Source organism: Agromyces sp. Root81 (assembly GCF_001429165.1).
Classification (GTDB): domain Bacteria; phylum Actinomycetota; class Actinomycetes; order Actinomycetales; family Microbacteriaceae; genus Agromyces.
The window spans coordinates 1,169,678-1,223,512 of record NZ_LMIR01000002.1; the positions used below are offsets into that span (position 1 = coordinate 1,169,678).

Genomic DNA, 53,835 nt, shown 5'->3' on the forward strand with positions numbered 1-53,835 from the left:
TCGGCAGATCGTGGCGCTGGTGCGGCCGGATGTCGCTGAGCGCCTCGCCGTGCGCACGGTGCTCGACGTGCTCGTGGCGCGCGCCTCGCGGCTCGAGCAGGCGCACGCGACGGCCTGAGCCGGCGCACGACGCGCACGCCGCGGTTCGGGCACCTCGTGTCTCACTGGACCGCGGATGTCGACGGTCCCCTGCGACACGAGTTGTCCCGAGCGTCGAAGTAGACTCCACGTCCATGAGCGATGACGCGATCCTGTTCGAAGTCGAGGGTGGGCTCGCCCGCCTCACCCTCAACCGCCCGAGCCGGCTGAACGCCGTCGACCCCGAGGCGATCGGGCGCTGGCAGGCGCTCGCCCATGAGATCGCCGAGCGCGACGACATCGGCGCGGTGCTCTTCGACGCCAACGGCCGCGCGTTCTGCGCGGGCGGCGACGTGCGCGCGATGTCGGAGCTCGCTGCCGGCGCCGAGGCCGCAGGCACGGAGTCCGCGTCCGCGACGATCACGGCGCTCGCCGACGCGATCCACGACGGCCACCGCACGCTCCGCGAGAGCTCCAAGCCGATCGTCGCCGCCGTGCAGGGCCCGGTCGCGGGCGGTGGTCTCGGCTTCATGCTCGTCGCCGACCTCATCATCGCCTCCGAGCATGCGACGTTCGCGAGCCGGTACGCGGATGTCGCGCTCACGCCCGACTGCGGCGTGAGCACCCTGCTGCCCGAGGCCGTCGGCACCCGGCGTGCGCTCGAGCTCACGCTGACCTCGAAGACCCTCACCGCCGCGGAGGCGCTGGACTGGGGGCTCGTCACCGAGGTCGTCGCGCACGACGCGCTCGAGGCGCGGGCACGCGAGATCGCGCAGAGCTGGATCGGCGGAGCGACCGCGGCCTTCGGACAGGCCAAGCGCCTCATGCGTTCCGGGCTGACCCGCGAATTCCAGGACGCGCTCGACGACGAGGCGCGCACGATCGGCACCGCCTTCGCGACGCCGGAGGCCGCAGCCCGCATCGCGGCCTTCGGGCGGCCGAGCCGAGCGAGCTAGCTGTCGTCCGCCAGCGCCGTGAGCGCCTCGGCGATCTGCTCGACCGTCGGCGCCCCGGCGAGGCCGGTCGGCGTCGGGTAGACCCGGCACGCGAGCGAATCGGTCGCGCCGTCGGACGGGAAAAGGTCCCGGCCGTCGACGGCGATCGTCGGCGAGCCCGCGAAGGGGGTCTCGCGAGCCGCTTCGGGCGTCGTCAGCAGCACGAACTCCACCGCGACCTCGGCGAGCCCGGCCGCGTCGAGCGCCGCCCGGGCGGCAGCCCCCGCCTTCGCGGTGTTCGGGCAGTCGTCGATGTGGAGGATCTCTACGTGCACGACTCCATTCTCCTCGCCGGGCTGCTCAGTCGTGCTGCGGGAACCCCAGGTTCAGCCCGCCGTGGCTCGGGTCGAGCCAGCGCGAGGTGACCGCCTTCTCCTGCGTGTAGAAGTCGAAGCCGCGCGCGCCGTAGGCCTTGGCGTCGCCGAACAGGGAGTCCTTCCAGCCGCCGAACGAGTGGTACGCGACCGGCACCGGGATCGGCACGTTGATGCCGATCATGCCGACCGTCACCTCGCGCTGGAACCGCCGAGCCGCCCCGCCGTCGTTCGTGAAGATCGCCGTGCCATTGCCGTAGGGCGAGGCGTTGATCACGTCCAGCCCCTCCTGGTAGCCGTCGACGCGCACGATGCCGAGCACCGGCCCGAAGATCTCGTCACGGTAGACGGATGACTCGAGCGACACCTTGTCGACGAGGGTCGGGCCGAGCCAGAACCCGGCGTCGTCCCCGTCGATCGGCGTCTCCCGGCCGTCGACGACGACCGTCGCCCCGTCGGTCTTCGCCACGTCGAGATAGCCGACGACCTTGTCGCGGTGCTCGCGGGTGATGAGCGGCCCCATGTCGCAGCCGCGGGTGCCGTCGCCGGTGGTGAGCCGCGACATCCGCTCGCTGATCTTGGCCACCAGCTCGTCGGCGACCGAGTCGACCGCGAGCACGACCGAGACGGCCATGCAGCGCTCCCCCGCCGAGCCGAAGCCGGCGTTGACGGCGGCGTCGGCGGCGAGGTCGAGGTCGGCGTCTGGCAGCACGAGCATGTGGTTCTTCGCGCCGCCGAGCGCCTGCACCCGCTTGCCGTTCGCCGTCGCGGTCGCGTAGATGTACTTCGCGATCGGCGTCGAGCCGACGAACGAGATCGAACGCACCACCGGGTGCTCGAGCAGCGCGTCGACCGCCACCTTGTCGCCGTGCACGACGTTCAGCACGCCGTCGGGCAGGCCCGCCTCCTGCATGAGCCGGGCGAGCCAGATCGCCGCCGACGGGTCCTTCTCGGAGGGCTTCAGCACGACCGTGTTGCCGGTCGCGATCGCGAGCGGGAAGAACCACAGCGGCACCATCGCCGGGAAGTTGAACGGGCTGATGATGCCGACGACGCCCACGGGCTGCCGCATCGAGTACACGTCGACGCCGGTCGACACGTTCTCGGAGTACTCGCCCTTCGTGTAGCCCGGCATGGCGCAGGCGAGCTCGACGACCTCGAGTCCGCGGGCGATCTCGCCTGCGGCGTCGGAGAGCACCTTGCCGTGCTCGCTCGTGAGGATCGCGGCGAGCTCGCCGCTGCGGGCGTTCAGCAGCTCGCGGAACGCGAACATCACCTGCTGGCGCTTGGCGATCGAAGTGTCCCGCCACCCGGGGAACGCCCTGGCTGCGGCCTGCACCGCGGCGTCGACGTCGTCGGTCGAGGCGAAGCGCACGCGCTTCTGCTCGACGCCGCGAGCCGGGTTGTAGACGGGCCCGCTGCGGGCTCCGTCACCGGCGACGGATGCCCCGTCGATCCAGTGCTCGATGCTCACGAGTTCGCCGTCGAGCGGCTGGGTCTCGGCGAGCGATGCGGCCTGCGCGGCGCTCCGGTTCTGGTCTGTCTGGTTCATGGGTCAGCCCTCTCCTTCGAGTGCGGTGCGGAGTACGTCGTCGTAGATCACCATCGCGTCGGCGACCTCGTCGGCCGTGACGACGCACGGCGGCACGACGTGGATGCGGTTGTCCTGCACGAACGGCAGGAGCCCGCGCTCGACGAGCGCGGACTTGAGGCGGCCCATCGCCGCCGCGGGGAGCGGCTCGCGAGTCGCCGGATCGGCGACGAGCTCGATCGCCCAGAAGACGCCCTCGCCGCGCACCTCGCCGATCGCGGCGTGCCGCTCGGCGAGCTCGGCGAGTGCCGGGCCGATGATCGTGGCGCCGACCTCGCGGGCGTTGTCGACGATGCCCTCCGACTCCATCGCGTCGAGCGCGGCGACGATCGAGGCCATCGCGAGCGGATGCCCCGAGTAGGTGAGCCCGCCGGGGAAGACCCGGTCGTCGAACGCAACCGCGACCGGGTCGTCGATGATCACGCCGCCGACCGGCACGTACCCCGAGTTCACGCCCTTGGCGAAGGTGATGAGATCGGGTCGCACGTCGTAGCCGTCGAAGGCGAACCAGCGGCCGGTGCGGCCGAACCCCGCCATGACCTCGTCGAGGATCAGGAGGATCCCGTGCCGGTCGCACAGTTCGCGTACGCCCACGAGGTATCCAGGCGGTGGCACGAGGATGCCGGCGGTGCCCGGGATCGTCTCGAGCAGGATCGCCGCGATCGACGACGGCCCCTCCGCCTCGATCACGCGGCGCAGGTGCTGCAGCGCCCGCTCGGACTCCTGCTCGGGCGTCGTCGCCCAGAACTCCGAGCGGTAGAGGTAGGGCCCGAAGAAGTGCACGTGTCCGCGCGCGAACTCGTTGGGGATGCGCCGCCAGTCGCCCGTCGAGACGATCGCCGCGCCGGTGTTGCCGTGGTACGAGCGGTAGGTCGAGAGCACCTTGTCGCGCCCGGTGTGCAGGCGCGCCATGCGGATCGCGTTCTCGTTGGCGTCGGCGCCGCCGTTCGTGAAGAACACCTTGTGGAACCCGGATGGCGCGCGCTCGACGATGCGTTTGGCGGCCTCGCCGCGCGCGAGGTTCACGGTCGACGGCGCGACCGTGGTGAGCAGCTCGGCCTGCTCCCGGATCGCCTGCACCACCGACGGATGCTGGTGGCCGATGTTGACGTTCACGAGCTGACTCGAGAAGTCGAGGTACTCGCGGCCCGAGTGATCCCACACGCGACTGCCGCGACCGCTCGCGATCACGAGGGTCGACGGATTCGCCTGCGCGGACCAGGAGTGGAAGACGTGGTCTCGGTCGAGTTCACGGGCGAGCTCGTCGAGGCCCTCGGTGAGGTTGTCGGTCATGGCACGGTGCCTTTCCTGTTCGTCCCGTCATGGTGGTGGTGACGGTGGGATGATGTCGCGCGGCCGGCCGGGACGCACCGGCCGCGCGGCATCCGCTCGCTAGTTGCCGCCCTCCTCGAGAGTGACGTCGATGGGCGCGAAGCCCTCGCCGGTGAGGTCGAGGCCCTCGCTCTCGAGCTCGTCGAGCGCCTTCTGGATCCAGTCGTTCGTGTACGCGGTCGACGGCGGCTCCTCGGTGATGAGGTGCGCACCCGACTCGTTCACGGCGGCGAGGGCGCCGGCGACGGTCTTGTCCCAGGCCTCCTCGTTGATGATGCCGATGCCGTCGGGTGACGGCCAGATGAGCTTGTTGGTCTCGTTGACCATCCAGAGCTCGTGGCTCGGGCCCCAGCCGGAGCCTGCGGCGATCGTGATGTCCGATGCCTCCTGCGGGTTCTCGGCGGCGTAGACCCAGCCCTTGATGACGGCCTTCAGGAACTTGACCGTCGTGTCCTGGTAGTCGGTGTCGTCGGCGAGCCGTGCGGTGTCGGCCCAGATGGCGTCCTGGAGCATGGCGCCCTCGGTCTCCTCGTAGCTGATGACGTTGAAGTCCTCGGGCTGGTAGAGCTCGCCCGTGTCGGGGTTCACCGTCTCGAGCAGCTGGGCGTACTCGTTGTAGGTCATCGCCTGGGCCGCGTCGATGTCACCCTGCAGGAACGCGTTCATGTTGAAGTCCTGCGTGATGATCTGCACGGTCGTGGCGTCGAGGCCCTCAGCGGCCATGGCCGCGAAGATCTCCCACTCGTTGCCGAAGCCCCACGAGCCGATCTTCTTGCCCTCGAAGTCGGCGACGGAGTCGATGCCGGAGTCGGCCATCGAGACCTGCAGGGTGCCCGACTTCTGGAAGATCTGCGCGATGTCGGTGAGCTCGGCGCCCTGCTCGATCGAGCCGAGCACCTTGGGCACCCAGGCGATCGCGTAGTCCACGTCGCCGTTCGCGAGTGCGTCCTGCGGGACGATGTCGCCGCCGGAGGGGATGATCTCGACGTCCAGCCCCTCCTCCTCGAAGAAGCCCTGGTCGACGGCGGCGAAGTAGCCGGCGAACTGGCCCTGCGGCAGCCATTGGAGTTGGAGCTTCACCGGGGTGAGGTCGCCCGAGCCTGACGCGTCGTCGGATGCGCCGTCCGACCCGTCTCCACCCGAGCATGCGGTGAGGACGAGCGCCGCCGAGATGGCGAGCGCGCCGCCGATGGTCGCGAAGCGACGTCTGCTGTGGTTCATGTCGGTCCTTTCGTGATGCGGTGCGGTGATGGAGCGGGTGGAGCGGGTGGTGCGGTTCCCCGTGGCGCTCGGCCCCGGTGGCTTGTATCAGGTGCGTCGTCGCTCCCGTGGTCGTCGCTCCAGCAGCCGATCGAGGGCGAGCGTCGCGAGATAGAAGAGGAGCCCGAGGGCGATGGATGCCAGGACGTAGGCCCACGCCCGGGCGTACGCGCTCGAGGCTGCCGACGTCGAGATGAGGCCGCCGAGGCCGCCGCGCGGCCCGCCGAAGTACTCGGCCACGAGGGCGGAGATCACGGCGAGCGACGAGGCGATGCGGATGCCCGTGAGGATGAACGGTCGCGCCGTCGGCAGGGTGAGCGTCCGCAGCACCTGGCCCGAGCTCGCCGCAGAGGCCCTCATCAGGTCGCGGTGCACGGGCGCCGTCTGCCGGAACCCCCGAAGCGTGTTGATGAACACCGGCACGAACGACGCGAGCGCGGCGATCGCCTGGCGGCCGAACTGGCTGTCGGCGCCGAACATCGAGTTCAGCACTGGGGCGAGGGCGACGATCGGGATGACCGCGAGCGAGGCGACGACCGGTGCGCTCATCTGGTCGATCGGGCGCCACCGCGCTGCGACGGCGGCTACGAGGATGCCGAGGATCGAGCCGACGAGGAGGCCGAGCAGCGCGTTGGTGCCCGTGATGAGCATCGCCTGTGCGATCGAGGGCCAGTAGGCGATGAACTCCTCGATGATCGAGGCCGGGCTCGGCAGCAGGTAGTCGGAGACGCCCACCACGCTGACGAGGAACTGCCAGGTGCCGAGCACGATGAGCCCCACCGCGATGGGCGCGACGATGCGCAGCGTCGTCTCGGTGCGCGGGCCCATGCGCGTCGGGCGGGCCAGTCGGTTCGTACCGGTCGGTGCGGCGGTCGCGCTCATCAGCGCGTCTCCATCCCGCGCGGACCGGTGCCGACGGGTGCACCGCCGTGCAGCGCCTCGCGCACCGCGGTGACCATGTCGAAGAACGCGCGCTCCTCGCGAAGCTCATCGGTGCGGGCGGCGCGCTTCGCGTCGGCGCCGAGGCGCATCGGCACGATCTCGCGGATGCGGCCGGGACGCGGCGACATCACGACGACGCGGTCGGAGAGGAACACGGCCTCGGGGATCGAGTGGGTCACGAACACGACGGCCGCACCCGTCTCGGCCGAGATGCGCACGAGGTCGGACTGCATCTTCTCGCGCGTCATCTCGTCGAGGGCGCCGAACGGCTCGTCCATGAGCAGCAGCCTCGGCTGCTCGGCGAGCGAGCGGGCGATCGCGACGCGCTGCTGCATTCCGCCCGAGAGCTGGTCTGGGTAGCGGTCGGCGAAGTCGGTGAGCCCCACCATGTCGAGCAGTTCGGCCACGCGAGCACTGCGAGCAGCGGATGGCGCGCCGTGCAGTTCCAGCGGGAGGGCGACGTTGCCCGCGACCGTGCGCCACGGCAGGAGCCCGGCCGACTGGAACGCGATGCCGTACTCCTGGTCGAGGCGGGCGTGGCGCGCAGTCTTGCCGAACACCGTGAGCGTTCCGCTCGAGGGGTCGTCGAGGTCGGCGATGAGGCGCATGAGCGTGGACTTGCCGCACCCGCTCGGGCCGATGAGCGAGACGAACTCGCCCGCGGCGACGGTGAGGTCGATCGCGTCGAGCGCCTGCACCTGCCCGGTGCGGGTCTCGAAGACCTTGTCGACGCCGCGCACCTCGACGGCGCTCACCGCGCCACTCGCCGGTTGAGGGGGCGCGCCGGCGCCGTCTCGAAACCCGGATCCGTCCCTCATACGGCCTCCTCCGTTCGTCGGTAGTTCCTCAGCATCACGCCGAGCAGCGCGATCGAGCCCGCGGCAACGAGCCCCAGCACGATCGCGCCGAAGATCGGCGCCCACGCCTTGGACGGATCGCCGGAGGCCTGCCCGGCGAACTGGATCAGGATGCGGCCGATGCCGCCCTGCAGGCCGGTCGAGACCTCGGCGACGACCGCGCCGATCACGGCGTTGGCCGCGCCGAGCCGGAGTGCGGGCAGCAAGTAGGGCACGGATGCCGGGAAGCGCAGCTTCACGAGCGTCGTCCAGTAGCCCGCCGCGTAGCTCTGCATGAGCTCCTCGTGGATGCGGTCGGGCGACTGCAGCCCCTTCAGTGCGCCGATGGCGATCGGGAAGAACGCGAGGTAGCTCGCGATGAGCGCGACCGACATCCAGTCCTGCCACTCGAACGAGCCGATCTCGACGCGGGAGCCCCAGCTCTTCACGACCGGTGCGAACGCGATGAGCGGCACGGTCTGGCTGATCACGATCCACGGCAGGAGGCCCCACTCGGCGAGGCGCCAGCGCTGCATCACGAGCGCGAGCCCGATGCCGACGACCACGCCGACGAGCCATCCGGCGGCCGCGATGCCGAGCGTCGTGAGCGCGGCGAGCGCCACGACGCCCCAGAGCGGCTGCGCCGATGGCGAGCGCGTGACCGGTTCGCCGAGTCGCCCGATCATGTCCCAGACGTGCGGCATCGCGAGGTCGGTGGTGCGGGGCAGGATGCGGGTGGTGCCGAGCACCACGCCGTCGGCCGGACCGAGCAGCTTGTACGCCTCCCAGATCAGCACGACCGCGAGGATGCCGACGAGTCCCCACGCCGTAGCGGCGACTCTTCGTCGTGCAGCCGTGGGTTGAGGAGGCGCGCCAGCGCCGTCTCGAATCCCGACCCTACCGGTGCGGGGGTTTCGAGACGCTCCTTCGTCGCTCCTCAACCCACTGGGGGCGGTCTGGATCATGCCTTCGCCGTGAGGTGCTCGGAGAGCGCCGGGATCACGGTCTCGCCGTAGACCCGCAGCGTCTCCTCCTTGTTGTCGTGCTGGAGATAGCCGGCGAACTGGTCGACACCGAGCGCCTTCAGCTGCTCGAGCTTCTCGATGTGCTGCTCGGCGGGGCCGAGCACGCAGAACCGGTCGACGATCTCGTCGGGCACGAAGCTCGTGTGCACGTTGCCGGCGCGGCCGTGCTCGTTGTAGTCGTAGCCCTCGCGGGCCTTGATGTAGTCGGTGAGGGCGTCGGGCACCGCGCCGGCGGTATTCGACGACCCAGTGCCGTACTTCGCGACGATGTCGGCCACGTGGTTGCCGACCATTCCGCCGAACCAGCGGCACTGCTCGCGCATGTGCTCCCAGTCGTCGCCGATGTACATGGGCGCGGCGACGCAGAACTTGATCGACATCGGGTCGCGCCCTGCGGCCTCGGCCGCGTCGCGCACGTGCGTGATCATCCACGCGGCGATGTCGACGTCGGCCAGCTGCAGGATGAATCCGTCGCCCACCTCGCCCGCGAGCTTCAGCGCCATCGGGCCGTAGGCGGCGACCCAGACGTCGAGCTCGGAGCCGTGACTCCACGGGAACTGGAGCTGCGAGCCGTGGTACTCGACCGGGCGCGAGTTCGCGAGCTCGCGGATGACGTGGATCGCCTCGCGGAGCTCGGCGATCGTCGTCGGCTTGCCGTTGGTCACGCGCACGGCCGAGTCGCCGCGGCCGATGCCGCAGATCGTGCGGTTGCCGTACATCTCGTTGAGGGTCGCGAAGATCGACGCCGTCACCGTCCAGTCGCGCGTCGCCGGGTTGGTGACGAACGGCCCGACCTTGACCTTGCGGGTCTCGGCGAGGATCTGACTGTAGATGACGTAGGGCTCCTGCCAGAGCAGGTGCGAGTCGAAGGTCCACACGTGCGTGAACCCGTGGTTCTCCGCGAGCTTCGCGAGCTGGATGGTGCGCGATGCCGGGGGGTTGGTCTGCAGGACCGCTCCGAATTCCATCCGTGCTCCCTTCCTTCGTTCGGTGGGTTGAGGAGGCCGCTCGCGGCCGTCTCGAAACCCACGTCGGTGTTCAGATCAGGTACTGGCTCAAGCCGCGCTTGAGGAACCGGCCGTCGCCCTTGGTGCCGAGGTACTGGTCGCCGTCGACGATGACCTTCCCCCGCGAGAGCACGGTGTCGACGTGGCCGTCGATCTCGTAGCCCTCCCATGCGGAGTAGTCCATGTTCATGTGATGGGTCTTGTCGAGCCCGATCGAGGTGTGGCCGTTCGGGTCGTAGACGACGATGTCGGCGTCGGCGCCCGGCTGGATGACCCCCTTCGTGCCGTAGAGCCCGAACATGCGGGCGGGCGTGGTGCTCGTGAGCTCGACCCAGCGTTCGAGGGTGATCTCACCGGTGACGACGCCCTGGTACATGAGGTCCATGCGGTGCTCGATCGAGCCGATGCCGTTCGGGATCTTGCGGAAGTCGCCGAGGCCGAGTTCCTTCTGGTCCTTCATGCAGAACGGGCAGTGGTCGGTCGAGACCATCTGCAGGTCGTTCGTGCGCAGCGCCTGCCACATCGAGTCCTGGTGGCCCTCTTCACGCGAGCGGAGCGGCGTCGAGCAGACCCACTTCGCCCCCTCGAACGACCCCCACTGCTCGCCCTCCGCGCCGAGCTGGTCCTCGAGGCTCAGGTAGAGGTACTGCGGGCAGGTCTCGCCGTAGACGTTCTGGCCCTTGTCACGCGCCCAGGCGAGCTGCTCGACGGCCTGCTTCGCCGACACGTGCACGATGTAGAGCGGCGCACCCGTGAGCTTCGCGAGCATGATCGCCCGGTGGGTGGCCTCCTCCTCCATCTCCCAGGCGCGCGCGACGCCGTGGTAGAACGGGTCGGTCCTGCCCTGCTCGACCAGCTGGGCCGCGAGCACGTCGATCGCCGGGCCGTTCTCGGCGTGCATCATCGTGAGCATGCCCGTGTCGCGCGAGACCTGCATGGCCTTCAGGATCTGCGCGTCGTCGGAGTAGAAGACGCCCGGGTAGGCCATGAACATCTTGAAGCTCGTGATGCCCTCGTCGGGCAGCCGGCGGAGCGTCGCGAGCGACGCCTCGTTCACGTCGCCGACGATCTGGTGGAAGCCGTAGTCGATGGCGCAGTTGCCCGCCGCCTTCTCGTGCCATGCCGCGAGCCCGTCTTCGATGCGCTGCCCGTAGGTCTGCACCGCGAAGTCGATGATCGAGGTCGTGCCGCCCCAGGCGGCCGAGCGCGTTCCGGTCTCGAACGTGTCGGATGCCTCGGTGCCGCCGAACGGCAGCTGCATGTGCGTGTGCGCGTCGATGCCGCCGGGGATGACGTACCTGCCGGCGGCGTCGATCACCCGGTCGACGGATGCCGCGACATCCGTGCCCAGCAGTGCGGCGCCTGGCTCGAGCACGGCGCGGATCGTCTCGCCGTCGACGAGCACGTCGGCTGCGGCGCGGCCCGTGGCGCTCACGACGGTGCCGCCGGTGATGAGGGTGGTGGTCATGTTCGCTCCTTCGCGTGGCTCGTCGCTTACGGCTTGGGGATGGAGGTGTACGAGTCGGGTCGGCGGTCGCGGTAGAACTGCCAGGCGTTGCGGACGTTCCTGATCATGTCCATGTCGAGGTCGCGCACGACGACCTCCTCGTCGGTCTCCGAGCCGTAGTCGCCGACGATGTTGCCCTGCGGGTCGCAGAACTGGCTCTTGCCGTAGAAGTTCACGGCGAGGTCGCCGTACTCGTTGTCCTCGAGGCCGACGCGGTTGGCCGCGGCGACGAAGTAGCCGTTCGCGGCGGCTGCGGCCGGCTGCTCGAGCTCCCAGAGCCGGTTCGACAGGCCCGGCTTCGTCGCGTTCGGGTTGAAGACGATCTGCGCGCCGTTCAGGCCGAGCTCGCGCCAGCCCTCGGGGAAGTGCCGGTCGTAGCAGATGTAGACGCCGATCGGCCCGACAGCGGTGTTGAACACGGGATAGCCGAGGTTGCCGGGGCGGAAGTAGAACTTCTCCCAGAACTTGTCGAGGTTCGGGATGTGGTGCTTGCGGTACGAGCCGAGGATCGTGCCGTCGGCGTCGACGACGACTCCGGTGTTGTAGTAGACGCCCGGCTGCTCCTCCTCGTAGATCGGCAGCACCATGACCATGCCGAGTTCCTTCGCGAGTGCGGCGAAGCGCTGCACGATCGGGCCGTCGGCGGGCTCGGCGTAGTCGTAGTACTTCACGTCTTCGGTGATGCCGAAGTACGGGCCGTAGAAGAGCTCCTGGAAGCAGATGACCTGGGCGCCCTGCTCCTTCGCATCGCGGGCGAACTGCTCGTGCTTGTCGAGCATGGACGCCGTGTCGCCGGTCCAGGTCGTCTGCGTGATGGCCGCTCGGACGATCGTCATATTGCCTCCTGAGTCGGTCGGCGTCGTCGCCGTGCACTCGATGGGCGTGGAACAGAGCTGCTCACCGGGTGGTGCTGTGACGCCGAGGCTGTGCTGCGGACTGCAAGTCCGGAGCTCCCGAACGGGCACGCGACCCGTTCTGTTATTGTTCGGCGTGAACATTTCTCTTGTGTTTCACACTGTGACGTTGTGGTTACTTATCTTGTCCCTCACGTCGTGAGGAGGCAATGGTCATGTCAGGTATTCATGTGAATGGTTCTCGGATGACTGCGGTACGACTGGAGGGCGCCGAGCTCATCGCGCTCGCGGAATTCGGCGAGACGACCCCGCGCGGCATCGCGGGGGTGATCGCGCGGCTCGTGAACTCCGGCGAACTCGCGCCCGGCACGCGCCTGCCGACCGTGCGCGAGCTCGCGGGCGAACTCGGCGTCAGCCCGGCCACGGTAAGCCAGGCCTGGCAGGCGCTCTCGCGCACCGGACTCATCGAGTCGCGGGGCCGGGCCGGCAGCTTCGTGCGGCCGATCTCCCAGGGGTGGCTGGCGCCGCGCATGCGCGGCATGGCCGCTCCGAACGATCCCGTGCGCCTCGACCTCTCGCGCGGCACGCCCGACCCGCTCCTGCTGCCCGCGCTCGGCCCGGCGCTCTCGCGGGTCTCGGCACGCGCCGAGACCGGGAGCTACCAGGCCGAGCCCGTGATCCCGGGGCTCGCATCGGTGCTCGCCGATTCCTGGCCCTCCGAGGCCGAGACGATCATGGTCGTCGACGGCGCCCTCGATGCGATCTCGCGCACCCTCGACGAGGTCGTGCGCTACGGCGACCGGGTCGTGGTCGAGAGTCCGGGCTTCCCGCCGTTCCTCGACCTGCTCGACCTGCTCGGGGCCGAGGCGGTGCCCGTCGCGGTCGACGAAGCCGGCATGACGCCCGACGCGCTCGCCCGCGCGCTGCATCGGCAGCCCGTCGCGGTGCTGCTGCAGCCACGTGCGCAGAATCCCACCGGGGCGTCGATGACGGTCGGCCGCGCCGAGGCGCTGGCGCGGGTCATCCGCTCGGCTGAGCGAGCAGGCGATGTCGTCGTCATCGAAGACGACCACTCGGGCATGATCTCGACCGCTGGCGACGTGACGCTCGGCACGTGGCTGCCCGATCGGGTCGTGCACGTGCGCAGCTTCTCGAAGTCGCATGGGCCCGACCTGCGCATCGCCGCCGTCGGCGGGCCGCGCGACCTCGTCGACCGCATCGCAGCGCGCCGCATGCTCGGCCCCGGCTGGACTTCGCGGATGCTGCAGACGATCCTGCTCGACCTGCTCACCGACGGCACCTCGCTCGACGCCGTGGCCGAGGCGCGGCGGCAGTACTTCACCCGGCAGCGCGCACTCGGCGATGCACTGCGGGCGCGCGGCGTGCCGGTCGCACCGGCCGACGGCGTGAACCTGTGGATGCCGGTGCTGAGCGAGCGATCGGCGCTCGTGCAGCTCGCGGCGGCGGGCGTGCGCGTCGCCGCGGGCACCCCGTTCCTCGCAGCCTCGGGGAACGGCACGCCCGGCGCGGGCAATGGGCGATCGCGGCCCGGCGGCGAGTTCGTGCGGGTCACCGTCGGCATGGTGCGGGACGACGTCGCCGAGGTCGCCGATGCGCTCGCGACCGCCGCCCAGCACGTCGTGGCGGGCGGGTACTGAGGCGCCTGCCGCTCTGCCTGCCGAGCCGCCTACTCGGCGAGGATGCGGAGGATGTCTCGGAGCCGGCCGGTCTGCTCCGCGCCGAGCGCGCGTTCGATCTCGGCGTTGGCCTCGGCCGATGCAACGACGGCTGCTCGGCAGAACTCGGCGCCGCGTCGGTCGAGCCGCACGATGGTGGCGCGCTGGTCGGCCGGGTCGGTCTCGGTCGTGACGTAGCCGGCCGCCACCAGGGCGCGGACGAGGGCGCTCATCGCCTGCCGGCTGATCCCGGCTCGCGCGGCGAGGGTGGAGACCCGGGTTCCGTCTGGGTCGAGCGCGGAGAAGACGGCCACATGCGCCTGGTGCACGCTGCCGTACCCCCGTTCGGCCAGTCGCTCGAAGATCGCTGCCGTCAGCGCTCGCGAGACCGCACCGATGGTGTGGGTGAGGTCGTGCCGACTGGCCTCTTCGAACTCCCGCAACGCGTCACCGTGCATTAGGCAACCTCCTTGACAACTTAGGCAACGCGATTGACTATTAACGCAACCCGGTTTCCTACCGGCAATCCTCCCAGATTCGAGGTCATCGATGTCAGGCACCATCACCGTCCCCGCGCTCGGCGACACCCTCCCGAACATCCAGCTGGTCGACGAGGCCGGCACGGCTTCGCGTGTGATGGACGACGTCGGCGAACACGGCGCGGTCGTCTTCTTCATGCGGACCAGCACCTGCCCCGTGTGCCATGCGCACGTGCGCGAGCTGCAGCGGATGTCGGATGCGGGCCAGTTGCGCGGCGCACGCGCCGTCGTCGTCACTCCGGGCGGCGCGGCCGAAGCCGCCGCAGTCGCCCGGCGCACGACCCTCAGCGTGTTCGCATCGGGAGAGCGTCACCGCGACGTCGGACTCGGCCGGTTCCTCACCATGCAGCACAGCGGCACCTTCGTCGTCGACGCGGCCGGCCGGGTGCTCGCACGCCGGGCCAGCGCCCTGCCGACCGGGAGCTTCTCCAAGCGCGAGATCCTCAGCGCGCTGGGGTGATGCAGGAGCCGGTCACCCCTTCGCGCCGCCCGGCACCCTGACGTAGCGATCGGGCGTCATCGTCAGCTCCGCCCGGCCACCGGTGATCGATCGCAGGTCGAGCACGTAGCGGCCGAGTTCGGCCTCGGGCACGTTCGCGACGATCCGCGCGTGCCCGTCGGCGGTCGCCTCCGTGGCATTGACGCGGCCGCGGCGACCGGAGAGATCGGTCAGCACCGTGCCCTGCAGTTCGCTCGGCACCGTGACGGTCACGAGCGACACGGGCTCGAGCAGCACCGTGCCCGCCTCGGCGAGAGCCGCCTTCACCCCGATCGACGCCGCCGTGCGGAAGGCCATGTCGGAGGAGTCGACCGAGTGCGACTTGCCGTCGACCAGTTCGACGCGCACGTCGACGACCGGATGCCCCTGCGGCCCGCCCGCCGCGAGGGCGTCGTGCGCCCCCTTCTCGACGGCCGGGATGTACGAGCGCGGCACCGCCCCGCCCACCACCGAGTCGACGAACTCGAATCCGCCGCCGAGCGGCATCGGCGAGACCCGCAGCTGCACGACGGCGAACTGGCCGTGCCCGCCCGACTGCTTCTTGAGCCGCCCCTCGACCTCGGCCCGGCCGGCGATGGTCTCGCGGTACGCGATCGGCGCCGGCGAGGTCGTGACGTGCACGCCGAACACTCGGGCGAGCCGCTCGACGGCGACCGCGACATGCGTGTCGCCGAGGCCGCGGATGATCGCCGCGCCGCCCGTGCGGTCGATCACGAGCGTGGGGTCCTCGGCGACGATGCGGCCGAGCGAGGTCATGAGCTTCTCGTCGTCGGACTGCGTCGCCGGCTCGAGCCGCTCCGCGTACACCGGCTCGCGCCGCGGCAGCGGCGCCGGCTGGGCACTGCCGTTCGCCCGGGCCCACAGCAGGGTTCCCGACGGGGAGCCCGTGAGCTTCGCGACCGCGCCGACCTCACCGGCGCGCAGCACGTCGGCCGGCAGGTGCTCGGCCCCCCGCAGCCGGAAGAGCCCGTGCAGGCGCTCGTCGGCGCCGGTGGTGGCGTTGTGCAGCCGGTCGCTCGGCCTGACGACGCCCGAGAGCACCTTGAACATGGACACCTGCCCGACGAACGGGTCGGCCACGGTGCGGAAGACGTGCAGCACCGTCTCGCCGTCGGGGTTCGGCGCGACGGCCACCTCGGTGCCGCCCATCACGATCCGGCTGTCGTGGTCGAGCGCCGACGGCGCCAGCGCGCACACGAGGTCGGCGACGCGGTCGACGCCGGTGCCCGTCACCGCGGAGCAGACGACCACCGGGATCGCCTCGCCGGTCGCCACTTCGCGGGCGAGGGTGCGCTCCAGCTCGGATGCCGCGGGCTCGCGCCCGTCGAGGTACGCCTCGAGCTGCTGGTCGTCGTGCGACACGATCTCCTCGGTCACCTCGACGTGCAGGCGATGCTCCTCCACCTCGACCGCCGGTGGAAGCGGCTCGTCGTGATGGCGCCCGGCATCGTCGTAGACGAGCGCCTGCTCGCTGAGCACATCGGCGAGCGCGGTGAAGTCGTGCTCCTCGCCGAGCGGCAGCTCGAGCGCCACGAGTCGGTCGCCGAATGCGGCACGCAGCTCCTCCAGCACCCGGCGGAAGTCGGCGCGGGCCTTGTCCTCCTGGGTGATGACGACGATGCGCGGCACGCCCGCGGCCGCCGCTGCGGCCCAGGCGACATGCGTGCCCGCGGTCACGCCGTCGACCGCGCTCACGGTCAGCATCGCGACATCCGCCACCGCCAGCGCCGTGTCGAGGCCGCCGATGAAATCGGGATGCCCCGGTGCGTCGGCGAGGGTCATGGTGTGCTCGGTGCCGTCGGGCGCGGCCCAGCCCAGGTGCGCGAGGGAGAGCCCGAGGGTCATGCCTCTCGCGATCTCCTCGGGCTCGTGGTCGCCGGTCGTGGTGCCCTGGTCGACGCTGCCCGCCCTCGGGATCGCGCCGGCTCGCAGCAGCAGCGCTTCGAGCAGGGTCGTCTTACCGGAACCCGCTCCGCCCACGAGGGCGACGGTCCGGTGAGTCGGGGTCGATGCCGAGTTCATGAGGCCTCCCGCGCCGGTGCGGTGCTGTCCGTCCATCGTGGACCCGACGGACCGTGAGCGCCAGCCCTCAGGGTGATCGATGGCCGGCGGAAGGCCGCTGAGGGATCAGCCCGCCTGGATGAGCCGGACCCCGGCCTGCTCGAGCTCGCGCATCGCGGTGGCGGCGGCATCCGCGTCGGTGACGACCCCGGCCACCTCGTCGAGCGGCAGCACCCGGTAGGTCGAGGCCGCGCCGATCTTCTCGGTGCTCGCGAGCACGTAGGTCTCGGCGGCCGACCGCGCGAGCGCGCGCTTCATCGCCGCCTCCTCCGCATCGCCGGTGGTGAGACCGGCTTCGGCGTGCACGCCGGTGACGCCGAGGAAGAACAGGTCGGCACTGACATCGCGCAGCGCCTCGACGGCGATCGCACCGCACGTGACCATCGAGTGCCGGTAGACCCGGCCGCCGATGAGCTGCAGCTCGATGTGCTCGTGCTCGGCGAGCGCCACGGCGATGGTCGGGCTGTGGGTGATGACCGTGGCATGCAGCGAGCGCGGCAGCGCGTCGACGAGCGCGAGCGTGCTGGTGCCGCCGTCGAGCAGCACGGTCGCGCCCGGCTCGATGAGGCGGGCCGCGGCCACGGCGATGCGGTGCTTGCTCTCGGGCTCGATGCGCGTGCGCGCCTCGTAGGGCGAGGTGGCCGGCGAGGCCGGCAGCGCTCCCCCGTACACGCGCTGGCAGAGTCCGGCGGCGGCGAGGTCGCGAAGGTCACGGCGGATCGTGTCCTCGGAGATCGCGAGGTCAGCGGCGGCCTCGGCGGCGACGATCCGGCCGTCCCGATGCAGCCGTTCGAGCAGCAGTTCACGGCGCTGCGCAGTCAGCATGCACGTTCCTCCTTGTTTCTACACATTGTTGCACGTTATGGTGTCGGGCATGACGAAACCACTGCTCATTCTCATCGCCGGTCCCTACCGTTCGGGCACCGACGGCGACCCCGCCCGCATCGCCCGCAACCTCGAACGCCTCGAGCAGGCGTCATGGCCGATCTACGAACGCGGCCACGTGCCGATGATCGGCGAGTGGGTCGCGCTGCCGATCCTGCGGGTGGGGTCGACGGATGCCTCGGGCTCCGCCGCGCCCGACGGCGACACCCCGACCGGCGACGCCGAGGCCGACACCTCCGCCGCCGCGCCCGTCGAGGGCGACGTCATGTACACGACCGCCCACCGCCTCCTGCAGCACTGCGACGCCGTGCTGCGGCTGGAGGGCGCCTCGCACGGCGCCGACCAGGACGTGCGCATCGCGGAGGCCAGGGGCATCCCGGTGTACCGGTCGATCGACGAGATCCCGGTGCTCGGCGCCGCGGCCTGACCACGGGTCGGGATCACTCGTGTCGCACGGGACCACGGTTGTCGATGGTCCGGTGCGACACGAGCGGTCCCGAACGGTCGACTCGCACGCGGCCGTAGGGTTGAACCGTGCAGATCACGGTGCTCGCGGGCGGAGTCGGAGGATCGCGCTTCGTGCGCGGCGTGCGCGAGGAGTGCGCGCGGCGCCTGCCCGACGGGGGTGCCGAGGCATCCCTTCGACAGGCTCAGGACAGCGCCGTCACCGTGGTCGTGAACACGGGCGACGACCTCTGGCTCGCGGGCCTGCGCCTCATGCCCGACTTCGACTCGCTGCTCTACTCGCTCGCCGGCGTCAACGACACCGAGCGCGGCTGGGGGCGTGCCGGCGAGACCGAGCGCGTCTCCGCCGAGCTCCGCGAGTGGGGCGTCGGCTGGCCGTGGTTCACCCTCGGCGACCTCGACCTCGGCACCCACCTCGCCCGCACCGCGTGGCTCCACGAGGGCGCGACGCCGTCCGACGTGGCGCATCGCCTGCAGCGGCGATGGCCGCTCGGCGTGCAGCTGATCCCCGCGACCGACACCGAGGTCGACACCCACGTGCTCGTCGCCGACCCAGACGAGCTCGGCGGCGAACGCGAGATGCACTTCCAGGAATGGTGGACGAGGTACCGCGCTACCCTGCCCGCGATCGCATTCCGGCAACGGAACATCGAGCAGGCCCGGCCCGCGCCGGGCGTCGTCGAGGCGATCGTCGGCGCCGACCTGGTGCTCGTGGCGCCCTCGAACCCCGTCGTCTCGATCGGCACGATCCTCGACGTGCCCGGCATCCGCGAGGCGCTCGCCGAGACCTCGGCGCCCGTCATCGGCGTCTCCCCGATCATCGGCGGCAAGGTCGTGCGCGGCATGGCCGACGCGTGCCTCGCCGCGATCGGCGTCGAGACGAGCGCCGAGGCGGTGGGCCGGCACTACGGGGCGAGGGCGCACGGCGGCCTGCTCGACGCCTGGCTCGTCGACGAAGCGGATGCCGCCGCGCTCCCCGCGCTCGAAGGGATCGGGCTCACCGCGGCATCCGCCCCGCTCTGGATGCGCGACCCCGACACCTCGGCCGCCCTCGCCGGCGCGGCGATCGACCTCGGGCGCGCCCTCGCCCGGCCGGCGCCTCACCCGGAGGGCGCGGCATGACCGACGGTTCGGCGGGCGACGCCGACTACTCCCGCATCGGCACCGGGTACACCCGCTACCGGCAGCCCGAACCCGAGATCGCCGCGGCGATCTCGGCGGCGCTCGGCGCCGCACGCACCGTCGTGAACGTCGGAGCGGGCGCGGGGTCGTACGAGCCGACCGATCGCACCGTCACGCCCGTCGAACCCTCGGCGACGATGCGGTCGCAGCGTCCGGAGCACCTTGCTCGGGCGATCGAGGCGGCCGCAGAGGCGCTGCCCTTCGCGACCGACGCCTTCGACGCGGCGCTCTCGACGTTCTCGGTGCACCAGTGGAGCGACCTCGACGGCGGCCTCGCGGAGCTCCGCCGCGTCGCGGCAGGGCCGGTCGTGATCCTCACCTGCGACCCCGCGCGCCTCGACCGCTTCTGGCTCGCCGAGTACGCGCCCGAGGTCATCGCCACCGAGGCGCAGCGCTTCCCGGCCATCGACCGCATCGCCGACGCGCTCGGCGGCGAGGTGACGGTGGAGACCGTGCCGATTCCGCTCCTCTGCCGTGACGGCTTCGGCGAGGCGTACTACGGCCGCCCCGAAGGGCTGCTCGACCCGGGCGCGCGCCGCGCGAACTCGGCGTGGAGCTTCGTCGGCCCCGACGTGGAGCCCCGCTTCGAGGCCTCCCTCCGACGAGATCTCGACGACGGAACGTGGGACGCGAAGCACGGCGAGCTGCGCCGGCTCCCCCACTACGACGGCTCGCTCGTGCTCGTGCGCGCGCTGCCCTGATCTCGCACGAGCACACTCCCCACGACCGGGCGTCCGAGGTCTAGGATTGAGCCCGACCCGCCGGTCTGGATCTGATCGGCGTGTGCGGCCCGGCATTGGGCTGCGAGTCCCCGACGAAGTCGGTGTCCTGCTCGCACGCCATCCGGAGGCCTGATGCCCACGTCCCGTTCCCTCGCCATCGCCGCGCCCTTCGCCGCGATCCTCCTCCTCGCCGGGTGCGCGAGCGGCAGCGCGGCCGGCCCCGATGACGCGGATGCCGGCGGCGGCGCCGGCGCTGCGGCATCCGGGTTCCCGCTCACGCTCGACAACTGCGGCACCGAGGTCGCCTTCGAGTCGGCGCCCGAGCGAGTCGTGACGATCAAGTCGTCGACCCTCGAGCTGCTGCTCGCCCTCGGACTCGAGGACCGCGTCGTCGGCGCGGCGTTCAGCGACGGCCCGGCGCCCGACGCCTACGCCGAGGCGGCGGCGGGCATCGAGGTGCTCTCCGACAAGGTGCCGTCGCAGGAGGCGACGCTCGCAGCCGAACCCGACCTCGTCTTCGCGGGCTGGGAGTCGAACCTGTCGGCCGAGGGCGCCGGCGACCGCGAGACCCTCGCGAAGCTCGGGGTCGCCACATACGTCGCTCCCGCCGCCTGCAAGGGCGAGGGCTACATGCCGAACCCGCTCACCTTCGACGAGGTCTTCCGCGAGTTCGAGGAGGCCGGCGACATCTTCGGCGTCCCGGATGCCGCGGCGGAGCTCGTCGCTGAGCAGCGGGCCGAGCTCGCGGCGATCGAGCCGAACTCCGACGGTCTCACGGCGCTCTGGTACAGCTCGGGCGATGAGACGCCGTTCGTCGGCGCCGGCATCGGCGCGCCGCAGATGATCATGGAGGCCGCAGGCCTCGAGAACATCGCGGCCGACGTCGAGGACACCTGGACCTCGATGGGCTGGGAGGCGATCGTCGACGCGAACCCCGACGTCATCGTGCTCGTCGACGCCGCGTGGAACACCGCCGAGCAGAAGATCGCGCACCTCGAGTCGAACGCGGCGACCGCGGTGCTGCCCGCCGTGCAGGCGAAGCGGTACCTCGTGGTCGACTTCCCCGCGACCGAGGCGGGCGTGCGCAACGTCGGTGCGGTCGCCTCGCTCGTCGAGCAGCTCGGAGCGCTCGGCTGATGAAGACCCCGCGGGTTGAGGAGGCGCGCCAGCGCCGGGAGACCCCGCGGGTTGAGGAGGCGCGCCAGCGCCGTCTCGAAACCCCCACACCTCAGCAGGCCGGTTTCGAGACGCTCGCTCCTCGACCTGCGCGGCGCGCACGCACGGCGCTCTGGGCCGTCGTGCTCGGCGCGGCGCTCGTGGCTTCCGTCGTCGCGGCCGTCACCATCGGCCCGGCGGGACTCGCGCCCGCCGACGTCGTCGCGAGCGTGCTGGCGCACCTCGGCATCGGCGATCCGACGCTGAGCCCCCTCCGCGACGGCATCGTCTGGGAGCTGCGGATGCCCCGCGTGCTCACCGCCGCCGCGGTCGGCGCCGGTCTCGCGCTCTGCGGCGCGGTCATGCAGGCGCTCACACGCAACCCGCTCGCCGATCCGTACCTGCTCGGCCTCTCGTCGGGCGCCTCGGTCGGCGCGGTCGTCGTCATCGTGCTCGGCGTCGGCCTGCTGCTGCCCGTCGCCGCGTTCGCCGGTGCCCTCGCGGCACTCATCGCGACGCTCGCCCTCGCGGGAGCGGCGGGTCGCGGCTCGACTCGCGGCTCGGCCGGCGCCCTCTCCCCCACCCGCACCGTGCTCGCCGGGCTCGCCGTCTCGGCGATGTTCGGTGCGATCACGAGCCTCGTCATCTTCTGGAGCGCGACTGGCGACAGCTACCGCGAGATCCTCAACTGGCTGCTCGGCTCGCTCGCCGGCACCGACTGGGTCTCGGTCGCGATCGCGGGCGGGGCGCTCGTCGCCATCGGCATCCCGCTCATCGCGAGCGCCCGCACCCTCGACGCCTTCGCGTTCGGCGATGCCGCGGCATCCGCTCTCGGGGTGCACGTGGGCCGCAGCCGCGTGCTCCTGCTCGGCGGCACGGCCCTGCTCACGGGTGCGCTCGTGGCGGTGAGCGGGTCGATCGGGTTCGTCGGCCTCATCCTTCCCCACGGCGTGCGGCTGCTCGTCGGCTCGCGGCACCGCGCGCTGCTGCCGCTGTCGGCGCTCGCGGGGGCGTTGTTCCTCGTCTGGGCCGACACCGCGGCACGCACCCTCTTCGACCCTCGCGAGCTGCCGGTCGGCATCATCACGGCGCTCGTCGGCGGACCGGTGTTCGCGCTGCTCCTCATGCGACGGAGGGTCTCGTGACCGATGGGCTCGACCTCTCCCGCGTGCGCTTCTCGCGCACCGGTCGCCTCGTCGTCGACGATGTCGACGTCACCGTGCCCGCGGGCTCGCTCGGCGCACTGATCGGCCCGAACGGCGCAGGCAAGTCGACGCTGCTGCACCTCATCGCGGGCATCCAGCGAGCGGATGCCGGTGCGCTCGCGTTCGCCGGCGAGGACCTCGCCGCCCTGCGCCGCCGCGACCGGGCCCGCCGCATCGCCCTCGCCGAGCAGGAGACGCACGACGCCCCAGAACTGCGCGTCGAGGAGGTCGTGGCCCTCGGACGCACCCCGCACCTCGGGCCGTGGTCGGGGCTCGGCGCCCGCGACCACGCCGTCGTCGCCGAGTCGCTCGCGGCCCTCGGCCTCGAGTCGCTCGCGACGCGCGAGTACTCGACGCTCTCAGGCGGAGAGCGCCAGCGCGTGAACCTCGCCAGAGCGCTCGCCCAGGAACCCGATCTGCTGCTGCTCGACGAACCGACGAACCACCTCGACGTGCGGGCGCAGCTGACGAGCCTCGAACTGCTCCGCGCGCTCGCCCAGTCGGGGCGCACGGTGCTCGCCGCCCTGCACGATCTCGGCCTCGCCGCCGCGTACGCCGATCACGTCATCGTGCTCGACGGCGGCCGGGTCGTGGCATCCGGTGCCCCGGCCGAGGTGCTCGAACCCGGTCTGATCCGCGGGGTGTGGGGTGTCGAGGCCGAGGTGCTCGCGCACCCGTCGACGGGCCGGCCGCTCATCGCCTACTCGGGCGTGGCCGCGCCGCTCGCACCGCAGGTCGCGCTCGAGGCCCCGCTCGACGCGCGTCCGTGACCCGCCACCCGACGGGCTCGGCGTCTACTGCGGCGCGCCGGCGTCGGTGTCTGCACGGTTGCGGGAGTTCCGTGCGATCTCCTCGGTGGCGTCCGCGATCCGGCGCAACGCGCCGATGATGCTGATGCCGCCGAGGAGGACCAGCACGCCGAATGCTGCAACCCAGAAGTCCATGCGACGAGCCTAGGGGCAGCCTGCACGGCGCGCATCGTCCCGACGTGGCCAGAACACGATGCCGAACTCTCGGTACCGAAGTACCGAAGTACCGTGGCCCTTCAGTGGGGAACGCTCCTCGATCCTGCGTACGATGCAGGCGATGCCGTGCCAGATGGCCCGAGTGCACGCCAGACCTCGGAAGGCCCTGCTTTTCGGCCGGCGCGCGTAGCCTGAGGGGATGACGCGAACGGCCTACGAGGCGCAGCCTCGCGATCGACTGCTCGACGGCATCGCCGAGGAGTTCCTGCACAACGCGCCGCACGGGCGGCGACTGATCGCGGTCGAAGGCGCGGCATCAGCGTCGACATCGACATCCGCATCAGCCGATGCCGCGCGCTTCGCCGACGACCTCGCGGCGGCGCTCACCGCCCACGGACAGAGCGTCGTGCGGGCCACGGTCGGCAACGCCGACGAAGCCGCGCTGCGCGCCGACACCATCGAGCCGTTCCGCGCGGCCATCCTGCCCGGAGCATCCGATGACGCGGTGCTCGTCGTCGACGGCCGGGGCCTCCTCGACGGAGGCGCACGCGGCATCTGGCACTTCTCGCTGTGGCTGCTCGCGGGCGACGAACTGCCGCACTCCGGGGCATCCGTCATCGTCGACGTCACCGAACCCGGAACGCCGAGGCGCTTCTTCTATGACTACTGCGCGCTGCCGCCGAGCGCGAACCGAGCGGGCCTGAGCTGAGCGAGCGGATGCCTCACGAGAGCACGTCCTTCGTGAGCATGCGGCTCACAGCGAGTGCACCGAACGCGACCACGTAGCCGGCCTGCAGCACGGCGTTGTCGACGAAGGAGTCCCAGACGGGCGGCTCGCGCAGCAGGTCGGCGAAGCCCAGCCAGTACTGCGTGAAGAGCCACGGGTGCAACCACTCGAGCTGCGGCAGCGCACCCATGATCTGCGAGACCACCGCCAGGATTGCCGTCGCGGCCATCGCGCCGACCGGCACCGTCGTGAGCGTCGACAGGAACAGGCCGATCGCCGACATGCCGAGCAGCGACACCGTGACGTAGGCGGCGATGGAGAGGAACCGCAGCAGCCCCTCGCCGACGCTCACCGTCGCTCCCGAGAGCAGCGTCACCGGTCCCACCGGGAACAGCGCCCAGCCGATGAGGCTGCCGACGACCACGACCGTGAGCGTCGCCGCCGCGCAGAACACCGCGGTCGCCCCGTACTTCACGACGAGGAGGCGAACGCGCCCCGCCGGAGCGATGAGGAGGTAGCGCAGCGTGCCGTGGCTCGCCTCGCCGGCGATGGTGTCGCCCGCGACGACGCCGATGGTGAGCGGAAGGAACAGCGGCATCGCCACGACCATCGCGGTGACCCCGACGAACAGGCCGTTCTCGGTGATCTGCCCGAGGAACGCCGGGCCGCGACCGCTCGGGGCGTCGCCCGCGATCCGGATCGCCACGGCGATGAGGATCGGGATGAGCGCGAGTGCGCCGAGCAGCGCCCAGGTGCGACGCCGGCGGAAGAGCGTGAGCAGTTCGGAGGCGAAGAGGGAGAGGGTGCCGCCGCGTGCCCCCGCCGGTCGAGGAGCCGACGGAGGAGGCGTCTCGAGACCCGCGGTCGCGCCCTCGCCGTCACTGGACAACGTCGAACCCCTCGCCCGTGAGCTCGACGAACCGCTGCTCGAGGCTCGCCCGTTCGACCTCGAACCCCCGCACCCGCACGCCGCCGGCGACGAGCGCCGCGACGACGGCCTCTGGCGCGATCTCCGACGGCCCGACGCGGGCGGCGACGGTGTGCTCGACGGCGGCGCGGTCAGGGTCGTCGTCGACGTGCATGCCGAGCCCCTGCAGCACTCGTCGCGCCCCTGCGCCGTCGGGCGTGCGCACGAGCACGCGCGCCTCGCCGCCATCGCGGAACTCCGCGAGCGTGCCCTGCGCCACGAGCCGCCCGGCGCTCATGACCCCGACGTGCGAGCACACCTGCTCGACCTCGGCCAGCAGGTGGCTCGACACGAACACCGTCGTGCCGTCGTCGGCGAGCGAGCGGATGAGCGAGCGCACCTCGCGGGTGCCCTGCGGGTCGAGTCCGTTCGTCGGCTCGTCGAGCACGAGCAGCTCGCGGCGCATGAGCAGGGCATTTGCGATGCCGAGCCGCTGCTTCATGCCGAGCGAGTAGGCGTGCACCTTCTTGCCGCCGGCGTGCGAGAGTCCGACCCGGTCGAGCGCCTCGTCGACGCGTGCCGCCCGCGTTCGGCGGGGTGCGTGCCGGTCGGCGGCGTCGAACCGACGCAGGTTCGAGACCCCGGAGAGGTACGGCGAGAACGCCGGGCCCTCGACGAGTGCACCGACCCGCGGCAGCACCGAGTCGACGTGCCGCGGCATGTCGGTGCCGAGCACCCGCGCGCCGCCGGCGCTCGCCGTGACGAGCCCGAGCAGCATGCGGATCGTGGTGGTCTTGCCGGATCCGTTCGGGCCGAGGAATCCGAATACCGCACCGCGCGGCACCGCGAGGTCGACGCCGTCGACGGCGAGCTGGGAGCGGAACCGCTTGGTGAGTCCGTGCGTCTCGATCGCGAGGTCGCGCCGGTCGCCCCGGTCGCCGACCTCGGCGCCGTCGCTCGACCCGCCGGTCAACGACCGCTCGCGGCGGCGTCGAGCAGGCGGTCGGCGGTCACCGCGCCGGCGAGCACGCGCCCGTCGTCGGTGAGGAGCACGGTCGCGAGCGAGGTGTGCAGGACGCGCCCGCCCTCGACCGACTCGGTGAGCGAGCCGAGCAGGGCGGATGCCTCGGGGTCGAGTCCGCCCGCGGTGTCATCGCCGGCCGCGCCGAGGCCCGCCGCGCCCATCGGCAGCACGACCACGGCCGACCAGCCCTCGCCGATGACCTCGGGCTGCGGCATCCGATCGCCCGCTTCGCCCTCGCCGGCGGCGTGCTCGGCCTGCATCTGCTCGAGCTCGGCGAGCGTGGGGACCGGCACTTCGTGCTCGGTCACCGCGGTGCCCTCGGGCGGAGTGAACGCGAACACCGACGCATCGGGTGCGTCGAACGACACCTCGTGAACGCCACGCTGAACGCCGGCTCCGAAGCCCCGTGCGCCGTCACCGACGCGGCGAGCGCGACGCCCGTCTCGCCATCGATCGCCACGGAGATCTCACCGATGAGCGTGTCCGCGTCCTGCGGCTCGAGCACGAGCTCGTACACCTCGCGGCCCGCGACACGGGCATCGGTGCCGACGCTCACGTCGGTGGTCTGGTCGAGCCTCGCGAGCGCCTGGTCGAGCACCTCTTCGGGGGTCGGCAGCGGCGTGCCGAGCTCGGCCTCGAGCCGGTCGCGCGCCTCGTCGGCGTGCGCCTCGGCCTCGGCTTCGACCTCGGTCTTCAGCGCCTCGAGTGCCGCCCGATCGACCGTGACGTGCGTGGCCGCCTGTTCGGCGGAGTCGTAGACCCACGCGCCGTCCTCCGAGAGGTAGACGTCGCGTTCGGCGAGCGGGTCGAGCACCTGCAGGCGCGCGTTCGTGCCGTCGAGGTACACGCGCGCGGTGTGGGTTCCGGTCGCGAGCGAGATCAGGTCCTCGAGATCGGTCGCGGATGCCCCGTCGCCGGTGGCATCGTCGCCGAGCGGTCCGTCGGGCCCGAACTTGTCGCCGCCCGCGCCACCCATCGCCCCGGTGAGCCCGGAGAGATCGGGGAGCCCGAGCTCGGAGGCCTGCTCGATCGTGCCCGACAGTGCGTCGACCTCGCTGTCCGCCGCGAACTCGAGCAGCTCGGCGGGGGTCAGGTCGGGAAGGTCGACGGCCGCGTTCGCCTGCATCGGCACGACCACGATGGCGACGCCGATCGCGATCGGCGCGGCGATAGCGGGGATCCAGCGGCTGAGCCGCCGAGACGCCCCGTTGCCGTCTTGGGCGCGCATGCGCTCAGGCTACGCCGAGCGGCGGCATCCGTCATCACCCGGCGGTGAACACACAGGATCATGGCGCGTCGTCATCCGACGGCCGTTGCCGCCGAACCGCCCGCGGTCTACGGTGAGGGCAACCGTTACTGATGTACCCAACTCGGGGGTTCTCATGGTCGACGTCACCCATCGTTCCGCGTCTCGCGGCCTGAGCCTCGTGCTCGGCGTCGCGCTGGCCGTCACCGGCGTCGCGGTCACCGCACCTGCGGCGGCCGCAGGGCGGCCCGCGCCGCCGGCACCGTCGACGTCGACCGGGCACGGCGGCGCCGTGTCGTCGGTCGACTCCGAGGCGAGTGCCGCAGGCCTCGAGGTGCTGCGCAAGGGCGGCAACGCCGTCGACGCCGCCGTGGCGACGGCTGCCGCGCTCGGCGTCACCGAGCCCTACAGCGCCGGCATCGGCGGCGGCGGCTACTTCGTGTACTTCGACGCGGCGACCGGCGAGGTCACCACGATCGACGGACGCGAGACCGCGCCCGCATCGATGCCGACCGATGCGTTCATCGATCCGACCACGGGCCAGCCGTACCCGTTCGCCGCCGCCGTGTCATCCGGCCTGTCGGTCGGCGTGCCCGGCACGCTCGCCACCTGGGAGGCGGCGCTCGACCGGTTCGGCACCGAGTCGCTGCACGACATGCTGAAGCCGTCGATCCTGCTCGCCACGCGCGGGTTCCGGGTCGACGAGACGTTCGCCCAGCAGACGGCCGCCAACCAGGCCCGGTTCGCGGCGTTCCCCGCAACGGCAGACCTGTTCCTGCCGAACGACGCACCGCCGGTGGTCGGGTCGACCTTCACGAACCCCGACCTGGCGAAGACGCTCCGGGAGATCGCGGTGCACGGCACCGACGCCTTCTACGACGGCGCCATCGCCGACGAGATCGCGGCCATCGCACAGGACCCGCAGACCGATCCGGCGGCGACGCTGCCCGCGTTCCCGGGCTACCTGACGGCCGACGACCTCGCCGACTACGCGGTGCTCGAGCAGGATCCGACGCACATGGAGTACCGAGGACTCGACGTCTACGGCATGGCGCCGTCGTCGTCGGGCGGCACGACGGTGGGCGAATCGCTGAACATCCTCGAGAACTACGACCTCGCGTCCGAGCAGGTGCCGCAGGCCCTGCACCTCTCCCTCGAGGCCACCGCCCACGCCTTCGCCGATCGCAACGCCTACGTGGGCGATCCGGCGTTCGTCGACGTGCCGACCGAGACCCTGCTCAGCCAGGACTTCGCCGACGCTCGAGCGTGCGTGATCGATCCGGATGTCGCGACGGTCAAGCCCGTGGCGCCCGCGCCGTTGGACGCGGCGGGCTGCGCGACGGCCGCCGTCGCCGAGCCCGTCGACACCGAGAACATCTCGACGACGCATCTCTCGGTGGTCGACCAGTGGGGCAACGCGGTCGCCTACACCCTCACGATCGAGCAGACCGGCGGCTCGGGCATGACCGTACCCGGGCGCGGGTTCCTGCTGAACAACGAGCTCACCGACTTCAACTTCGTGCCGAACCCCGCCGACCCGAACACGGTCGAAGCCGGCAAGCGACCGCGCTCGTCGATGTCGCCCACGATCGTGCTCGACGACGGCGACGTGCGCTACGTGGTCGGGTCGCCGGGCGGGTCGACGATCATCACGACCGTGGCGCAGGTGCTCGTGAACCGCATCGACCTCGGCATGAGCCTGCCCGAGGCGGTCGCGGCCCCGCGGGCATCGCAGCGCAACACCGCGAACGTCTCGGCCGAGCAGGCGTTCCTCGACGCCTACGCCGCCGAGCTCACGCCCTACGGCCACCGCTTCGGGCCACCGGCCGAGATCGGTGCGGTGGCGGCCATCGAGGTCGACGCCGACGGGCTCATGACCGCGGTCGCCGAACCTGTCCGACGCGGCGGCGGCACCGGGCTGGTGGTCGAACCGGCCCCCTGAGCCCGGCCTCCGGATCAGTGCATCGTCGCGACGACAATACGGACGGAAACCGACCGCATGATTGCATAGCGTGGCCGATATGGACATCGAAACACCGCACCCCGTCGTCAACAGGGCCGCCCAGCCGTGGATCGTCACGCGCGACACCGCGCGCCTCCTCGCCTTCGCGACCGAGGCGTTCGGCGCCGTCGAGATCGCCCGTGTGCCGACCGAGGACGGCGGCATCGGACACGCCGAATTCACGATCGGAGACACCTGGCTCCTCGCCTTCGATGCGCAGCCCGACTGGCCCGACACCCCCGCGATGCTCCGGGTCTTCGTCGATGACGCCGCAGCGGCCTTCGCACGCGGCGTCGCCGCCGGCGCGACGATCGTCACCGATATCGACGATGCCGCATGGGGCGATCGCGGCGGCCGCCTCCGCGATCCGCTCGGCAACATCTGGTGGGTCGTACAGCACGTCGAAGACGTCGACCCTGCCGAGATGGTGCGGCGGTTCGGCGAGCCGCGCTACCAGGAGTCCATGCGGCTCGCGCAGGAGACGCTCGACCGCGAACTCAGCGGCCGCACCGACGGCTGGTCGAGCCGGCCGGTCCTCTGAGTCGGGCCGGCCTCCGGCTCAGAGCGCCCGCAGTCGCGGCGCGAGGTCTCGCGCGAAGAGTTCCTGGAAGCGCGCCTGGTCGTGCCCCGGTGCGTGGAAGACGAGGTGGTTGAAGCCCCAGTCGACGTACTGCTTGATGCCGGCGACGACCTCGTCGGGGTCGCTGCCGACGATCCAGCGCTTGGCGATCTGCTCGATCGGCAGCGCGTCGGCGGCCCGCTCCATCTCGACCGGGTCGGTGATGTCGTGCTTCTGCTCGGGGCTGAGGGAGAGCGGCGACCAGAACCGCGTGTTCTCGAGCGCGGCCGTGGCGTCGGTATCGTACGAGAGCTTGATCTCGATCATGCGGTCGAGGTCGTCGTACGAGCGACCGCCGGCCGCGACGCCGTCCTTCACCGCGGGGATGAGCTGCTCGGTGTAGAGCTCCATGCCCTTGCCCGAGGTGCAGATGAACCCGTCGCCCGCGCGCCCCGCGTACTTCGCGACGGTCGGACCGCCCGCGGCGATGTAGACAGGCACCGGGACATCCGGGCGGTCGTAGATCGACGCGCCGTGGGTCGAGTAGTACTCGCCCTCGAAGCTCACCTGCTCGTCGTCGGTCCAGAGCGCGCGCATGAGGCGCACCGACTCGCGGAGGCGCGCGAAGCGCTCGCGGAACTCGGGCCACTCCTGCTCGCCCGCACCGCGGAAGCCCGTCGCGATCTCGTTGAGCGCCTCACCCGTGCCGAAGCCGGCGATGATGCGCCCCGGGTAGAGGCAGCCGAGGCTCGCGAACGCCTGCGCGAGCACCGCGGGGTTGTAGCGGAACGTCGGCGTCATGACGCTCGTGCCGATCCTGATGGTCGAGGTGCGCTCACCCACGGCCGCCATCCAGGTCAGCGAGAAGGGCGCGTGCCCGCCGTCGTGCCGCCACGGCTGGAAGTGGTCACTCGTGAACACCGACTCGAAGCCGTTGCCTTCGGCCGCGACCGCGATCTCGACGAGCTCGCGCGGGGCGAACTGCTCGGCTGAGGCCTTGTATCCGAGGGTGAGCGTCATGCTTCGATCCTCGCACGATCGGGGCCGCGTCGCTCCGGCCGATCAGGAATGCGATGAGGCGTGCGGAAGGCCGGCCGCCGCCGCCCGCGTCAGCGGCCCGACCCCAAGGGCGACCGCCTCGGCGAGCGCCTCGATGGTGTCGACGTCGCGCCTGAGGCGGGCGGATGCCTCGAGCTCGACGAACCCCGCGGCGGCATGGCGTGCGGCCGAGTCGGCGCCGAAGTGCGGTCGCAGCTCGGTGCCCGTCGACGCGGCCGCGAGCGTCGTGCCGGTGCCGTCGGCGTCGCGCACGAAGGCGAGCGGATGCCGCGACGCGGCCGCGAGCGCGGCGTCGAGGTCGTCGGGCGCGAGGGCCGGCAGGTCGCCGAGCAGCACGGCCACGGGGCGAAGGCCCGCCTCGTCGTCGCCCACCCGGGCGTGGGCGATGCCGTACGCGATCGCCCGGGTCAGGCCTCGCGGACCCTCGGCCGGTTCGGCCAGGAACTCGGCCCCGTCGGCGAGCGAGGAGTCGTCGCCCACCACGATGACCTGGGCGACCGTGCGCGCGGCGAGTGCGGCGGCGATCGTGTCGAGGGCGAAGGCCCGGGCGAGCACCTCCCGCGCGGCCGGGGGCACCGCCGCGGCGAGCCGGGTCTTCGCACCGGCGGGCGCCTTGACGGGGATCACGACGGTCCAGACCGCCGCCGGCTCCGCGACATCCGCTTCCACGTCGGAGTGAGCGGATGGCGCGGGAGGCAACGAACTCGCGTCCTCCACCGCGATTCGTTCACTCCGATGCGCGCTGTGGCCGGTCATGCCCGCAGCCCCGGCAGCACGTCGCGACCGAAGACCTCGAGGAACGCGGCCTGATCGCGGCCCGCGTTGTGCAGGTAGATGCGGTCGAAGCCGAGGTCGAGGTGGCGCTGGATGTCGGCCCGGTGCACGTCGGGGTCGGCCGAGACGACCATGCGGCCGGCGAAGTCCTCGGGGCGCACGGTGCGGGCGAGCTGCTCGAACTCGAACGGCGAGCGGATGTCCCCGCGCGGGATGCGCAGGCCGCCGTTCGGCCACTCCGCGAGCGCGCCCCGCATCGCCTCCTCGTCGGTCGGCGCCCAGGAGAGGTGCAGCTGCAGCACCTTGGGCATGCGGGCGGCGTCGCGGCCGACCTCGCGCGCGCCCTCCCGGAAGCGGGTGAGCAGGGCCGCGAGCTTCTCGGCGGGCGCGCCGGTCGTGATCATGCCGTCGACGGTGCGGCCCGCGCGTTTGGCGGTCACCGGTCCCGAGGCCGCGACGAGGATCTCGGGCGCGACGGCCGGCATCGTCCAGAGCCGGGTCGCCTCGAGCTTGAAGTGCTGGCCGGAGTGGCGCACGTCGCGTCCGGCGAGCGATCCGGTGAAGAGCTTCCTGATCACGTCGACCGCCTCGAACATGCGGTTGATGCGGTCGGGCGCCTCGGGCCAGTACGGGCCGACGACGTGCTCGTTGAGCGCTTCACCCGAGCCGAGGCCGAGCCAGTGGCGACCCGGATGCATCGACGCGAGCGTCGCGCTCGCCTGGGCGACGACGGCCGGATGCATCCGGAAGCCCGGTGTCGTCACGCCGGGGCCGAAGTCGCCGTGCGTCCGTTCGGCGATCGCGCCGAGCACGCTCCACACGAACGAGGACTCGCCCTGCGCCGGGATCCACGGCTGGAAGTGGTCGCTCGCCATCACCCCGGTGAAGCCGTGCGACTCGGCGAGCGCGCTGAGCGCGACCGCCTCCGCCGGAGGGAACCGCTCGAGCATCGCGGCATAGCCGATGTGTGCTGACACACCTCTATCCTCGCGTGTCGGCGACCCGATCACTCCGCGGCGGCCAGCGGCCCCTCGGCCTGCGACTCGTCGAAGCCGTCGCGGTACCCCTCGTTGTACGCCTCATCGGCGCCGATGCGGAAGAGGTCGCGCTCCGCCGGGCGCTGGATCGACCGCGCACCGGGCAGGTCGAGATCGCCGACGAACTGCCCGAGTCCGCGCACGACCGCGACGGGCACGCCCGACGACTTGCCCTTCACGAGTTCGGCGGCCCCGGCGATCTCGTCGGCGACGCACGGCATCGTGACGGCGAGGGGTTTGCCGGCGGCATCCGTCGAACCGCGCAGGTCGTCGAAGACGTGCACGCCGGCCGCACCGATCGCGAGGTCGGTCTGGCCCTCGCGCCACGGCCGGCCGAGCGTGTCGGAGAGGATGACGCCGACATGGGCACCCGTGAGTGCACGGATGCCGGTGGCGAGCGCACGCGCCGAGGCATCCGGGTCGACCGGAAGCAGCAGCACCGTGCCTTCGGGCGTGTTCGACGCGTCGACGCCGGCCGCCGCGCCGATGATGCCCTGCCGGTTCTCGACGATGCGGGTCACGCCGCCCTCGTACGCGCGGCTCGCGACGACGCGCACGGTCTCGTCGGTGATGGCCTGCTCGCGGTCGGCGGCCGCGACGACGCGCCCCTCGGCCTTCGAGACGATCTTCGACGTGATGACGAGGATGTCGCCGTCTTCGAGCTCGGTCGCGTCGACGATGAGCGCGGCGAGATCCGCCCCCTTCACGATCTCGGGCAGGCCCCCGATGCCTTCGATGCTGAACTTCACGGCCACCCCCTGGCTCCATGGATATTGCCTCGATCCTTGCAGCTTCCGTGGCGCCGCTGCCAGAATTCGGCCATGGCGCACGAATCCGAAGCCGCCGACGACGCCGTGAACCCCGCCGACGCCGATCCTGCCGACGCCGACGGCGAGCATGCCGAGATCCGCCGGGAGACCTACGGCGAGCGTCTCGACCGCAAGTGGAACGATGTCCTGCAGGAGCTTCGCGCCGTGCAGGCCGGCACCCAGATCATCACGGGCTTCCTGCTCGCGGTGGCGTTCCAGCCGACGTTCGCCGAACTCGAGCGCTACGAGCTCACCCTCTACCTCGTGCTCGTCGTCCTCGCCGCGACGGCGACGATGCTGGGTCTCGCGCCCGTGATCCTGCACCGCGAGCTCACCGGACATCACCAGAAGGAACGGGTCGTGCGGATCGCCAACGGCATCCTGCTGACGCTGCTCGTCGTCGTCTCGTTCCTCACGGCGGGCGTCGCGAGCCTCATCTTCGACGTGGCCGTGCACCAGGTCGCGGGATTCATCGCGCTCGGGGTCAGCCTCATCCTGCTCGCGGTGTTCTGGATCGTGGTGCCGCGTGTCGGTCGTCCCTCGCTGCGGGAGCGGCTGCGCCCCTGACCCACCCGGGCGTGGAATCGGCCACGGCGCGGAATCGCGTCGGCGCCGCCGAATAGGCTGGGACCATGCGCATCGCCACCTGGAACGTCAACTCGATCCGCGCCCGAGTGGGGCGCACCGTCGATTGGATGGTGCGCGAAGACGTCGACGTGCTCGCGATGCAGGAGATCAAGTGCAAGCCCGAGCAGTTCCCGATCGAAGCGTTCGAGGAGGCGGGTTACGAGGTCGCGATCCACGGGCTGAACCAGTGGAACGGCGTGGCGATCGCGAGCCGCTCGCACATCGGCGAGGTCGAGACCTCGTTCCCCGGCATGCCCGGGTTCCTCAAGGGGCTCGAGGGCCCCGACCAGCCGCAGGAGGCGCGGGCGATCGGCGCGACCATCGACGGCGTTCGCGTGTGGAGCCTCTACGTGCCCAACGGCCGCTCGCTCGGCGACCCGCACTACACGTACAAGCTCGACTGGCTCGCGGCGCTCACGGAGTACACGCGCGCCGAGACATCCGGCCGGCCAGAAGTGCCGTTCGCGCTCATGGGCGACTTCAACATCGCCCCGCTCGATGAGGACAACGGCGACCCGGCCGTCGTCGAGGGCGTCACGACCCACGTCTCGCCGGCCGAGCGCCAGGCGTTCTTCACGCTCGAGAACGCCGGCGTCTCCGATGTCGTGCGCCCCCGCATCCCCGAGGGCTACACCTACTGGGACTACAAGCAGTTGAAGTTCCCGCGCAACGAGGGGCTGCGCATCGACTTCATCCTGGGTTCGGCCGCCTTCGCCGAGGCCGTGACGGATGCCTCGATCCACCGCAACGAGCGCAAGGGCGACGCCCCGAGCGACCACGTGCCGGTGCTCGTCGACCTCGCGATCGGCGATGACGACGACGATCGGCCGATGATCTTCTAGGAGGCGGCGGCACCGGCGCTGCAGGCACCGGGCTGGTGATCTGCGCCCTGCCACAGGTGAGCGCGCTGTCTCGGCACTGAGCCAGCGCTGAAGCTCCCATCACCCCCCGGTGGCGCCTCACCCCCGGTGGCGCCATCGGTTGATCCCGACCGTGATGAGGGTGACGGCTACGCCGATGAACAGGAGAGGCACCTCGAAAGCGAGTGCGGCCGATGCGCCGGCCAACGCTGCGAGTAGGAGCCCATCCAGAGCCCAGGTCATCCGCACTGCCGCGCTGAGATCGCCCATCGGTGTGGGAATCGGGGTGAGAAGCACGGGCGGGAGTGGCCCTTTCAGGGCGTTGCTGACTCGTGCGACGAGGGTGAGCAGACCGAGCACGAACGCGCTGGCCAGTGGAGCTGCGACCGCGATCCCGGTCAGGATCGAGCACACGATGACCGCCGCAAGCAACACGAGCACGACGACGGCCAGCGGGAAGAGCGCGTGATTGGCGAGCAGGTGTTCGTCGCTGATCCCGTAGAGGGGGAAATCCCCGGCAACACTTGCAGCGTGCCGGATGCCGTCCGAGAGCGGGCCGATACCTGCGAAGACGATCAGCCCTGCGGCGGCTCCGAGCAGCCAGCCGGGTGTGGCGGGCGCGAACGCGAGCGTGATCAGCACTCCGCTTGCGGCGAGGGCGGCGACGCCGACGATGAGGCGGCCCGGTGTGCGGGTGGAGCCGACAGCGTCGCGGATCAGGAACGTCCACGCCAGCCGGTTCCTTGGTCGGATCGCGCGCGTGCCGCGACCCCTGTGGGGCCGCCCCTGGTAGAGAGCGGCCGCCATGTTGAAGTCCATGCCCGTTGTGTGGGCCGCCGCCGCGTCCCAGCGCGCGGACTGAACCGCCAACGCGGTGAGGTCAAGCCGATTCATCAGCACCGGCACCACGGCGGCGAGCGAGGCAGTCAGAGCAGCCAATGCCACGACGATGTGCGACGTACCGCTCCCGGGGTAAGCGAGGCCGACCCAGCCCCAGGGAGTGAACGGCTGCATGAGAGGGATGGCGGCGGTAGTCACCCCCAGCGCGAGGACACCGAGCGCGACCGGCATCGCAGCCCGTGGGAACGCCTGGCCGACGAGCCACGCCACCGTCGTGATGACTCCGACCATCGCACCAGCTGCCGTGAAGACTGCGCCGCTGAGCGGCTCGGACAGGCCGTGATGTACGAGGCTGCCGGCCACCAACCCGGCGACGAGCGTAGTCATCGTGGTCACGAGCACACCGGCGCGCAGCACGGGGCCGCGAAACGTGTCCGAGCGGGGCAGATCGCTGGCGGCGAGGGCGTGCGTCAGGAACGGTGGATGAAGTGCCGGGCCACGGTCACGGCCCAGCAGCAGCCCACCCGACCACAGCCCCGCCACGATGAGCATCGTCACCCCCGGCGCAGCGGGCGATGCGAACAGGGCGACTCCTTCCTCGCTGGCCGCGCTCAGCCACACCGCACGGGCGAGGGGTGCCACGGTGACCAGTGCGACCATGAGGACCATGTAGATCAGGAACCCGCGGTCACCGACCGTGCGGACGTTGCGCGCACGCCAGATCCCGATCGCCGCACCAGATCGGCTGCTCATGCCACCGCATCCAACCAGAGCGTGCGATCAGCCACCCCGTCTGCGAGCAACGGACTGTGCGTGGCTACCACGAGCGTCGCACCGTCATCGCGCCGCGCACGCAGCACGCGGATCACCGACTCGACATGCTCCGGGTCCAACCGCTGCTCCGGCTCATCGAGGATCAACACCTCGAACGGCCGGGCCAGCACCAGGGCGAGACCGAACAACTGCGTCTGCCCGGATGACAGCTCGTGGGGGAACCGTTCGTCCAGAGCATCCAACCCCAACTCCGCGAGTACGTCGCGCGTGAGCTCCGCGGCCGCGGTCGAGTCATCCGTCCAGGTCGTTGCGACCAGCAGGACGTGATCGAACACCGTGAGGTCGGAGGCCATCGGCGGCAAGCCGATCATCGCGGCGACCCGTCTCCGGAAACCGCCGTCACGCTCGACCACGCCGAGGCCGCCGATCCGCACCATCCCGCTCGACGGCTTCCGGGCACCGGCCAGCACGCGCAGCAACGTCGACTTGCCCGTCCCGTTCCGACCGCGCACGATCAAGGCCTCGCCGCGCGGCACCGATGTCGAGATCGGGGCCAGGAGCGTCACGTCGCCCGCGTTCACACCTACCTCGTCCACCTCGATCATGCGACCATCCTCTCAGGTCGTGCAATCGCGCCCGGAATCACATGACCGGGCGAGGACTGTGCGTAGCGTGGTCGATTTCCGCGCCCCGCATCCGATCCCGATACGAAGCCGGCCCCTCCAATGCGAGCGTGACCATGGCCGGATCGAGCGCCTGCACGATCGCCCGAACCGTTGAATAGCTCGGTGCGGGCCCGATGCTCCCTGACTGACGGCCGACCCTCGATGATACAGGCTTCCATGAATACACGATCTGATGTATCGTAACCGACGTGACCGAAACGGCGACCCTGACCCACACCGCGGCGCTCGCGCGCCTCGGGCACGCGCTCTCCGACGAGACCCGCGCCCGGGTCCTGCTCTCGCTTCGCGAGGCGCCCGCGTACCCGTCGGATCTCGCCGAGTCGCTCGGCGTCTCCCGGCAGGTGATGTCGAACCAGCTCGCGTGCCTGCGCGGCTGCGGACTCGTCGAGGCGGTGCCCGACGGGCGCCGCACCTCCTACCGGCTCGCCGGCGAGTACCTCGCCCCCGCGCTCGGCGACCTGCTGCGGCTCGTGCTCGTCGTCGACCCGGCATGCTGCTCGAGCGACGAGTGCACGTGCGCATGACCGCCGTTCCGCTCACGCCCGGCCCGCGCAACCCCGGCTCGCACAACCCCGGCTCGCGCACGCCACTCGCCGCCGAACGCCGCGCCGTGCTCGTGCGACGCATCCGGCTCATCGTCGCGGCGACCATCACGTACAACGTGATCGAGGCGATCGTCGCCCTCGCCGCGGGCTCGGTGGCCTCCTCGGCCGCCCTCATCGGCTTCGGCCTCGACTCCATCGTCGAGGTGCTCTCGGCCGCCGCGGTGGCCTGGCAGTTCGCGGCCCCCGACCCGCATAAGCGGGAGCGCGTCGCCCTGCGCCTCATCGCCGTCTCGTTCTTCGGCCTGGCGCTGTTCGTCTCGATCGACGCCGCGCGCGCTCTGCTCGGCGCCGCGGAGCCCGCGCACTCCCCTGTCGGCATCGTGCTCGCCGCCGTGAGCCTCGCCGTCATGCCGCTGCTGTCGTGGTTCGAGCGCCGCACCGGCCGCGAACTCGGCTCCGCCTCCGCCGTGGCGGACTCGAAGCAGACGCTGATCTGCGCCTACCTCTCGGCCGCGCTGCTCGCGGGCCTCCTGCTCAACAGCCTGCTCGGCTGGGCTTGGGCCGACTCGGTGGCCGCCCTCGTCATCGCCGCCTTCGCCGTGCGCGAGGGCATCGAGGCCTGGCGCGGCGACGTCTGCACGGTGCCGGTCTCGGTGCTGACCGGCGAGCGCGAGGCAGAGACCGACGGGCACGACGACTGCTGCTGAGCAGGCCCGCGGTCAGCGCGGCGCCCGCACCGCGAGCTGCGAGCGGAGCTCCTCCTTCGCTCGCTGGTAGCGGCCCCGCACGGTCGACGCCGGCATCCCGAGCAGGACGCCGATCTCGACGAGCGACCAGCCGTCCCAGTGCACGAGGGTGACGATCTCGGCGAGGTCGGGGTCGAGTCGCTCGAGCAGGTCCCGCATTGCGACGACGTCGGCGGGGTCTTCGACCGAACGGGTCGTCAGCACGTCGCGGAGGGCGCCGCCAAGACGCTCGCGCCGCGCCTCGCTGCGGGCCGCGTTGCGGAGCACGTTCCGCGCGACGCCGAACAGCCACATGCGGGCGGGCTCGACCTCCCGCGGGAGCTCCGACCTGCGGCGCCAGGCGATCAGCATCGTCTCGGCGAGCAGATCGGCACCGTCGGCGCCGACCCTGCGTTCGAAGTACGCGAGGAGGTCGGGAGACGCCTCGGCCATGAGGTCCGCGTACTCACGTTCGTCGCGCGACCGGCTGCGGCCGATCACTCGTCGACCCCGGTGCACATCTCCTGGCTCGAGAAGCGGACGCCGACCATCGGCAGGCCTCGACCCTCGACGTACTCCGTCATCCGGTCCTGGATCGCACGCTTGACGGCGTCATCGTATTCGACGTCGGCGTTGTACTGCTCGGTGCCGTACCCGAACGGGGTCACCGAGCCATCGCCGTTCTGGATGAAGTTCTCGTCGACGGCTCGGCCCGAGACGATCGCGTCCTCGACATCGGCTTCGGCGAAGAGGTCGCCGGCCCGCAGATAGTCGCGCACCGCGTCGGCAGACCGCGGATCCGCCTCCACGCCTACGGGGCGAGCCGGGTCGGGACTGTAGGCGACGTCTCCGAGGCGGAGCTCGCAGGCGCCGCCGCCGGGCAACGAGTAGGTGACGATCGCATCGGGCTCCACGGCCCATCCCTGCCACTCGGTGCTCGTGCCCCAGAACAGCGACCAGTCGACCATGGTCGCGGCGAAGGCCGCGCCTGCTCCCCCGAACAGCAGCACCGGTGCCAGCAGCGCCGCCACGAGGGCGCCGTGCCGCCGGCGCTTCGGCCGGTCCGACGCCATCGCCGATTCCGCCATCAACGCCAACCGCGACCGCAGTTCGGGCGTCATGCCCGTGCTGGGGCGAACGGCCGCACCGAGCATCCGGTCGAGGTCGGGATCCTCGTCCAGCCCGCGCGGTCCATCGGTGTTCGTGGTGTTCATCGCCACGTCTCCATTCGTCGAATCATGCCCTACCCAGGTCATGTCCGGCTCCGCTGGATTCGTCCGCCTCCCAGCCGGCGGCGATACCCTCGAACACGTGACCAGCTCCACTGATCGACTCGCCGGCAGCCCCTTCTCGGGCGCCACCCTCGGCGGGCGGTACCGGCTCGGCGACCTCATCGGCCGGGGCGGTATGGCGAGCGTCTACCGCGGCGAGGACCTGAGCCTCGGCCGCCCCGTCGCCGTGAAGGTCTTCGCCGACGCGGCAGCCGGCATCGACGACGTCGCCCGGCGTCGCTCCGAGACGGCGCTGCTCGCGAGCGTCGAGCACCGCGCGCTCGTGCGCCTCTACGACGCCGCCCACGACGAGGCGATCGACCGCGAGTACCTCGTCATGGAGCTCGTCGACGGGCGGGATCTCCGCCAGACCCTGCGGCTCGGCCCGATCAGCGCAGCGGATGCCGCGGCGATCGCCGCCGACCTCGGCGAGGCGTTGCACGTGATCCACGCGCGCGGCATCGTGCACCGCGACGTGAAGCCGGCGAACGTGCTGCTGGCGCCGTCGCACCTGCCCACCCGCAGCTGGAACGCGAAGCTCGCCGACTTCGGCATCGCCCGCCTGATCGACGACGCCCGCCTCACCCGCACCGGCGCCTACGTCGGCACCCCCGGCTACCTCAGCCCCGAGCAGGTCGGCGGCCGGGCGCCCGGCACCGCGGCCGACATCTACTCGCTCGGACTCGTGCTGCTCGAGACGCGAACCGGGCAGCAGGCGTTCCCGGGTCCGGCCTCCGAGTCGACGATGGCGCGCCTCGTGCGCGACCCCGAGATCCCCGCAGAGCTCGGCCCCGAGTGGGTCGAGCTGCTCCGCGCCATGACGGCCCGCGAGGCATCCGATCGGCCGACGGCCCTCGAGGTCGCGATGGCGGCCGGTCGACTCGACCGGGTGCCCGCGATGTCGGATGCCGCGACGACCGTGCTGCACGAGGCATCCGACGCCACCAGGGTGCTGCCGGCCGGCGGCGAAGCGACGCCCGTCGCGACGCAGGGGGCCGCGACCGCGGCGACCGCGGTGCTCGGCACGAACGACCGATCCGACGATGCCGTCGCGGCACGTGCGATCGCGGCCGCGATGAGGCCGGCGCCGACCCGCTCACGCCGAGCGGACCGCGCGGAACGCTCGGAACGCTCGGACGACTCCGACACCTCGCGCCGCTGGGTGCGCCCGGCGATCGCGATCGTGCTGCTGGCCATCATCGCGATCGGGGCGGCGCTGCTCATCGTGCCGTCGATCGCGAGCAGCATGCAACCGCCGGCGGCGCCATCCGAGCCCCTACCGAGCCTGCCCGGCGAGCTCGGTGTGCACCTCGAGCGCCTCGACGAGGCGGTGACCCGATGACGCGCGCGCGCATCCGCACCGCCCTCGGCGGCGGGCTCCTCGTCGCCTCGCTCGCATTCGGGCTCACCGCGTGCGGCACATCACCCGAGTCCCTCAGTGCCGATCTCCACGCCTCGGTCGTGCAGGTCGCCGAGCGGGCGGAGGCGGGGGATCATCTCGGCGCCATCGCCGCGCTCGCGCTCCTCGACCGCGATGTCACGGCTGCCGTCGACGCCGGCACCATCGGGGCCGAGCAGGCCGCGGAGATCCGCGAGGCGATCGCCCTCGTGCAGGCGGATCTCGAGGCCGCGATCGTCGCCGACACCCCGTCCCCGACGCCGGCGCCTGACGACGACGAAGAAGACGACGACAACCGCGGCCCGGGCAACAACAACGGCAACGGCAACAAGGACAAGAAGCACGACGAGGGCGACGACTGACCCGTGCGCCCGGCCGCGCTTCCGATTCGGTGGCCGCTTCCAGCTTCACGAGGTACCGTCACGGCATGACGCCCGAACTCTGGTTGCCCGTGATCTGCGCCGCAGGCCTCGTGGTGCCGCTGCTGCTCGGATTCGCGGCACGACGACCGCGGCCACGGCCCGTGCGCGCTCAGCGCCCGTCGACGAACCGCTCCCCCGAGCGGTAGGCCCGACGCGCTTCGATCACGAGGCCGGCGCGCGGCATCCCGGCCGTCATCGCGACCGCATCGTGCGTAGTCTCTGGGGATGCCCACTCTCACCGTTCCCGGCGCCGAACTCCACTACGAGTCGGCGGGCCGCGCCTCAGCGTCCGCCCTGCTCCTGATTCCCGCCGGCATCGCGACGCTGCGCATGTGGGACGAGCAGATCGACGCCCTCGCCGAAGACCACTTCGTCGCCCGGTTCGACCCTCGGGGCTTCGGCGGCACGCACCACGACGAGTCGGTGCCGTTCGCGAATCACGCGGACGCGATCGCGGTGCTCGATCATCTGGGCATCGGCGAGGCGACCGTGATCGGCGCCAGCCGTGGCGGGCGGATCACGCTCGACGCCGCCCTCGCCTCCCCCGATCGCGTGCGCGGCGTGGTGACCGTCGGGTCGGAGCCGGGCGGGTTCCCCGACCTGCCGCTCACCGAAGAGGAGCAGCGCCGGTTCGACGAGGTCGAGGCGATCGACCCGGCGGTCGACCCGGCACTGCTCATGCGCCTCGAGACGGCCGTCTGGGCGGTGGGGCCGCTCCGCTCCGAGGCGGAGCTCGACCCGGCGTTCGTGCGGCGGGCGCACGAGCTGAACGCCCCGAACGTCGCGCATGCCACCGACGACGGCACCATGCTGCCGCTCGAACCGCCGGCGTACGAGCGGCTCGGCGACATCCGGGTGCCGGCGCTCGTGACCGTGGGCGAGTACGACCTCAGCTCCGAGCTCGCGGCGTACGATCAGCTGCTCGAGCGCCTGCCGGAGGCCACGGGCGTCCGCTTCGCGGACACCGCGCACCTGCCGAGCGTCGAGCGACCCGAGGAGTTCACGCGTGTGCTGCTCGAGTGGCTCGACCGGCACGGGCTCTGACGCCCCGCCCATCCGCCCGGCTCAGCGCCGCGGCCCGACTCAGCGCCGCCCGGTGAACCGATCCATCGAACGGTAGATGCCGAGCCCGTCGCCGACGAGGCGATCGAACGCGCGGGCCGGCAGCAGGCCGTGGAGTGCGCGCGAGATGCGCACCGTTCGCGGCAGTTCGAGCAGCGGCCATCCGTCGAGCATCGCCCGCCACACCCGGTCGACGACGTACTCGGGGTCGAGCACCGGCGTGAGCACCGGGCTGCGGGCGCCGGCGAACATGCCGGTGGCGACGTAGCTCGGCGTGACCGTGGTGACCTTCACGTTGCCGTGGTCGGCCTGCTCGAGTTCGATGCGCAGCGACTCGCTCCAGCCGATGAGCGCGGCCTTCGACGCGGCGTAGGCCGCCAGGCGCGGGGTGCCGACCGTGCCGGCCGCACTCGCGATGTTCACGATGCGCGCCGCCCGGTACGCGTTCGCGATCATGCCGGGCAGGAACTCCCGCGTGATGTACATCGGGGCGAGGGCGTTGACCTGCATCGTCTGGCGAGTGTCCTCGCCGTTGTCGGTCTGCCAGAAGTAGCGGTTGCCGCGTACGATGCCGGCGTTGTTGATGAGCACGTCGGGGTTGCCGACATCCTTCCGCACCCGCTGGGCCGTCTTCGCGATCGCGCCGAGGTCGCCGACGTCGACGACGAACGACTGGATGCGGGTGCGTCCGCGCGAGATCGTGCCGAGTTCGTCGACGGTGCGGGCGAGGGCGGCGGCGTTGCGGCCCCACAGGGTGACGGATGCCGCGCGCTCGGCGATCGCCCGTTCGGCGTACATGCGGCCCATGCCACGGGCCGCGCCGGTGATCAGGACACTCGCGCCGCGCACCGTTCTCGTCATCGCACCATTGTCGCGCACCACGGGGCTCGAGGTCCTCGTGACTGGGCGACGGCGCAGCGCGCGCCCCTTCTCTCGCGGCCGTCGCCGTGGCACCATGGCCGGATGACCGACGACGTTCGACTCCGACCGAAGACCGCCGCCGAGACGGCCGACTGGCTGCCCGTCGCGATGGCGGCGTACGAGCAGGCGCGGCAGCGCGCCGGCGACACGGCCGAGCAGGCGATCGTCGCCCGACGCGCCTCGGAGGAGCAGTACTTCCCCGACGGGCGCCTCATCGACGGGCACCTGCTCTTCACGGTCGAGGCCGACGGCGACGACGCCGGCTGGCTCTGGATCGGGCCGATGAGCGACGCAGCCAACTGGTACGTCTGGGACATCGCGATCCATGAGACGCACCGCGGCCGCGGCCTCGGCGGCCGCACGATGCAGCTCGCCGAGGAGGTCGCGCGCGAGCACGGCGCGGTGAACCTGCGCCTGAACGTGTTCGGCTACAACACACCCGCGATCCGCCTCTACGAGGGTCTCGGTTACGAGACGGCGGCGATCCACATGCAGAAGGCGCTCTGACGGTCGAGCGGATGCCGCGGCATTCGCTCGCTCAACGCCCGGTGCCCACCGGGGTTCGTCTCACCAGGGCTCGTCGGCGGCCGGAAGCAGGGTGCGCACCTGCTGGACGGCGTCGGGGAAGCACGCGTCGAGCACCTCGGTGGCCGAGACCTCGTCGCCGTAGTCGCCGGTGAGCCGCAGGCCCACGATCGTGTTGATGAGCATGCCGGTGGCGATGAACTCGCGCGCCTGCTCGGGCGAGAACTCCGCCTCTTCGCGGAGGAAGCGCCAGATGCGGCTGAACCCGGCGCGGGCGACGCGGCCGATCTGCGGCTCGCCGCCGAGCGCCGTGGAGTTCGCGACGACGGGGAGCATGCCGCGCTCGACGAGGAGCTCGGTGTACGCCGTGCCCATGCGATCGCCGCGCCCCTCGGGGGTGCCCGGCAGCGCCGCCCGGAACACGCCGATCATGCGGTCGTACGTGCGCTCGATGACCTCGATGAAGAGCTTCTCCTTCGTGCCGAAGAGCCGTACGACGTAGGGCTGGCTGACGCCGGCGGCCCGGGCGACCTCGTCGGTCGTGGTGCCCACGTACGTCTTCGCGCCGAAGACCGCGGTGGCGGCCTCGAGGATGAGCTCGCGGCGGTCGGCCGCCTTCATGCGCGGAGCAGTGGGAACCGATTCGACCGTCATGGTTGACATGTTATCAGTCGATTACTACAGTTCGAAGTAATCATCCGATAACAACAAGGAGCGCCGTCGTGTCCACCACCCTCGATGCCGCAATTCGTCCCTCCGCACGCCGCTCGACCGCCCGTAAGCCGGGTCCGATCTGGCTCGTGCTCCTCGCCACGGCGCTGCCGATGTTCATGGCGACGCTCGACAACCTCGTCATGACCAACGCCCTGCCCGTGCTGCACGCCGAGTTCGGGGCCTCCGTCGAAGAGCTGCAGTGGTTCATGAACGCCTACACGCTCGCGTTCGCGAGCACGATCCTGATGGCGGTCGCCCTCGGCGATCGCTTCGGGCGACGCACCCTCTTCATCATCGGCATCGCGGTGTTCACGCTGAGTTCGGCGCTCGCGGCGCTCGCCACCGATCCGGGCCAGCTCATCGCCGCACGTGCCGCGCAGGGCTTCGGCGCCGCCGCGATCATGCCGCTCTCGCTCACCCTGCTCGCGGGCGCGGTGCCGCTGGCACGTCGACCGCTCGCCATCGGCATCTGGGGCGGCGTGGCGGGCCTCGGCGTCGCCACAGGCCCGCTCATCGGCGGCGCGATCATCGAGGGCTGGGCCTGGCAGGCGATCTTCTGGATCAACGTGCCCGTCGGCGTCGTCTCGATCGCGCTCGTGCTGCTCGCGCTGCCCAACAGCTTCGGTGCCCGGCTCCGCGCCGACGTCTTCGGCCTCGTCCTCTCCGGGCTCGGCCTCCTCGGTCTCGTCTACGGCATCGTGCGCGGCAACGAAGCGGGCTGGTCGAGCCTCGAAGTGCTCGGCAGCCTCATCGTCGGCGGCCTGCTCCTCGTCGGCTTCGTCGTCTGGGAGTCGCGCGCCTCGGCGCCGCTCCTGCCGCTCCGCCTCTTCCGCGATCGCAGCTTCACGGTCGCGAACCTCGCGGGGTTCGGCTTCTCCTTCGGCGCGTTCGGGTCGATCTTCATCCTCATCCAGTTCCTGCAGGTCGTGCAGGGGGCGACCCCGCTCGAGGCGGCGGTGCAGACGTCGCCGTGGACGCTCGCCCCGATGGTCATCGCACCGCTCGCCGGCGCGTTCGCCGGGCGCGTGGGCACGCGCATCTTCGTCGTCGCCGGCCTCGCGGCCCTGTCGGCCGCGCTCTTCTGGCTGACGACGCTGCTCGACGCCGGCACCGAGTACTCGTCCTTCGTGGCGCCGTTCATCCTCGCCGGCGTCGGCATGGGCCTCGTGTTCGCCCCGTCGGCCACTGCGGTGCTCGCGACCATGCAGCCCGACGACCACGCGAAGGCCAGCGGCACGAACTCGATGCTCCGCGAAGTGGGCGTCGCGCTCGGCATCGCCGTCTCGACGGCGGTCTTCACCGGCGCAGGAGGCGCGCTCAACCCGACCGAATACGGCGCCGGTGCCGAGCCGGCCGTCGTGGTCGGGGCATCAGTGCTGCTCGCTTCGGCGCTCATCGCCCTGCTGCTGCCGGCCGGGCGGGCGGTGCCCGCCACCGCCACCGCGCCCGAGACCGCGGCCGCGCCGGCGCTCGTGCCCACGCCGATCCTCGAGCCCGATCAGGTGCGCTGACCACCCGTCGAACGACGAAGTCCCCACCGGCGGCGCCGTGTGGGGACTTCGTAGCGAGCGGGCTCGCCGGGACTCAGTAGCCCGTGACGGCGGTGTTCGCCGCGACGAGCGCGAAGGTCGTGATGAAGATGATGATGTAGATCACGATCGACGCGAAGCCGATGATGATGGCGGCGATCGCGAGGCCGCGGCCGCGCTCACCCGACTTCTTCACCTGGCTCAGGGCGATGAAGCCGAGCACGATGGCGACGATGTTGGTGCCGAGGAGCGAGAGCACGAAGCCGACGATCGCGAGCACGTTCCACTTCTCAGTGGGAGCCGACTGCGCGGGCACGGGGGCGGGGGCGGGAGTGGTCATGTGAGATTTCCTTGCTGTAGGGAGAGACGGATTGCCGACCCGCATCTTGACAGCGCCTGCATGCCGGTGTCAACGGAGAGCACTCTCCGTATTGCAGAACGGTGCGTCGTGGTATCCATCGCGGCTCACCGACTCGCGCGGTAGGCGGCGCGCTCCTCGGAGGTGAGATGCTCGGTGGCGTACGACAGCATCGTGCGCGGCATCCGCGGGGCGTACACGTCGAGGAAGCCGGTGAGTTCATCGCGGTCGACCTTCTTGCCGAGTTCTCGCAGCATCCAGCCGACCGCCTTGTGCATGAGGTCCTCACGGTCCTCGAGCAGCCGCGGCGCGAGCCGGAGGATCGGCCCGCCGTCACCCGCCTTGATGTACGCGAACGTCGAGAGCACCGCGACCCGCCGCTCCCAGAGCGCATCGGAGGCCGCAAGTCCGTCGAGCAGCGGCGAACCGTCGTCGCCCGCCGCGAGGAGCACCTGCCCCACGAGGTACTCCGCCGACGCGTCGACGAGATCCCAGTTGTTCACGCGTCCGGCCCGCACGGCATCGAGGTAGGCCTCGTGCAGCGCCGCGATCGCGGCGTCGTCGCGAGTGCGCGGCCGCATCGCGAGCTGCAGCTGCCGCACCATCACGAGGAGCGCCGCCAGCCGGTGCTCGTGCACGGCACTCCCGAGCAGAGCGGATGCCTCGACGAGCGGCATCCGCTCGAAGCCCTTCACGATGGCCCGCGTCGCCGGCACGCGAACGCCGACGAAGACGTCGCCCTCGCCGTACTCGCCGGGGCCGGTCTTGAAGAAGCGCTGCAGGAACACGGCGTCGGCGGGGTCGCCTGCGGCGTCGATCGCCGCGGCCAGACGAGCGGCCGTCTGCTCGTTCGTCGCTCCCGGCTCCGGCTCCACCGCTGCTGCCATCCCCGCACTCTATCGACGGGGACGATTGCGCGCGACGGCGATCTCCGTCGTGGATTCTTGCGCCCACGCAAGAATCCCGCGCTGGGGCACAACCATTCGCGGAGCCTCGACTCGTAGCCTTGAAGAGCCCGGCGAATCGCGCCGCAGCATCCCCGTACGTCACTCACCCCTCATCGAGGATCGGAGGTTCACATGTCGAGCAACACCACGATCGACGCCATCATCGGCGAACCCGAGGTTCTCGAGGACGCGGTGACCGCCGCTGACCTCGCACTCGCCGTCGGCGTCGAGACGGATGCCGCGTGGCTCCGCCTGAAGGAGTCGGCGACCGCCCTCCAGGCGCTGCAGGTGAAGGACGGCTCGGTGCCCGAGGCATCCGACCGTGGCGAGGCGTCGACGCTCGTCGACGCGATCGTCGAGTCGATCGAGGCGCTCGCTCCGCGGTTCCCGCACGAGGCCGAGTACCTCGCGGCATCCGTCGTCGACTTCCGCCGCTGGCAGGCCGAGGGCTTCGGCGTGCCCGACTTCCTCGACTCGCTCGTCGAGTTCCAGCCGCAGCGGCACCGCATCGACGGCATCCGTCACCTCGTCGTGTTCCCCATGTACACGCAGAACGGCTCGTCCGACCGGCACGTCGAGGCGCTCGTCGTCGAGACGATCTGGCCCGAGTTCATCGCGGAGCTCGAAGCCGGCGACTACGGCAACAAGCTCTTCGTGAGCCTGCGCCTCGTCGACTTCACGCCCGGTTACGACACGAACTCGGCGGTGCTCTTCCCCGAGACCGTCGCGATGCGCGAGATCCCGACCTTCACGTGGGGCGCGATCTTCCAGGACCGCGAGGCGGCGCGCTACCGGCGCGTCGTGCGCGCGGCATCCGACATCACGAAGCTCGAACTGCCCGCCGACGCGGCGGCGCTGCTCGACGACCAGGAGCTCGCCGAGCGCACCTTCGTGATGTGGGACATCATCCACGACCGCACGCACATGCGCGGCGACCTGCCGTTCGACCCGTTCATGATCAAGCAGCGCATGCCGTTCTTCCTCTACTCGCTCGAGGAGCTGCGGTGCGACCTCACCGCGTTCCGCGAGTCGGTCAAGATCGAGCGCGGCCTGAACGCGCGCCTCGCCGCCGGCGAGGAGCTCACCGAGGTCGAAGAGCAGATGCGCTCGACCGGCAAGCTCGTGCAGTACGCGGTGATCTTCGACCGGATCTTCCGCTTCGCGATCACGGGTTCGCGCGTGCGCAACTACGACGGACTCGGCGGCCAGCTGCTGTTCGCGTGGCTGCACCAGAAGCACGTGCTCGACTGGACCGACGTCGCGCTGAGCTTCGACTGGGACGCCGTGCCCGACGCGGTCGTCGAACTCGGCGACGCGATCGACGAGCTCTACTGGAAGTCGATCGACCGCCCGAAGACGGTGCACTGGCTCGCCGCCTACGACCTCGTGACGAGCGTCGTGACGCCGAACCCCGCGTCGGTGTGGGCCGAGGGCCTGCCCCGCGAGGTGCTGGCAGGCCCGCCCAAGGGCTACACCGACCTCGTGATGGACGACGAGTTCCCCCTGTCGATGTTCTACGAGGCCCTCGACAAGAAGATGAAGCCCGTCATCGAGTCGACCGTCGGCATCACGGCCGCGAGTGCCTGAGTCCATGACGGCAGACGACCTCTCCGGCCGGACGGTGCTCATCGCGGGAGCGACGAGCGCCTCCGGCCGGGCGGTCGCCCGCGCGCTGCTCGACGCCGGGGCCCGCGTGGTCGCCGTCGGCAGTGACGACGCGCGCCTCGAGGCGCTCGAGGCCGAGCTGCCCGGCGTGATCGGCGAACGCGCCGACCTCACCGACGGCGACGACGTGCTCGAACTCGCGATGCGTGTGCACGCGAGGGTCGGCGACCTCGACGGGGTCGTGCACCTCGTCGGCGGATGGCGCGGCGGCGGCGGCATCGCCGGGCAGAGCGAAGAGGACTACCGCGTGCTCGAGCGCTCGTTCACCGCGCTCCGGTACGTCAGCCGTGCGTTCTGGAACGACCTCGTCGACTCCCCCGCCGGCCGCATCGCCATCGTCTCGTCGACGACCGTCGAACGGCCCACCGCGGGCGGCGCGAACTACACCGCCGTCAAGGCGGCGAGCGAGTCGTGGATGCGCTCGCTCGCGCAGGGCTTCGGCAAGGCGGGCGACACCGCAGCGGCCGTCACCTTCCGCGTGCAGTCGCTCGCCGGCCTCGAAGACCGGCTCGCCGCAGCCGTCGTCGAGCTCTGGGGCACGGATGCCTCGGCGCTGAACGGACGCGTCGAGACGCTGTCGGCCGAGGCCTGAGTCCAGACCGCCGCGCGCGACGGGCGAACCCGAATCGGGGTCAGCCGCCGAGCGGACCGACGCGGAGCGTCGACGTCCGGTCGGCGCAGACGGGGATGGACTGCGCCACCGCGACGCCGGGCCCGGCGCCGTCGGACGTGATGTAGGCGCGGAGCGTCGTCGAGGTCGTCGCCGGACAGCCGTACGCCCCCGGGTTCCCGCCTTGCAGCTGCGAGATCGCGGCACCGCCGTTCGCATGGAGCACGACCGGCGATGACGCGGTTCCGGATGCCCGGGCCGTGGCGCCGAGCTGCACGCCGTCGGCGCTCTGCGCGATGAGGCCCGGCCATCCGCGGAAGGAGCAGTCGGACGCCGAGGTGTTCGTGAACACGAGGTCGCCGAAGAAGCTGCCGGCGCCCGAGTCCTGCGGGCGCGCCTGGTAGGCGAGTGTGAGCTGCTCGTCAATGCAGTGCGCCGGCGCGGGATCGGCCTCGGGCGACGGGCCGGCCTCGAGCGACGGGGGTGCAACGGGCTGATCGACGTCGAGCGTGACATCCGTGCCACCGCTGCTCGACGCGCCGGAGTCGGAGCCTGGCACTGCGACGGAAGCACCGGATGCTTCGGACGTCGGCGTCGCCCGTGGCGTCGGTGCCGCACTGGTCGCCCGCGCCGTCGCGACGGCCTCGGTCGAGCCCGCGTCAGGTGCGGCGCACCCCGCGAGCGCCGCGCAGAGGAGCACCCCGACCATCGCCGTTCCGAGGATCCCCGCCTGCCGCATGATGCACCCCGCCCTCCGCGCGAGTTGCGCGGTCCGGCACATGCTATCGACCGACGACTCCCGCATGGAATAGGGGGAACCCTGATGCGGAGACGGCGTCCGCGGGCCTATGCCGGTCGGTCGGTCAGTCGGCCGGCACCGCCTCGACGTGCGGCGCCTCGGTCGGCGGAGGCGACGGCGCCGCCGCGGGCGGCACGGTCGGGCGCGCCTGGTCGGCGCGAACCGCCTCGCCGAGGCATCCGTCGTCCTCGCCGCCGTCGCCCTCGAGCGCGAGTCGCCAGGCGGCTTCGCCGTCGATCGTGAGGCCATCGGGCATCGCAGGGACCGTCGATGTCGGGTCGCGCGGCTCGGTGTTCCACCACTCCCATTCGCGGTACTCGTGGCCGGCCGCGACCATGCACTCGCGCACGAGTTGCTGGAATCCGAGCCACGCCTGCTGCTCTTCCGGAGTGGGGATCGGATCCGCCACGGGCGGCGTCGTCGGGCTCGGCGTCGGGGCCGGCGATGGTGCGGGGGTCGCCTTCGGCGGAGTCGTCGGAGTCGGCAGCGGCGCGTCGTCGCTGTCGGCGCCGTCGACCGGGGCCTGCTGGTCTCCGCCTTGCGCCTCGCCCGCGTCGACGTCGAAGCCGCCCGGGGCCGTCGCGACCGGCTGCGGCGAGCGCGCGTCGTAGAGCACCGGCGCCCCGGTCGTCGCGGCAGCGACGCCGATGAAGATCGAGCCGATGAAGAGCACCGCGACGGCAGCACTGAAGAGGACAGTCTTCCGCATCGGGCACCTCCCGCCGCGATTCGGGAACGACCGCTCGGCCGCTCGGGCGTGTCCGAGCCATGGTACACGCCCCCCGAACGGGGGGCGAACCCGTGAAACGGCCGATGAGCGCGTGATCTACCCGACCGGCGGCCCCGACTCCGTGATCTCCTCGGGGCTCTCGGGCGACTCGCCTGTCGCGACATCCGCCGGCGACCCCTGCCTGCGGCTCAGCCACAGGAACGGCACGGCGAGCGCCTGGATGCCGCCGCTGACGAGGAGCGAACCGGGATATCCCCAGAGGTCGGCCGAACGGCCGAGCACCGGCTGGATCACGGCGCCGCCCGTGCTGCCGAGCAACGAGTTGAACGAAAGCACCGTTGCACGCTGCTGCGACGGGATCATGTCGTTCAGGTAGGCCTGCTGCACGGGCCCGGCGGCCGCCTCGACGAGCCCCCACACCGTGAGCAGCACGAGCGCGATCCAGAAGTTGCGGTTCACCCCGAGGGCGAGGAGCACGAGGCTCGAGACGACGAGGCTCAGGATGATGGTCGTCGTGCGCTTGCGGAATCGCCGGCGCACCCACGGCGCCACGAGCCCGCCGATCACCTGCGAGCCCGACAGGATCGCCGCCGCGAGACCCGCGATCGAGTAGGCGCCCGTGTCGCCCCAGAGCTCGACGAGGTAGGGCTGCAGCGCGTAGAAGACGTAGAAGCCGACGCCCGTCGTGAAGAACGAGGCGAACATGACGTAGCGCACCGGTCGCCGCCCGAGCCCGTACTTCACCGAGGCGTTGAAGACCTCCTTCGTCGCGCGGATCGGGTGCGCCCGCCCGGCCGGCGTGAACCCGAGGTCGTGCATGACGAGGGCCGCGACGATGAACATCACGACGAGGATGCCCGCGCGGATCAGGAACGGCACGCCGAGGTTCGTGGCCTGCGCGACCACGCCGCCCGCGATCGAGCCGATGAACATCGCCGCGCCCGCGAGGGCGAGTCCGCGCCCGAAGACCCGCTCGAGCCCGCCGGTGTACCCGGTCGCGGCGAGCGCATCGACGAGCCACGCCTCGACCGCGCCCGAGAAGAACGTGAAGCCGAGGCCGAGCAGCACCGAGACGATCGCCCACATCCAGAACGGCGAGTGACCAACCCACAGCAGGTAGTAGAGCACGGTCGTCACCGCGAGCGTGACGGTGCCGAGCAGGTACGAGACCCGCCTGCCGAGCGTGTCGGCGACGACGCCGGTCGGCACCTCGAAGATCACCATGCCCACCGAGAAGAAGGCGTTGGCGGCGAACGCCTCGAAGTTCGTGAGACCGGCGTCGAGCAGGAAGAGGGTGTTGACGCCCCAGATGAACGACGCGGCGAGCGTGTTGCCGATGAGCAGCGTGAAGTAGGCCGCCTGCACCCGCCGCGCCGCCGGGTTCGGTGCCGTCTCTTCGCGCGTCGCGCGTTCGGCCATGCGACACATCTTGCTCGCTTCGCGCCCGCACCGCCACGGCCTGCGGCGCGCTGCTCGACGCGGCATCCATCGCCCCGCTACGCTCGCCGCATGATCCGCTTCCTCATCCGCACGGTGATCTCCCTCGTGACCGCCGCCCTCGGCCTCCTCGTCGCGTCGTGGATCCTCCCCGACTTCCACGTCGAGTGGGGCGGATTCCTCGTGGCGATCCTCGTCTTCACGATCGCGCAGGCCGTGCTCGGCCCGTTCATCTTCAATGTCGCGCGGCAGCACGCGTCCGCGGTCCTCGGCGGCATCGGGCTCGTCTCGACGTTCGTGGCGCTGCTCATCGCATCGCTCTTCCCGGGCGGCATCACGATCGACGGCTGGGTGACCTGGATCCTCGCGACGCTCACCGTCTGGATCATCACGGCGCTCGGCGCGTGGCTTCTGCCCCTCATCTTCCTCAAGGAGAAGGTGAAGGGCGCGAAGTCCTGAGCCGCGGCATCCGCCGGGCTCTGCACCTCGTGCCAGTGCTCGGCGTGCCGGCTCAGTGCATGTTGTCGTTGCCCGACTCGTGCACGGCCCGGCCCCAGCAGCCCGCGTCCTCCCAGCGGTAGGCCGCGCCGCCACCGGCGTTGCCGTCGAGCGCGAGCGTCCATGCGGCCTTCTCGGCCTCGGTGAGCCCCTCGGGCTGTGCGGGTGGATTCCTCGGGGCGTCGGGGTTCGCCAGGTCGATCGGCTCCTGGTACACCGGGTTCCACCACTCCCAGTAGAGGTACTCCTGCCCGGCCTCGGTCATGCACGCGCGCACGAGGTCCTGGAAGTCGAGCCAGACCTGGCGCTCGGTCGGTTGCGTCGGGTCGTCATCGGGCACCGGGGCGGTGAGCGGCTTCCCGGCGGCCCGCGCTTCGGCCTCGGCCTTGTCGCCCACGCCGGCGCAGCCGCCGCCGGGGCTGTAGAGGTTGGGGCCGGACAGCGCCTGCACCCAGAGGACCGATGTCTCGAAATCGAGACCTCTCGGCTGCGCCTTCTCACCGAGCCACCACTGCCACTCGAGGAACTCGAATCCGGCGTCGGCCATGCACTTCCGGATGACGGCCTGCTTGCCGAGCCACTCCGACCGCTCCTCGGGCGTCACGTACTCGGCGTTCGCCGGGTCGAGGTAGGGGTTGTAGTCGGCTGCCAT

At 71.4% G+C, this 53,835-nt stretch carries 60 protein-coding genes (2 of these 60 only partly in view); 26 read left to right on the forward strand and 34 right to left on the reverse strand.

Annotation, left to right across the window (positions count from 1 at the left end; all coding sequences use genetic code 11):
- Positions 1-118 carry the 3' end of a LysR family transcriptional regulator gene (locus ASE14_RS10525; protein WP_056654451.1) on the forward strand. Its footprint begins 800 nt before the window's first position, so 118 of the gene's 918 nt are visible here — the last part of the coding sequence; the start codon falls outside the window, past its left edge; the stop codon is at positions 116-118.
- A gap of 115 nt (positions 119-233) precedes the next feature.
- On the forward strand, positions 234-1,034 hold the full coding sequence (locus ASE14_RS10530) for an enoyl-CoA hydratase/isomerase family protein (RefSeq protein WP_056654453.1): 801 nt from the start codon (positions 234-236) through the stop codon (positions 1,032-1,034).
- Here ASE14_RS10530 and ASE14_RS10535 read toward each other — a convergent pair.
- The 10 genes from ASE14_RS10535 to ASE14_RS10580 form a co-directional block, all read right to left on the reverse strand.
- A complete protein-coding gene (locus tag ASE14_RS10535; RefSeq protein ID WP_056654455.1) occupies positions 1,031-1,348 on the reverse strand; it encodes a hypothetical protein in 318 nt (105 codons plus the stop codon). The genes ASE14_RS10530 and ASE14_RS10535 overlap by 4 nt on opposite strands.
- A 25-nt stretch (positions 1,349-1,373) precedes the next feature.
- A complete protein-coding gene (locus ASE14_RS10540; protein ID WP_082600492.1) occupies positions 1,374-2,939 on the reverse strand; it encodes a CoA-acylating methylmalonate-semialdehyde dehydrogenase in 1,566 nt (521 codons plus the stop codon).
- A 3-nt stretch (positions 2,940-2,942) separates the two neighbouring features.
- On the reverse strand, positions 2,943-4,271 hold the full coding sequence (locus tag ASE14_RS10545; protein ID WP_056654457.1) for an aspartate aminotransferase family protein: 1,329 nt from the start codon (positions 4,269-4,271) through the stop codon (positions 2,943-2,945).
- Between the two features lie 99 nt (positions 4,272-4,370).
- The gene (locus ASE14_RS10550; protein ID WP_056654459.1) at positions 4,371-5,531 is read right to left on the reverse strand and encodes an ABC transporter substrate-binding protein; all 1,161 of its coding nucleotides are present in this window, start codon (positions 5,529-5,531) and stop codon (positions 4,371-4,373) included.
- An 87-nt stretch (positions 5,532-5,618) separates the two neighbouring features.
- The gene (locus ASE14_RS10555; protein WP_056654461.1) at positions 5,619-6,452 is read right to left on the reverse strand and encodes an ABC transporter permease; all 834 of its coding nucleotides are present in this window, start codon (positions 6,450-6,452) and stop codon (positions 5,619-5,621) included.
- Entirely contained in the window at positions 6,452-7,330 is an 879-nt protein-coding gene (locus tag ASE14_RS10560) for an ABC transporter ATP-binding protein (protein WP_056654463.1), read from the reverse strand. Before ASE14_RS10560 ends, ASE14_RS10555 begins: the two co-directional genes overlap by 1 nt.
- Positions 7,327-8,145 carry an ABC transporter permease gene (locus tag ASE14_RS10565; RefSeq protein WP_369816476.1) on the reverse strand — a complete coding sequence of 273 codons (819 nt, stop codon included), beginning with the start codon at positions 8,143-8,145 and terminating at the stop codon, positions 7,327-7,329. The genes ASE14_RS10560 and ASE14_RS10565 overlap by 4 nt, the downstream gene beginning before the upstream one ends.
- A gap of 164 nt (positions 8,146-8,309) precedes the next feature.
- A complete protein-coding gene (locus ASE14_RS10570) occupies positions 8,310-9,341 on the reverse strand; it encodes a TIGR03842 family LLM class F420-dependent oxidoreductase (protein WP_056654465.1) in 1,032 nt (343 codons plus the stop codon).
- Between the two features lie 70 nt (positions 9,342-9,411).
- Positions 9,412-10,848: a dihydropyrimidinase gene (gene hydA, locus ASE14_RS10575; RefSeq protein WP_056654467.1), complete on the reverse strand. Its 1,437-nt coding sequence runs from the start codon at positions 10,846-10,848 to the stop codon at positions 9,412-9,414.
- A 26-nt stretch (positions 10,849-10,874) separates the two neighbouring features.
- The gene (locus ASE14_RS10580) at positions 10,875-11,723 is read right to left on the reverse strand and encodes a nitrilase-related carbon-nitrogen hydrolase (protein WP_056654469.1); all 849 of its coding nucleotides are present in this window, start codon (positions 11,721-11,723) and stop codon (positions 10,875-10,877) included.
- Between the two features lie 263 nt (positions 11,724-11,986).
- On the opposite strand from ASE14_RS10580, the gene ASE14_RS10585 reads away from it, so the two are divergent.
- Positions 11,987-13,399: an aminotransferase class I/II-fold pyridoxal phosphate-dependent enzyme gene (locus tag ASE14_RS10585; RefSeq protein ID WP_056654470.1), complete on the forward strand. Its 1,413-nt coding sequence runs from the start codon at positions 11,987-11,989 to the stop codon at positions 13,397-13,399.
- A 29-nt stretch (positions 13,400-13,428) separates the two neighbouring features.
- Here the strand turns inward: ASE14_RS10585 and ASE14_RS10590 are convergent, their stop codons facing one another.
- Positions 13,429-13,875, reverse strand: a complete 447-nt coding sequence (locus tag ASE14_RS10590; RefSeq protein WP_056654471.1) for a MarR family winged helix-turn-helix transcriptional regulator — start codon at positions 13,873-13,875, stop codon at positions 13,429-13,431.
- A gap of 91 nt (positions 13,876-13,966) precedes the next feature.
- On the opposite strand from ASE14_RS10590, the gene ASE14_RS10595 reads away from it, so the two are divergent.
- Positions 13,967-14,416: a redoxin domain-containing protein gene (locus ASE14_RS10595; RefSeq protein WP_056654472.1), complete on the forward strand. Its 450-nt coding sequence runs from the start codon at positions 13,967-13,969 to the stop codon at positions 14,414-14,416.
- A 12-nt stretch (positions 14,417-14,428) separates the two neighbouring features.
- Here ASE14_RS10595 and ASE14_RS10600 read toward each other — a convergent pair whose 3' ends face one another.
- Both ASE14_RS10600 and ASE14_RS10605 read right to left on the reverse strand, forming a co-directional pair.
- Complete coding sequence (locus ASE14_RS10600) at positions 14,429-16,513, reverse strand: elongation factor G (RefSeq protein WP_369816477.1); 2,085 nt, start codon at positions 16,511-16,513, stop codon at positions 14,429-14,431.
- Positions 16,514-16,582: 69 nt separating this feature from the next.
- Entirely contained in the window at positions 16,583-17,341 is a 759-nt protein-coding gene (locus ASE14_RS10605; RefSeq protein WP_056654473.1) for a DeoR/GlpR family DNA-binding transcription regulator, read from the reverse strand.
- A 49-nt stretch (positions 17,342-17,390) separates the two neighbouring features.
- Here ASE14_RS10605 and ASE14_RS10610 point away from each other — a divergent pair, with 49 nt between their 5' ends.
- The 6 genes from ASE14_RS10610 to ASE14_RS10635 all read left to right on the forward strand — a co-directional run bounded on the left by ASE14_RS10610 (position 17,391) and on the right by ASE14_RS10635 (position 22,900).
- The gene (locus tag ASE14_RS10610) at positions 17,391-17,828 is read left to right on the forward strand and encodes a hypothetical protein (RefSeq protein ID WP_056656191.1); all 438 of its coding nucleotides are present in this window, start codon (positions 17,391-17,393) and stop codon (positions 17,826-17,828) included.
- Positions 17,829-17,935: 107 nt separating this feature from the next.
- Positions 17,936-18,988 carry a 2-phospho-L-lactate transferase gene (gene cofD, locus ASE14_RS10615; protein WP_056654475.1) on the forward strand — a complete coding sequence of 351 codons (1,053 nt, stop codon included), beginning with the start codon at positions 17,936-17,938 and terminating at the stop codon, positions 18,986-18,988.
- Positions 18,985-19,749, forward strand: a complete 765-nt coding sequence (locus ASE14_RS10620; protein ID WP_056654476.1) for a class I SAM-dependent methyltransferase — start codon at positions 18,985-18,987, stop codon at positions 19,747-19,749. Before cofD ends, ASE14_RS10620 begins: the two co-directional genes overlap by 4 nt.
- A gap of 153 nt (positions 19,750-19,902) precedes the next feature.
- Positions 19,903-20,907 carry a putative F420-0 ABC transporter substrate-binding protein gene (locus ASE14_RS10625; protein WP_056654479.1) on the forward strand — a complete coding sequence of 335 codons (1,005 nt, stop codon included), beginning with the start codon at positions 19,903-19,905 and terminating at the stop codon, positions 20,905-20,907.
- Entirely contained in the window at positions 20,907-22,070 is a 1,164-nt protein-coding gene (locus ASE14_RS10630) for a putative F420-0 ABC transporter permease subunit (protein WP_082600497.1), read from the forward strand. Before ASE14_RS10625 ends, ASE14_RS10630 begins: the two co-directional genes overlap by 1 nt.
- The gene (locus ASE14_RS10635) at positions 22,067-22,900 is read left to right on the forward strand and encodes an ABC transporter ATP-binding protein (protein WP_056654482.1); all 834 of its coding nucleotides are present in this window, start codon (positions 22,067-22,069) and stop codon (positions 22,898-22,900) included. Before ASE14_RS10630 ends, ASE14_RS10635 begins: the two co-directional genes overlap by 4 nt.
- 24 nt (positions 22,901-22,924) lie before the next feature.
- On the opposite strand, the gene ASE14_RS20565 is transcribed toward ASE14_RS10635, so the two are convergent.
- Entirely contained in the window at positions 22,925-23,074 is a 150-nt protein-coding gene (locus tag ASE14_RS20565; RefSeq protein ID WP_157372935.1) for a hypothetical protein, read from the reverse strand.
- Positions 23,075-23,294: 220 nt separating this feature from the next.
- Here ASE14_RS20565 and ASE14_RS10640 point away from each other — a divergent pair, with 220 nt between their 5' ends.
- Positions 23,295-23,804: a hypothetical protein gene (locus ASE14_RS10640; RefSeq protein WP_056654485.1), complete on the forward strand. Its 510-nt coding sequence runs from the start codon at positions 23,295-23,297 to the stop codon at positions 23,802-23,804.
- A gap of 13 nt (positions 23,805-23,817) precedes the next feature.
- Here the strand turns inward: ASE14_RS10640 and ASE14_RS10645 are convergent, their stop codons facing one another.
- Genes ASE14_RS10645 through ASE14_RS10660 form a run of 4 tightly spaced genes read right to left on the reverse strand, consistent with a single transcriptional unit; the run spans position 23,818 to position 26,981 of the window.
- Positions 23,818-24,711, reverse strand: a complete 894-nt coding sequence (locus ASE14_RS10645) for an ABC transporter permease (protein ID WP_056654488.1) — start codon at positions 24,709-24,711, stop codon at positions 23,818-23,820.
- Positions 24,701-25,702 (reverse strand): ABC transporter ATP-binding protein, encoded by a 1,002-nt coding sequence (locus tag ASE14_RS10650; RefSeq protein ID WP_056654490.1) that lies wholly within the window; start codon positions 25,700-25,702, stop codon positions 24,701-24,703. Before ASE14_RS10650 ends, ASE14_RS10645 begins: the two co-directional genes overlap by 11 nt.
- Positions 25,699-26,061 (reverse strand): hypothetical protein, encoded by a 363-nt coding sequence (locus ASE14_RS10655; protein WP_157372936.1) that lies wholly within the window; start codon positions 26,059-26,061, stop codon positions 25,699-25,701. Before ASE14_RS10655 ends, ASE14_RS10650 begins: the two co-directional genes overlap by 4 nt.
- Positions 26,058-26,981 carry a hypothetical protein gene (locus ASE14_RS10660; protein WP_056654493.1) on the reverse strand — a complete coding sequence of 308 codons (924 nt, stop codon included), beginning with the start codon at positions 26,979-26,981 and terminating at the stop codon, positions 26,058-26,060. The genes ASE14_RS10655 and ASE14_RS10660 overlap by 4 nt, the downstream gene beginning before the upstream one ends.
- A gap of 154 nt (positions 26,982-27,135) precedes the next feature.
- Here ASE14_RS10660 and ggt point away from each other — a divergent pair, with 154 nt between their 5' ends.
- Together ggt and ASE14_RS10670 are read left to right on the forward strand one after the other, a co-directional pair.
- Positions 27,136-28,941 (forward strand): gamma-glutamyltransferase, encoded by a 1,806-nt coding sequence (ggt, locus tag ASE14_RS10665; RefSeq protein ID WP_056654495.1) that lies wholly within the window; start codon positions 27,136-27,138, stop codon positions 28,939-28,941.
- A 79-nt stretch (positions 28,942-29,020) separates the two neighbouring features.
- Positions 29,021-29,542 (forward strand): VOC family protein, encoded by a 522-nt coding sequence (locus ASE14_RS10670; RefSeq protein WP_056654497.1) that lies wholly within the window; start codon positions 29,021-29,023, stop codon positions 29,540-29,542.
- Positions 29,543-29,560: 18 nt separating this feature from the next.
- Here the strand turns inward: ASE14_RS10670 and fgd are convergent, their stop codons facing one another.
- The 4 genes from fgd to cofE are packed head-to-tail and all read right to left on the reverse strand — an operon-like array spanning position 29,561 to position 33,179.
- Positions 29,561-30,580, reverse strand: coding sequence for a glucose-6-phosphate dehydrogenase (coenzyme-F420) (fgd, locus tag ASE14_RS10675; protein WP_056654499.1), 1,020 nt, complete (start codon positions 30,578-30,580; stop codon positions 29,561-29,563).
- Between the two features lie 42 nt (positions 30,581-30,622).
- A complete protein-coding gene (gene cofC, locus ASE14_RS10680) occupies positions 30,623-31,336 on the reverse strand; it encodes a 2-phospho-L-lactate guanylyltransferase (RefSeq protein WP_235511220.1) in 714 nt (237 codons plus the stop codon).
- A gap of 35 nt (positions 31,337-31,371) precedes the next feature.
- On the reverse strand, positions 31,372-32,370 hold the full coding sequence (locus ASE14_RS10685) for a TIGR03557 family F420-dependent LLM class oxidoreductase (RefSeq protein ID WP_255356080.1): 999 nt from the start codon (positions 32,368-32,370) through the stop codon (positions 31,372-31,374).
- A 29-nt stretch (positions 32,371-32,399) separates the two neighbouring features.
- Positions 32,400-33,179 carry a coenzyme F420-0:L-glutamate ligase gene (cofE, locus tag ASE14_RS10690; protein WP_235511222.1) on the reverse strand — a complete coding sequence of 260 codons (780 nt, stop codon included), beginning with the start codon at positions 33,177-33,179 and terminating at the stop codon, positions 32,400-32,402.
- 72 nt (positions 33,180-33,251) lie between these two features.
- Here cofE and ASE14_RS10695 point away from each other — a divergent pair, with 72 nt between their 5' ends.
- Together ASE14_RS10695 and ASE14_RS10700 are read left to right on the forward strand one after the other, a co-directional pair.
- Positions 33,252-33,806, forward strand: a complete 555-nt coding sequence (locus ASE14_RS10695) for a DUF6328 family protein (RefSeq protein WP_056654505.1) — start codon at positions 33,252-33,254, stop codon at positions 33,804-33,806.
- 65 nt (positions 33,807-33,871) lie between these two features.
- Positions 33,872-34,708, forward strand: coding sequence for an exodeoxyribonuclease III (locus tag ASE14_RS10700; RefSeq protein WP_056654506.1), 837 nt, complete (start codon positions 33,872-33,874; stop codon positions 34,706-34,708).
- A gap of 117 nt (positions 34,709-34,825) precedes the next feature.
- On the opposite strand, the gene ASE14_RS10705 is transcribed toward ASE14_RS10700, so the two are convergent.
- Positions 34,826-36,319: a DUF6297 family protein gene (locus tag ASE14_RS10705; protein ID WP_056654508.1), complete on the reverse strand. Its 1,494-nt coding sequence runs from the start codon at positions 36,317-36,319 to the stop codon at positions 34,826-34,828.
- The gene (locus tag ASE14_RS10710) at positions 36,316-36,945 is read right to left on the reverse strand and encodes an ABC transporter ATP-binding protein (protein ID WP_056654510.1); all 630 of its coding nucleotides are present in this window, start codon (positions 36,943-36,945) and stop codon (positions 36,316-36,318) included. Before ASE14_RS10710 ends, ASE14_RS10705 begins: the two co-directional genes overlap by 4 nt.
- A 269-nt stretch (positions 36,946-37,214) precedes the next feature.
- Between ASE14_RS10710 and ASE14_RS10715 the strand changes: the two genes are divergently transcribed.
- Positions 37,215-37,550 (forward strand): helix-turn-helix transcriptional regulator, encoded by a 336-nt coding sequence (locus tag ASE14_RS10715; protein WP_056654512.1) that lies wholly within the window; start codon positions 37,215-37,217, stop codon positions 37,548-37,550.
- Positions 37,547-38,278, forward strand: coding sequence for a cation transporter (locus tag ASE14_RS10720; RefSeq protein ID WP_082600829.1), 732 nt, complete (start codon positions 37,547-37,549; stop codon positions 38,276-38,278). Before ASE14_RS10715 ends, ASE14_RS10720 begins: the two co-directional genes overlap by 4 nt.
- A gap of 12 nt (positions 38,279-38,290) precedes the next feature.
- Here the strand turns inward: ASE14_RS10720 and ASE14_RS10725 are convergent, their stop codons facing one another.
- Entirely contained in the window at positions 38,291-38,749 is a 459-nt protein-coding gene (locus ASE14_RS10725; RefSeq protein WP_056656196.1) for an RNA polymerase sigma factor, read from the reverse strand.
- Positions 38,750-38,793: 44 nt separating this feature from the next.
- The gene (locus ASE14_RS10730) at positions 38,794-39,510 is read right to left on the reverse strand and encodes a hypothetical protein (protein ID WP_056654513.1); all 717 of its coding nucleotides are present in this window, start codon (positions 39,508-39,510) and stop codon (positions 38,794-38,796) included.
- Positions 39,511-39,607: 97 nt separating this feature from the next.
- On the opposite strand from ASE14_RS10730, the gene ASE14_RS10735 reads away from it, so the two are divergent.
- The 4 genes from ASE14_RS10735 to ASE14_RS10745 all read left to right on the forward strand — a co-directional run bounded on the left by ASE14_RS10735 (position 39,608) and on the right by ASE14_RS10745 (position 42,432).
- On the forward strand, positions 39,608-40,909 hold the full coding sequence (locus tag ASE14_RS10735; protein ID WP_162257728.1) for a serine/threonine-protein kinase: 1,302 nt from the start codon (positions 39,608-39,610) through the stop codon (positions 40,907-40,909).
- Complete coding sequence (locus ASE14_RS10740; protein WP_056654516.1) at positions 40,906-41,328, forward strand: hypothetical protein; 423 nt, start codon at positions 40,906-40,908, stop codon at positions 41,326-41,328. Before ASE14_RS10735 ends, ASE14_RS10740 begins: the two co-directional genes overlap by 4 nt.
- Before the next feature lie 65 nt (positions 41,329-41,393).
- The gene (locus ASE14_RS20570) at positions 41,394-41,534 is read left to right on the forward strand and encodes a hypothetical protein (protein ID WP_157372939.1); all 141 of its coding nucleotides are present in this window, start codon (positions 41,394-41,396) and stop codon (positions 41,532-41,534) included.
- 79 nt (positions 41,535-41,613) lie between these two features.
- On the forward strand, positions 41,614-42,432 hold the full coding sequence (locus ASE14_RS10745) for an alpha/beta fold hydrolase (protein WP_056654518.1): 819 nt from the start codon (positions 41,614-41,616) through the stop codon (positions 42,430-42,432).
- Between the two features lie 39 nt (positions 42,433-42,471).
- On the opposite strand, the gene ASE14_RS10750 is transcribed toward ASE14_RS10745, so the two are convergent.
- Positions 42,472-43,311, reverse strand: coding sequence for an SDR family NAD(P)-dependent oxidoreductase (locus ASE14_RS10750; RefSeq protein ID WP_056656199.1), 840 nt, complete (start codon positions 43,309-43,311; stop codon positions 42,472-42,474).
- Between the two features lie 102 nt (positions 43,312-43,413).
- On the opposite strand from ASE14_RS10750, the gene ASE14_RS10755 reads away from it, so the two are divergent.
- A complete protein-coding gene (locus ASE14_RS10755) occupies positions 43,414-43,878 on the forward strand; it encodes a GNAT family N-acetyltransferase (protein WP_056654520.1) in 465 nt (154 codons plus the stop codon).
- A 60-nt stretch (positions 43,879-43,938) separates the two neighbouring features.
- Here ASE14_RS10755 and ASE14_RS10760 read toward each other — a convergent pair whose 3' ends face one another.
- The gene (locus ASE14_RS10760; RefSeq protein ID WP_056654522.1) at positions 43,939-44,550 is read right to left on the reverse strand and encodes a TetR/AcrR family transcriptional regulator; all 612 of its coding nucleotides are present in this window, start codon (positions 44,548-44,550) and stop codon (positions 43,939-43,941) included.
- A gap of 68 nt (positions 44,551-44,618) precedes the next feature.
- On the opposite strand from ASE14_RS10760, the gene ASE14_RS10765 reads away from it, so the two are divergent.
- Positions 44,619-46,121: a DHA2 family efflux MFS transporter permease subunit gene (locus ASE14_RS10765; protein WP_235511223.1), complete on the forward strand. Its 1,503-nt coding sequence runs from the start codon at positions 44,619-44,621 to the stop codon at positions 46,119-46,121.
- 73 nt (positions 46,122-46,194) lie between these two features.
- Here the strand turns inward: ASE14_RS10765 and ASE14_RS10770 are convergent, their stop codons facing one another.
- Together ASE14_RS10770 and ASE14_RS10775 are read right to left on the reverse strand one after the other, a co-directional pair.
- Positions 46,195-46,479, reverse strand: a complete 285-nt coding sequence (locus ASE14_RS10770; protein ID WP_082600530.1) for a DUF4190 domain-containing protein — start codon at positions 46,477-46,479, stop codon at positions 46,195-46,197.
- 125 nt (positions 46,480-46,604) lie between these two features.
- Complete coding sequence (locus tag ASE14_RS10775; RefSeq protein ID WP_082600532.1) at positions 46,605-47,384, reverse strand: DNA alkylation repair protein; 780 nt, start codon at positions 47,382-47,384, stop codon at positions 46,605-46,607.
- Positions 47,385-47,576: 192 nt separating this feature from the next.
- On the opposite strand from ASE14_RS10775, the gene ASE14_RS10780 reads away from it, so the two are divergent.
- On the forward strand, positions 47,577-49,031 hold the full coding sequence (locus ASE14_RS10780) for a DUF6421 family protein (RefSeq protein ID WP_056654525.1): 1,455 nt from the start codon (positions 47,577-47,579) through the stop codon (positions 49,029-49,031).
- Positions 49,032-49,035: 4 nt separating this feature from the next.
- Positions 49,036-49,701 (forward strand): SDR family NAD(P)-dependent oxidoreductase, encoded by a 666-nt coding sequence (locus ASE14_RS10785; protein WP_056654527.1) that lies wholly within the window; start codon positions 49,036-49,038, stop codon positions 49,699-49,701.
- Positions 49,702-49,741: 40 nt separating this feature from the next.
- Here the strand turns inward: ASE14_RS10785 and ASE14_RS10790 are convergent, their stop codons facing one another.
- From ASE14_RS10790 to ASE14_RS10800, 3 genes are all read right to left on the reverse strand, one after another.
- Positions 49,742-50,458 carry a DUF4232 domain-containing protein gene (locus ASE14_RS10790; RefSeq protein WP_162257729.1) on the reverse strand — a complete coding sequence of 239 codons (717 nt, stop codon included), beginning with the start codon at positions 50,456-50,458 and terminating at the stop codon, positions 49,742-49,744.
- Positions 50,459-50,582: 124 nt separating this feature from the next.
- Positions 50,583-51,227 (reverse strand): hypothetical protein, encoded by a 645-nt coding sequence (locus tag ASE14_RS20805; RefSeq protein ID WP_056654531.1) that lies wholly within the window; start codon positions 51,225-51,227, stop codon positions 50,583-50,585.
- 117 nt (positions 51,228-51,344) lie between these two features.
- Positions 51,345-52,667, reverse strand: a complete 1,323-nt coding sequence (locus tag ASE14_RS10800) for an MFS transporter (RefSeq protein ID WP_056654532.1) — start codon at positions 52,665-52,667, stop codon at positions 51,345-51,347.
- 90 nt (positions 52,668-52,757) lie between these two features.
- Between ASE14_RS10800 and ASE14_RS10805 the strand changes: the two genes are divergently transcribed.
- The gene (locus ASE14_RS10805) at positions 52,758-53,144 is read left to right on the forward strand and encodes a phage holin family protein (RefSeq protein WP_056654535.1); all 387 of its coding nucleotides are present in this window, start codon (positions 52,758-52,760) and stop codon (positions 53,142-53,144) included.
- A 52-nt stretch (positions 53,145-53,196) separates the two neighbouring features.
- On the opposite strand, the gene ASE14_RS10810 is transcribed toward ASE14_RS10805, so the two are convergent.
- Positions 53,197-53,835, reverse strand: the 3' portion of a protein-coding gene (locus tag ASE14_RS10810) for a hypothetical protein (RefSeq protein WP_056654536.1). It continues 234 nt past the right edge of the window; the window shows 639 of its 873 coding nt (coding positions 235-873); its start codon lies off the right edge, out of view; its stop codon occupies positions 53,197-53,199.

What these genes read in the sequence shown, in the direction of transcription:
- ASE14_RS10530 (WP_056654453.1), top strand. Translation starts at nt 234, where the DNA reads ATGAGCGATGACGCGATCCTGTTCGAAGTCGAGGGTGGGCTCGCCCGC.
- ASE14_RS10540 (WP_082600492.1), bottom strand. Translation starts at nt 2,939, where the DNA reads ATGAACCAGACAGACCAGAACCGGAGCGCCGCGCAGGCCGCATCGCTC.
- ASE14_RS10545 (WP_056654457.1), bottom strand. Translation starts at nt 4,271, where the DNA reads ATGACCGACAACCTCACCGAGGGCCTCGACGAGCTCGCCCGTGAACTC.
- ASE14_RS10550 (WP_056654459.1), bottom strand. Translation starts at nt 5,531, where the DNA reads ATGAACCACAGCAGACGTCGCTTCGCGACCATCGGCGGCGCGCTCGCC.
- ASE14_RS10555 (WP_056654461.1), bottom strand. Translation starts at nt 6,452, where the DNA reads ATGAGCGCGACCGCCGCACCGACCGGTACGAACCGACTGGCCCGCCCG.
- ASE14_RS10560 (WP_056654463.1), bottom strand. Translation starts at nt 7,330, where the DNA reads ATGAGGGACGGATCCGGGTTTCGAGACGGCGCCGGCGCGCCCCCTCAA.
- ASE14_RS10570 (WP_056654465.1), bottom strand. Translation starts at nt 9,341, where the DNA reads ATGGAATTCGGAGCGGTCCTGCAGACCAACCCCCCGGCATCGCGCACC.
- hydA (WP_056654467.1), bottom strand. Translation starts at nt 10,848, where the DNA reads ATGACCACCACCCTCATCACCGGCGGCACCGTCGTGAGCGCCACGGGC.
- ASE14_RS10580 (WP_056654469.1), bottom strand. Translation starts at nt 11,723, where the DNA reads ATGACGATCGTCCGAGCGGCCATCACGCAGACGACCTGGACCGGCGAC.
- ASE14_RS10585 (WP_056654470.1), top strand. Translation starts at nt 11,987, where the DNA reads ATGACTGCGGTACGACTGGAGGGCGCCGAGCTCATCGCGCTCGCGGAA.
- ASE14_RS10590 (WP_056654471.1), bottom strand. Translation starts at nt 13,875, where the DNA reads ATGCACGGTGACGCGTTGCGGGAGTTCGAAGAGGCCAGTCGGCACGAC.
- ASE14_RS10595 (WP_056654472.1), top strand. Translation starts at nt 13,967, where the DNA reads ATGTCAGGCACCATCACCGTCCCCGCGCTCGGCGACACCCTCCCGAAC.
- ASE14_RS10600 (WP_369816477.1), bottom strand. Translation starts at nt 16,513, where the DNA reads ATGGACGGACAGCACCGCACCGGCGCGGGAGGCCTCATGAACTCGGCA.
- ASE14_RS10605 (WP_056654473.1), bottom strand. Translation starts at nt 17,341, where the DNA reads ATGCTGACTGCGCAGCGCCGTGAACTGCTGCTCGAACGGCTGCATCGG.
- ASE14_RS10610 (WP_056656191.1), top strand. Translation starts at nt 17,391, where the DNA reads ATGACGAAACCACTGCTCATTCTCATCGCCGGTCCCTACCGTTCGGGC.
- ASE14_RS10620 (WP_056654476.1), top strand. Translation starts at nt 18,985, where the DNA reads ATGACCGACGGTTCGGCGGGCGACGCCGACTACTCCCGCATCGGCACC.
- ASE14_RS10625 (WP_056654479.1), top strand. Translation starts at nt 19,903, where the DNA reads ATGCCCACGTCCCGTTCCCTCGCCATCGCCGCGCCCTTCGCCGCGATC.
- ASE14_RS10630 (WP_082600497.1), top strand. Translation starts at nt 20,907, where the DNA reads ATGAAGACCCCGCGGGTTGAGGAGGCGCGCCAGCGCCGGGAGACCCCG.
- ASE14_RS20565 (WP_157372935.1), bottom strand. Translation starts at nt 23,074, where the DNA reads ATGGACTTCTGGGTTGCAGCATTCGGCGTGCTGGTCCTCCTCGGCGGC.
- ASE14_RS10640 (WP_056654485.1), top strand. Translation starts at nt 23,295, where the DNA reads ATGACGCGAACGGCCTACGAGGCGCAGCCTCGCGATCGACTGCTCGAC.
- ASE14_RS10660 (WP_056654493.1), bottom strand. Translation starts at nt 26,981, where the DNA reads ATGCGCGCCCAAGACGGCAACGGGGCGTCTCGGCGGCTCAGCCGCTGG.
- ggt (WP_056654495.1), top strand. Translation starts at nt 27,136, where the DNA reads ATGGTCGACGTCACCCATCGTTCCGCGTCTCGCGGCCTGAGCCTCGTG.
- ASE14_RS10670 (WP_056654497.1), top strand. Translation starts at nt 29,021, where the DNA reads ATGGACATCGAAACACCGCACCCCGTCGTCAACAGGGCCGCCCAGCCG.
- fgd (WP_056654499.1), bottom strand. Translation starts at nt 30,580, where the DNA reads ATGACGCTCACCCTCGGATACAAGGCCTCAGCCGAGCAGTTCGCCCCG.
- ASE14_RS10695 (WP_056654505.1), top strand. Translation starts at nt 33,252, where the DNA reads ATGGCGCACGAATCCGAAGCCGCCGACGACGCCGTGAACCCCGCCGAC.
- ASE14_RS10700 (WP_056654506.1), top strand. Translation starts at nt 33,872, where the DNA reads ATGCGCATCGCCACCTGGAACGTCAACTCGATCCGCGCCCGAGTGGGG.
- ASE14_RS10705 (WP_056654508.1), bottom strand. Translation starts at nt 36,319, where the DNA reads ATGAGCAGCCGATCTGGTGCGGCGATCGGGATCTGGCGTGCGCGCAAC.
- ASE14_RS10710 (WP_056654510.1), bottom strand. Translation starts at nt 36,945, where the DNA reads ATGATCGAGGTGGACGAGGTAGGTGTGAACGCGGGCGACGTGACGCTC.
- ASE14_RS10720 (WP_082600829.1), top strand. Translation starts at nt 37,547, where the DNA reads ATGACCGCCGTTCCGCTCACGCCCGGCCCGCGCAACCCCGGCTCGCAC.
- ASE14_RS10725 (WP_056656196.1), bottom strand. Translation starts at nt 38,749, where the DNA reads ATGGCCGAGGCGTCTCCCGACCTCCTCGCGTACTTCGAACGCAGGGTC.
- ASE14_RS10730 (WP_056654513.1), bottom strand. Translation starts at nt 39,510, where the DNA reads ATGAACACCACGAACACCGATGGACCGCGCGGGCTGGACGAGGATCCC.
- ASE14_RS10740 (WP_056654516.1), top strand. Translation starts at nt 40,906, where the DNA reads ATGACGCGCGCGCGCATCCGCACCGCCCTCGGCGGCGGGCTCCTCGTC.
- ASE14_RS20570 (WP_157372939.1), top strand. Translation starts at nt 41,394, where the DNA reads ATGACGCCCGAACTCTGGTTGCCCGTGATCTGCGCCGCAGGCCTCGTG.
- ASE14_RS10745 (WP_056654518.1), top strand. Translation starts at nt 41,614, where the DNA reads ATGCCCACTCTCACCGTTCCCGGCGCCGAACTCCACTACGAGTCGGCG.
- ASE14_RS10750 (WP_056656199.1), bottom strand. Translation starts at nt 43,311, where the DNA reads ATGACGAGAACGGTGCGCGGCGCGAGTGTCCTGATCACCGGCGCGGCC.
- ASE14_RS10755 (WP_056654520.1), top strand. Translation starts at nt 43,414, where the DNA reads ATGACCGACGACGTTCGACTCCGACCGAAGACCGCCGCCGAGACGGCC.
- ASE14_RS10760 (WP_056654522.1), bottom strand. Translation starts at nt 44,550, where the DNA reads ATGACGGTCGAATCGGTTCCCACTGCTCCGCGCATGAAGGCGGCCGAC.
- ASE14_RS10770 (WP_082600530.1), bottom strand. Translation starts at nt 46,479, where the DNA reads ATGACCACTCCCGCCCCCGCCCCCGTGCCCGCGCAGTCGGCTCCCACT.
- ASE14_RS10775 (WP_082600532.1), bottom strand. Translation starts at nt 47,384, where the DNA reads ATGGCAGCAGCGGTGGAGCCGGAGCCGGGAGCGACGAACGAGCAGACG.
- ASE14_RS10780 (WP_056654525.1), top strand. Translation starts at nt 47,577, where the DNA reads ATGTCGAGCAACACCACGATCGACGCCATCATCGGCGAACCCGAGGTT.
- ASE14_RS10785 (WP_056654527.1), top strand. Translation starts at nt 49,036, where the DNA reads ATGACGGCAGACGACCTCTCCGGCCGGACGGTGCTCATCGCGGGAGCG.
- ASE14_RS10790 (WP_162257729.1), bottom strand. Translation starts at nt 50,458, where the DNA reads ATGCGGCAGGCGGGGATCCTCGGAACGGCGATGGTCGGGGTGCTCCTC.
- ASE14_RS20805 (WP_056654531.1), bottom strand. Translation starts at nt 51,227, where the DNA reads ATGCGGAAGACTGTCCTCTTCAGTGCTGCCGTCGCGGTGCTCTTCATC.
- ASE14_RS10800 (WP_056654532.1), bottom strand. Translation starts at nt 52,667, where the DNA reads ATGGCCGAACGCGCGACGCGCGAAGAGACGGCACCGAACCCGGCGGCG.
- ASE14_RS10805 (WP_056654535.1), top strand. Translation starts at nt 52,758, where the DNA reads ATGATCCGCTTCCTCATCCGCACGGTGATCTCCCTCGTGACCGCCGCC.